Annotated in this window: 50 protein-coding genes (1 of these 50 running past the window's edge); 31 read left to right on the top strand and 19 right to left on the bottom strand. The window is 72.4% G+C overall.

What is annotated here, in order from left to right; translation table 11 throughout:
- The 3 genes from ACFVHO_RS06155 to ACFVHO_RS06145 all read left to right on the top strand — a co-directional run.
- Nucleotides 1-795, top strand: partial view of an SDR family NAD(P)-dependent oxidoreductase gene (locus ACFVHO_RS06155; protein WP_385710740.1) — the 3' portion only. 123 nt of this gene lie to the left of the window's left edge; only the last 795 of its 918 coding nucleotides appear in the window; the start codon falls outside the window, past its left edge; its stop codon occupies nucleotides 793-795.
- 205 nt (nucleotides 796-1,000) lie between these two features.
- Complete coding sequence (locus ACFVHO_RS06150; RefSeq protein ID WP_385710738.1) at nucleotides 1,001-2,569, top strand: FAD-binding oxidoreductase; 1,569 nt, start codon at nucleotides 1,001-1,003, stop codon at nucleotides 2,567-2,569.
- Nucleotides 2,570-2,806: 237 nt separating this feature from the next.
- The gene (locus ACFVHO_RS06145) at nucleotides 2,807-4,024 is read left to right on the top strand and encodes an abortive phage infection protein (RefSeq protein WP_385710736.1); all 1,218 of its coding nucleotides are present in this window, start codon (nucleotides 2,807-2,809) and stop codon (nucleotides 4,022-4,024) included.
- A gap of 13 nt (nucleotides 4,025-4,037) precedes the next feature.
- Here the strand turns inward: ACFVHO_RS06145 and ACFVHO_RS06140 are convergent, their stop codons facing one another.
- Nucleotides 4,038-4,646, bottom strand: a complete 609-nt coding sequence (locus ACFVHO_RS06140; protein ID WP_385710734.1) for a TetR/AcrR family transcriptional regulator — start codon at nucleotides 4,644-4,646, stop codon at nucleotides 4,038-4,040.
- A 101-nt stretch (nucleotides 4,647-4,747) separates the two neighbouring features.
- Here ACFVHO_RS06140 and ACFVHO_RS06135 point away from each other — a divergent pair, with 101 nt between their 5' ends.
- On the top strand, nucleotides 4,748-5,437 hold the full coding sequence (locus ACFVHO_RS06135) for a nitroreductase (RefSeq protein ID WP_385710732.1): 690 nt from the start codon (nucleotides 4,748-4,750) through the stop codon (nucleotides 5,435-5,437).
- A 21-nt stretch (nucleotides 5,438-5,458) separates the two neighbouring features.
- Here ACFVHO_RS06135 and ACFVHO_RS06130 read toward each other — a convergent pair whose 3' ends face one another.
- Together ACFVHO_RS06130 and ACFVHO_RS06125 are read right to left on the bottom strand one after the other, a co-directional pair.
- The gene (locus tag ACFVHO_RS06130; RefSeq protein ID WP_385710730.1) at nucleotides 5,459-6,268 is read right to left on the bottom strand and encodes a hypothetical protein; all 810 of its coding nucleotides are present in this window, start codon (nucleotides 6,266-6,268) and stop codon (nucleotides 5,459-5,461) included.
- A gap of 190 nt (nucleotides 6,269-6,458) precedes the next feature.
- Nucleotides 6,459-7,217 carry a DeoR/GlpR family DNA-binding transcription regulator gene (locus ACFVHO_RS06125; RefSeq protein WP_385710728.1) on the bottom strand — a complete coding sequence of 253 codons (759 nt, stop codon included), beginning with the start codon at nucleotides 7,215-7,217 and terminating at the stop codon, nucleotides 6,459-6,461.
- A gap of 271 nt (nucleotides 7,218-7,488) precedes the next feature.
- On the opposite strand from ACFVHO_RS06125, the gene ACFVHO_RS06120 reads away from it, so the two are divergent.
- The 6 genes from ACFVHO_RS06120 to ACFVHO_RS06095 all read left to right on the top strand — a co-directional run bounded on the left by ACFVHO_RS06120 (nucleotide 7,489) and on the right by ACFVHO_RS06095 (nucleotide 14,051).
- Nucleotides 7,489-8,325, top strand: a complete 837-nt coding sequence (locus tag ACFVHO_RS06120; protein WP_385710726.1) for an endo alpha-1,4 polygalactosaminidase — start codon at nucleotides 7,489-7,491, stop codon at nucleotides 8,323-8,325.
- Nucleotides 8,326-8,511: 186 nt separating this feature from the next.
- On the top strand, nucleotides 8,512-9,840 hold the full coding sequence (locus tag ACFVHO_RS06115) for an ABC transporter substrate-binding protein (RefSeq protein WP_385710724.1): 1,329 nt from the start codon (nucleotides 8,512-8,514) through the stop codon (nucleotides 9,838-9,840).
- A 9-nt stretch (nucleotides 9,841-9,849) separates the two neighbouring features.
- Complete coding sequence (locus tag ACFVHO_RS06110) at nucleotides 9,850-10,803, top strand: carbohydrate ABC transporter permease (protein WP_385710722.1); 954 nt, start codon at nucleotides 9,850-9,852, stop codon at nucleotides 10,801-10,803.
- Nucleotides 10,804-10,834: 31 nt separating this feature from the next.
- Nucleotides 10,835-11,722, top strand: a complete 888-nt coding sequence (locus ACFVHO_RS06105) for a carbohydrate ABC transporter permease (protein WP_385710721.1) — start codon at nucleotides 10,835-10,837, stop codon at nucleotides 11,720-11,722.
- 62 nt (nucleotides 11,723-11,784) lie between these two features.
- Entirely contained in the window at nucleotides 11,785-12,741 is a 957-nt protein-coding gene (locus ACFVHO_RS06100; protein ID WP_385710719.1) for a carbohydrate kinase family protein, read from the top strand.
- Nucleotides 12,738-14,051 (top strand): alpha-glucosidase/alpha-galactosidase, encoded by a 1,314-nt coding sequence (locus ACFVHO_RS06095; RefSeq protein WP_385710717.1) that lies wholly within the window; start codon nucleotides 12,738-12,740, stop codon nucleotides 14,049-14,051. The genes ACFVHO_RS06100 and ACFVHO_RS06095 overlap by 4 nt, the downstream gene beginning before the upstream one ends.
- 10 nt (nucleotides 14,052-14,061) lie before the next feature.
- Here the strand turns inward: ACFVHO_RS06095 and ACFVHO_RS06090 are convergent, their stop codons facing one another.
- The 6 genes from ACFVHO_RS06090 to ACFVHO_RS06065 all read right to left on the bottom strand — a co-directional run bounded on the left by ACFVHO_RS06090 (nucleotide 14,062) and on the right by ACFVHO_RS06065 (nucleotide 20,870).
- Complete coding sequence (locus tag ACFVHO_RS06090) at nucleotides 14,062-14,949, bottom strand: maleylpyruvate isomerase family mycothiol-dependent enzyme (RefSeq protein ID WP_385710715.1); 888 nt, start codon at nucleotides 14,947-14,949, stop codon at nucleotides 14,062-14,064.
- A 54-nt stretch (nucleotides 14,950-15,003) separates the two neighbouring features.
- A complete protein-coding gene (locus ACFVHO_RS06085; RefSeq protein WP_385710713.1) occupies nucleotides 15,004-15,327 on the bottom strand; it encodes a DUF6191 domain-containing protein in 324 nt (107 codons plus the stop codon).
- A 29-nt stretch (nucleotides 15,328-15,356) separates the two neighbouring features.
- Entirely contained in the window at nucleotides 15,357-16,280 is a 924-nt protein-coding gene (locus ACFVHO_RS06080) for a glutaminase (RefSeq protein ID WP_385710711.1), read from the bottom strand.
- Nucleotides 16,281-16,481: 201 nt separating this feature from the next.
- Nucleotides 16,482-17,507, bottom strand: coding sequence for a Leu/Phe/Val dehydrogenase (locus ACFVHO_RS06075; RefSeq protein ID WP_385710709.1), 1,026 nt, complete (start codon nucleotides 17,505-17,507; stop codon nucleotides 16,482-16,484).
- A gap of 67 nt (nucleotides 17,508-17,574) precedes the next feature.
- Nucleotides 17,575-18,669: an acyltransferase family protein gene (locus ACFVHO_RS06070; protein ID WP_385710707.1), complete on the bottom strand. Its 1,095-nt coding sequence runs from the start codon at nucleotides 18,667-18,669 to the stop codon at nucleotides 17,575-17,577.
- Nucleotides 18,624-20,870, bottom strand: coding sequence for a PIG-L family deacetylase (locus ACFVHO_RS06065; protein WP_385710705.1), 2,247 nt, complete (start codon nucleotides 20,868-20,870; stop codon nucleotides 18,624-18,626). The genes ACFVHO_RS06070 and ACFVHO_RS06065 overlap by 46 nt, the downstream gene beginning before the upstream one ends.
- A 233-nt stretch (nucleotides 20,871-21,103) precedes the next feature.
- Between ACFVHO_RS06065 and ACFVHO_RS06060 the strand changes: the two genes are divergently transcribed.
- The 7 genes from ACFVHO_RS06060 to ACFVHO_RS06030 all read left to right on the top strand — a co-directional run bounded on the left by ACFVHO_RS06060 (nucleotide 21,104) and on the right by ACFVHO_RS06030 (nucleotide 27,267).
- On the top strand, nucleotides 21,104-21,697 hold the full coding sequence (locus tag ACFVHO_RS06060) for a hypothetical protein (protein ID WP_385710703.1): 594 nt from the start codon (nucleotides 21,104-21,106) through the stop codon (nucleotides 21,695-21,697).
- 84 nt (nucleotides 21,698-21,781) lie between these two features.
- Nucleotides 21,782-22,114 (top strand): SCO4225 family membrane protein, encoded by a 333-nt coding sequence (locus ACFVHO_RS06055; protein WP_385710701.1) that lies wholly within the window; start codon nucleotides 21,782-21,784, stop codon nucleotides 22,112-22,114.
- Between the two features lie 144 nt (nucleotides 22,115-22,258).
- Nucleotides 22,259-23,338 (top strand): D-alanyl-D-alanine carboxypeptidase family protein, encoded by a 1,080-nt coding sequence (locus ACFVHO_RS06050; protein ID WP_385710699.1) that lies wholly within the window; start codon nucleotides 22,259-22,261, stop codon nucleotides 23,336-23,338.
- A complete protein-coding gene (locus tag ACFVHO_RS06045) occupies nucleotides 23,335-24,324 on the top strand; it encodes an endonuclease/exonuclease/phosphatase family protein (protein WP_385710697.1) in 990 nt (329 codons plus the stop codon). The genes ACFVHO_RS06050 and ACFVHO_RS06045 overlap by 4 nt, the downstream gene beginning before the upstream one ends.
- A 122-nt stretch (nucleotides 24,325-24,446) precedes the next feature.
- A complete protein-coding gene (cseB, locus tag ACFVHO_RS06040) occupies nucleotides 24,447-25,199 on the top strand; it encodes a two-component system response regulator CseB (protein ID WP_385710695.1) in 753 nt (250 codons plus the stop codon).
- Between the two features lies 1 nt (nucleotide 25,200).
- Entirely contained in the window at nucleotides 25,201-26,478 is a 1,278-nt protein-coding gene (locus tag ACFVHO_RS06035) for a sensor histidine kinase (RefSeq protein ID WP_385710694.1), read from the top strand.
- Nucleotides 26,479-26,571: 93 nt separating this feature from the next.
- Entirely contained in the window at nucleotides 26,572-27,267 is a 696-nt protein-coding gene (locus tag ACFVHO_RS06030; protein ID WP_385710692.1) for an alpha/beta hydrolase, read from the top strand.
- Between the two features lie 18 nt (nucleotides 27,268-27,285).
- Here the strand turns inward: ACFVHO_RS06030 and ACFVHO_RS06025 are convergent, their stop codons facing one another.
- From ACFVHO_RS06025 to ACFVHO_RS05995, 7 genes are all read right to left on the bottom strand, one after another.
- Nucleotides 27,286-28,833 carry a carotenoid oxygenase family protein gene (locus ACFVHO_RS06025; RefSeq protein ID WP_385710690.1) on the bottom strand — a complete coding sequence of 516 codons (1,548 nt, stop codon included), beginning with the start codon at nucleotides 28,831-28,833 and terminating at the stop codon, nucleotides 27,286-27,288.
- A gap of 184 nt (nucleotides 28,834-29,017) precedes the next feature.
- The gene (locus ACFVHO_RS06020) at nucleotides 29,018-30,538 is read right to left on the bottom strand and encodes an amino acid permease (protein WP_385710689.1); all 1,521 of its coding nucleotides are present in this window, start codon (nucleotides 30,536-30,538) and stop codon (nucleotides 29,018-29,020) included.
- Nucleotides 30,539-30,595: 57 nt separating this feature from the next.
- A complete protein-coding gene (locus ACFVHO_RS06015) occupies nucleotides 30,596-31,558 on the bottom strand; it encodes a hypothetical protein (RefSeq protein WP_385710687.1) in 963 nt (320 codons plus the stop codon).
- A 389-nt stretch (nucleotides 31,559-31,947) separates the two neighbouring features.
- Nucleotides 31,948-33,534, bottom strand: a complete 1,587-nt coding sequence (locus tag ACFVHO_RS06010) for a helix-turn-helix domain-containing protein (protein WP_385710685.1) — start codon at nucleotides 33,532-33,534, stop codon at nucleotides 31,948-31,950.
- 165 nt (nucleotides 33,535-33,699) lie between these two features.
- Nucleotides 33,700-34,593, bottom strand: a complete 894-nt coding sequence (locus ACFVHO_RS06005; protein WP_385710683.1) for an endonuclease/exonuclease/phosphatase family protein — start codon at nucleotides 34,591-34,593, stop codon at nucleotides 33,700-33,702.
- Between the two features lie 182 nt (nucleotides 34,594-34,775).
- Complete coding sequence (locus ACFVHO_RS06000; RefSeq protein ID WP_385710681.1) at nucleotides 34,776-35,207, bottom strand: hypothetical protein; 432 nt, start codon at nucleotides 35,205-35,207, stop codon at nucleotides 34,776-34,778.
- Between the two features lie 179 nt (nucleotides 35,208-35,386).
- The gene (locus ACFVHO_RS05995) at nucleotides 35,387-36,124 is read right to left on the bottom strand and encodes a TetR/AcrR family transcriptional regulator (protein ID WP_385710679.1); all 738 of its coding nucleotides are present in this window, start codon (nucleotides 36,122-36,124) and stop codon (nucleotides 35,387-35,389) included.
- Between the two features lie 89 nt (nucleotides 36,125-36,213).
- Between ACFVHO_RS05995 and ACFVHO_RS05990 the strand changes: the two genes are divergently transcribed.
- On the top strand, nucleotides 36,214-37,875 hold the full coding sequence (locus ACFVHO_RS05990) for an MFS transporter (RefSeq protein ID WP_385710677.1): 1,662 nt from the start codon (nucleotides 36,214-36,216) through the stop codon (nucleotides 37,873-37,875).
- Between the two features lie 121 nt (nucleotides 37,876-37,996).
- On the opposite strand, the gene ACFVHO_RS05985 is transcribed toward ACFVHO_RS05990, so the two are convergent.
- Genes ACFVHO_RS05985 through ACFVHO_RS05975 form a run of 3 tightly spaced genes read right to left on the bottom strand, consistent with a single transcriptional unit; the run spans nucleotide 37,997 to nucleotide 40,653 of the window.
- Nucleotides 37,997-38,227: an acyl carrier protein gene (locus ACFVHO_RS05985; protein WP_190118824.1), complete on the bottom strand. Its 231-nt coding sequence runs from the start codon at nucleotides 38,225-38,227 to the stop codon at nucleotides 37,997-37,999.
- A 60-nt stretch (nucleotides 38,228-38,287) separates the two neighbouring features.
- Nucleotides 38,288-39,322, bottom strand: a complete 1,035-nt coding sequence (locus ACFVHO_RS05980; RefSeq protein WP_385710853.1) for a beta-ketoacyl-ACP synthase III — start codon at nucleotides 39,320-39,322, stop codon at nucleotides 38,288-38,290.
- Nucleotides 39,323-39,333: 11 nt separating this feature from the next.
- Nucleotides 39,334-40,653, bottom strand: a complete 1,320-nt coding sequence (locus ACFVHO_RS05975) for a beta-ketoacyl synthase N-terminal-like domain-containing protein (RefSeq protein ID WP_385710675.1) — start codon at nucleotides 40,651-40,653, stop codon at nucleotides 39,334-39,336.
- Nucleotides 40,654-40,919: 266 nt separating this feature from the next.
- Here ACFVHO_RS05975 and ACFVHO_RS05970 point away from each other — a divergent pair, with 266 nt between their 5' ends.
- The 13 genes from ACFVHO_RS05970 to ACFVHO_RS05910 all read left to right on the top strand — a co-directional run bounded on the left by ACFVHO_RS05970 (nucleotide 40,920) and on the right by ACFVHO_RS05910 (nucleotide 57,032).
- Nucleotides 40,920-42,239: a beta-ketoacyl-[acyl-carrier-protein] synthase family protein gene (locus ACFVHO_RS05970; protein ID WP_385710673.1), complete on the top strand. Its 1,320-nt coding sequence runs from the start codon at nucleotides 40,920-40,922 to the stop codon at nucleotides 42,237-42,239.
- 41 nt (nucleotides 42,240-42,280) lie between these two features.
- A complete protein-coding gene (locus tag ACFVHO_RS05965; protein WP_385710671.1) occupies nucleotides 42,281-44,083 on the top strand; it encodes a CoA-transferase in 1,803 nt (600 codons plus the stop codon).
- A gap of 10 nt (nucleotides 44,084-44,093) precedes the next feature.
- Nucleotides 44,094-45,053: a ketoacyl-ACP synthase III gene (locus ACFVHO_RS05960; RefSeq protein ID WP_385710669.1), complete on the top strand. Its 960-nt coding sequence runs from the start codon at nucleotides 44,094-44,096 to the stop codon at nucleotides 45,051-45,053.
- A gap of 106 nt (nucleotides 45,054-45,159) precedes the next feature.
- Complete coding sequence (locus tag ACFVHO_RS05955) at nucleotides 45,160-46,194, top strand: 3-oxoacyl-ACP synthase III family protein (protein WP_385710667.1); 1,035 nt, start codon at nucleotides 45,160-45,162, stop codon at nucleotides 46,192-46,194.
- Nucleotides 46,195-46,300: 106 nt separating this feature from the next.
- Complete coding sequence (locus ACFVHO_RS05950; RefSeq protein WP_385710665.1) at nucleotides 46,301-47,095, top strand: SDR family NAD(P)-dependent oxidoreductase; 795 nt, start codon at nucleotides 46,301-46,303, stop codon at nucleotides 47,093-47,095.
- 122 nt (nucleotides 47,096-47,217) lie between these two features.
- Nucleotides 47,218-48,192 carry a 3-oxoacyl-[acyl-carrier-protein] synthase III C-terminal domain-containing protein gene (locus ACFVHO_RS05945; protein WP_385710663.1) on the top strand — a complete coding sequence of 325 codons (975 nt, stop codon included), beginning with the start codon at nucleotides 47,218-47,220 and terminating at the stop codon, nucleotides 48,190-48,192.
- 53 nt (nucleotides 48,193-48,245) lie between these two features.
- Complete coding sequence (locus tag ACFVHO_RS05940) at nucleotides 48,246-49,541, top strand: beta-ketoacyl-[acyl-carrier-protein] synthase family protein (RefSeq protein ID WP_385710661.1); 1,296 nt, start codon at nucleotides 48,246-48,248, stop codon at nucleotides 49,539-49,541.
- Nucleotides 49,534-51,105 carry an SDR family NAD(P)-dependent oxidoreductase gene (locus ACFVHO_RS05935; protein WP_385710659.1) on the top strand — a complete coding sequence of 524 codons (1,572 nt, stop codon included), beginning with the start codon at nucleotides 49,534-49,536 and terminating at the stop codon, nucleotides 51,103-51,105. The genes ACFVHO_RS05940 and ACFVHO_RS05935 overlap by 8 nt, the downstream gene beginning before the upstream one ends.
- A 49-nt stretch (nucleotides 51,106-51,154) precedes the next feature.
- The gene (locus ACFVHO_RS05930; RefSeq protein WP_385710657.1) at nucleotides 51,155-51,982 is read left to right on the top strand and encodes an SDR family oxidoreductase; all 828 of its coding nucleotides are present in this window, start codon (nucleotides 51,155-51,157) and stop codon (nucleotides 51,980-51,982) included.
- Nucleotides 51,979-53,706 carry an AMP-binding protein gene (locus ACFVHO_RS05925; protein WP_385710655.1) on the top strand — a complete coding sequence of 576 codons (1,728 nt, stop codon included), beginning with the start codon at nucleotides 51,979-51,981 and terminating at the stop codon, nucleotides 53,704-53,706. Before ACFVHO_RS05930 ends, ACFVHO_RS05925 begins: the two co-directional genes overlap by 4 nt.
- The gene (locus ACFVHO_RS05920) at nucleotides 53,690-54,670 is read left to right on the top strand and encodes an amidohydrolase family protein (RefSeq protein WP_385710653.1); all 981 of its coding nucleotides are present in this window, start codon (nucleotides 53,690-53,692) and stop codon (nucleotides 54,668-54,670) included. Before ACFVHO_RS05925 ends, ACFVHO_RS05920 begins: the two co-directional genes overlap by 17 nt.
- A gap of 145 nt (nucleotides 54,671-54,815) precedes the next feature.
- Nucleotides 54,816-56,162, top strand: a complete 1,347-nt coding sequence (locus ACFVHO_RS05915; protein ID WP_385710651.1) for an aspartate aminotransferase family protein — start codon at nucleotides 54,816-54,818, stop codon at nucleotides 56,160-56,162.
- A gap of 60 nt (nucleotides 56,163-56,222) precedes the next feature.
- Nucleotides 56,223-57,032 carry a class I SAM-dependent DNA methyltransferase gene (locus ACFVHO_RS05910; RefSeq protein ID WP_385710649.1) on the top strand — a complete coding sequence of 270 codons (810 nt, stop codon included), beginning with the start codon at nucleotides 56,223-56,225 and terminating at the stop codon, nucleotides 57,030-57,032.
- Nucleotides 57,033-57,059 lie beyond the last annotated feature (27 nt).

Here is a 57,059-nt window from a genome sequence, read left to right as displayed (position 1 = left end):
CGCCGCTTCGACGGCCGCTCCGTCCTCATCACCGGCGCCACCTCGGGCATCGGCGAGGCGACGGCGAAGGCCTTCGCCGCGGAAGGCGCCCGCGTCGGATTCTGCGGCCGCCGCGTCTCGTCGGGGCGCCGCGTCGAACAGGAGATACGCGCGGCGGGCGGCGAGGCCACCTACATGCGGGCCGACGTCCGCGAAGCCGACGAGGTGCGCGCCTTCGTGGACCGGATGGCCGAACGCCACGGCGGCATCGACATCGCCTTCAACAACGCGGGGATCGGCAGCGCCAAACTGCCGCACGAACTGACCGTCGAGGAGTGGGACGACGTCCAGTCCACCAACGTCCGGGGCGTGTTCCTCGCCCTGAAGTACGAGATCCCGCACATGCTCAAGGCGGGGCGCGGCGTCGTCATCTGCACGTCGTCATCGGCCGCCGAGCAGGCCCGGCCGAACGGCGCCGCGTACACGGCGAGCAAGCGCGCCGTCCAGGGCATCGTGAAGTCCGCCGCGCTCGCGTACGGGCCCCGGGGCATCCGCGTCAACGCCGTCCTGCCCGGCACCACCGACACCCCCTTCGTCCGCCCGCCGGGCATCCCCGACGCCGACTGGGCCGCGTACAAGAAGGCGTTCGGGCCCCTGAACGTCGACGGCCTCGAACGCATGGCGGAGCCCGAGGAGATCGCCCGCGCCGTGGTCTCCCTGGCGAGTGACGACTTCTCGTACATGACCGGCGCCTCCGTCGCCGTGGACGGCGGGGCCACGGCGGGACGGGAGATGATCCGGCCGAGCGGTACGTGACGGAGCGTCCCAAGGGCCCTGTGCGCGGCACCACCTCCATGGGGGGTGGTGCTGAGTGCACCCCCGAAGTGGTTGGTAGCGCGCCTGCCACCGCCGCCGCTCCTGCCTACCTTCATAAGTGCCGCCGCACGACAGGGAATCGCGGCACGGACGCAGGGCATGGGCGCGCGGCGCGCGGGCATGGCCGACTACCGAAGGGGCAGCGATGGCTACCAAGGACGAGCACGCCGGACGCACCGTTCTGGAGGCCGCGACGGTCACGGGCACGGGGGACTGGCTGCCGAACGGTCCGGTGCGCGTCACCCCCGCGGACCCGCGCTACGCCCACCTCACCACCCGGGGCGCGAGCAACCGCTTCCGGGGCCGGCCCGAGCAGGTCTACCTGGTCGGCTCGACGGCTCAAGTGGTGCGCGCCGTCCAGGAGTCGGTGCGGGCGGGAGCCCGGCTCGCCGTGCGCAGCGGCGGGCACTGCTTCGAGGACTTCGTCGACCACCCCCAGGTGAAGGCCGTCATCGACATGTCGCCGATGCGGGAGGTGTCGTTCGACGCCGCGCGCCGGGCCTTCGTCGTGGAGGCCGGGGCGACGCTGGGGGAGGTGTACCGGAAGCTGTACCTCGGCTGGGGCGTGACGCTGCCCGCCGGATACCACCCCGAGGTGGGCGTGGGCGGGCACGTCCCGGGCGGCGGGTACGGGCCGCTGTGCCGACTGCACGGCCTCGTCAGCGACTACCTGTACGCCGTGGAGGTGGTCGTCGTGGACCGGCAGGGCGAGGCCCGCGCGGTGGTGGCGAGCCGCGAGCAGGACGACCCGAACCGCGAACTGTGGTGGGCCCATGCCGGTGGCGGCGGCGGGAACTTCGGGGTCGTCACCCGCATGTGGTTCCGCTCGCCGGACGCCACCCGCGACACCGACCCCGCGTACATGCTGCCCGCCCCCACCCGGACCGCCCTGACCTTCACGGCGGACTGGAGCTGGGACGGCATGGACGAGGAGCACTTCGCCCGTCTGGTGCGGAACCACGGCGAGTGGGCCGAGCGCCACCGGGGCGCCGACGACCCGCAGGCCGCCCTGTACGCCGAGTTCGCCCTGACCCGCAGGGCGGCCGGGTCGCACCTGATGCTCGGTCAGGTCACCGCCGAGCCCGGCGCGGACCGGCGGCTCCTCGACGGCTTCCTCGACGCGGTGAGCGCGGGCACCCACCGGCCCGCCAAGCTGAACGTCCAGCGGCTCCCCTGGCTCACCGCCGCCCTGCGCGGCTCGGGCGAGGCCGTGGGGGACTGGCACATCAAGATCAAGTCGGCGTTCCTGCGCCGCCGTCTCACCGACCGTCAGGTGGCCGTGCTGCACCGCCACCTCACCCGGACCGACACCGACGTGGTCGGGGGCAGCGTCGTCCTCAACACCTACGGCGGCGCCGTCAACACGCCGTCCCCCGCCGCGACGGCCATGCCCCACCGCGACTCCGCCCTGAAGCTGTCCTGCCTCGCCTCCTGGGCCGACCCGCAGCGGGAGTCCGCGTACCTGGCCTGGATCCGCGCCTGCTACCGGGACCTGTTCGCCGACACCGGCGGCGTCCCCGTCCCCGGCGAGAACGCCGACGGCACCTTCATCAACTACCCCGACACCGACCTCGCCGACCCCCGCTGGAACACCTCGGGCACGCCCTGGCAGACCCTCTACTACAAGTCCAACCACGCCCGCCTGGGCGCGGTGAAGGCGCGGTGGGACCCGCGCGACGTCTTCCGCCACGCGCTGTCGGTCGCGGCGGCGTGAGCGCGGGGCCGTCCGCGCGGGCCCTCCTTCGGGCCGGAAGCCGGGCCGCCGATCGGATGGCTCCGACTTCTGATGGTCTCGACTTCTGATGGTCTCGACTTTGGATACGGCGCGCAGGACCGATGGCTGATGATCGGGGCCCTGCCCGAGGCCGAGGCTTGAGACGTTCCGGAGTCGGCGCGAAGACGCGCCGGAACGCGCCGGAACGCGACGAGTCGGCGACGGTGGGAGTGCTTGATGCGCAAGGAAGCGATGACGAGAGGGACGTTCCTCACGGGGGCGGCGGCGGTCGGCGCGGGAGCGCTGGTGGGCACGGCGCTCACCGGGCAGGCGGGCGCCGCGGCGGGCCCGCGGTCCGGTGTGCGCCCGGATGCCGCGCGGGCCGGTGCCCGGCAGGCGGCCGCCCCGGCCGACCCGCGCACGACGACCGGCCGCGGCCTGGTCCACCGCGGCGTGATGTACGAGTGCGAGGACGGCGAGAGTCGGCACACGGGATGGAAGCGCGCCCGGATGCGGTCCGACATGCACGCCATCAGGCACGACCTGCATGCGAATTCGGTCGTCGCCTTCGGCACCGGCGTCGAGCGCCTGACCGCCACCGCCAGGGAGGCGGTCGAGCACGGGATGCACGTGTGGCTCCAGCCGCGCATGGCCGACGTGCCCGAACGCGAGATCCTCGACCACCTCGCGGAGACCGGCAGAGAGGCCGAGCGGCTGCGCCGCCAGGGCGCGCGGGTGTACCTGAGCGTGGGGTGCGAGTTCATCCTGTTCGTGCCGGGCATCGTCCCCGGGGCGAACGCGGTCGAGCGGATCGAGAACATGCTGAAGGGCAACTGGGACCCGGCGGCGGCGCAGCGCAGGCTGACGCGGTTCGTCGGCCTGGCCGCGAAGACCGGCCGCCGTGTGTTCCACGGCCCGCTGACCTACGGTTCCGCGCACGGGGACAAGGTCGACTGGGACCTCTTCGACCTCGTCAGCGTCAACTACTACTCGTACTTCGCCGATCCGCGGGGCTACGTCAAGGAGCTGGCCCCGTACCGGAAGTGGGGCAAGCCCGTCGCCATCACGGAGTGCGGCACCTGCACCTTCGAGGACGCGCCCCAGGCGGGCGGCATGGGCTGGGACGTCGTCGACTACAGCAAGCCCAAGCCGGAGGTGCGCGAGGGCGTGCGGCGCAGCGAGCACACCCAGGCGCAGTACCTCGGGCAGGTCCTGGACGTGTTCGATCAGATGGACCTGCACGCGGCCATGGTGTACCAGTTCGTCACCTCCGACGCCCCGCACCGGCGTGCGCGCCGCTACGACCTCGACATCGCCAGCTACAGCCTCACCAAGGCCCTCTGGAAGACGGAGGACGACCCGACGGCGCGGTGGCACTGGGAGCCGAAGGAGTCGTTCCATGCCGTGTCACGGCACTTCGCCCACGCCGAGCGCAGGGAGCGCGGCCGGGCGTAGGGGCCGGGCGGCGTCAGGCCGGGTCCGGCAGGGCGTGGGCGAGCAGGGTCTTCGCCGCCGCCCGCGCGTGGCGGCCGTAGTCCGCTTCGCCGAGGACCATGGCGCGGCTGGCCGCCCCGTCCGCGAGGGTGACCAACTGTTCGGCGAGCGCGGCGGGTTCACGGCAGCCCAGCTCCGTCACCAGCGCGGTGACCAGCTCCACCATCCGCAGCTTCTGCTCGCGGGCGTAGGAGTGGACCTCGTTGCGCGGGTCGGGGAACTCCGCCGCGGCGTCGATGAAGGGGCACCCGCGGACCGGGTCCGCGTCCGTGGCGGGCGGGTCGAAGAGGCCGAGGATCCGCTCGCGCGGGGGGATGTCCTCGCGGGTCAGGGCGCTCTCCAGGGTGGCCCCCGACGACGCGAGGTCCTGGAGGTGGGCGATCACCAGGTCGCTCTTGGTCCGGAAGTGCGCGTACAGCGTGCGCTTGGAGACCGGTGCCTCCTCGGCGACCTGCTCCATGCCGGTCGCGTTGATCCCCTGGGACGCGAACAGCCGGGCGGCGGCACCCAGGATGCGTTCCCGTCCGCCGCGCCCCCGCCCCCGAGGTGTCGCCGTCGTCGATGCCGTGGTCGTCGCGTCCATCCGCAAAGTATACGTACACGTTTACTTCGAGGGGAGTGGCTTGCTAGGGTCCGGTCATGTAAACGACTGCGTTTACATTGGCTGGCGTCGAGGAGTGAGGCATGAGTCCGTTGGTCCCCACCGAGCTGAGCGGCTGCGCGGAGAAGCTGATACGCGGACGGCGCGCGACCCGCGCCTTCCGCCCGGAAGCCGTGCCCGAGGACACGATCCGCGCGATCTTCTCGCTGGCCGGTGCCGCGCCGTCCAACTCCAACGCCCAGCCGTGGCAGGTGGAGGTGGCGAGCGGCGCGGCCCGCCGACGCCTGGCTGACGCCCTGCGGGCGGCGCACGCCGCACGGCGCACCTCGATCGACGTCCCGTACTCCGAGGGCATCTACACACCGGTGCACCAGGAGCGCCGGGCGGCGTTCGGCGCCGAACTGTACGGAGCGCTGGGCATCGGCCCGGACGACCACGCGGCACGGGCGGCCTACGACGCCCGGAGCCTCGGCTTCTACGACGCCCCGCACGCCGCGTTCCTCTTCGTCACCGGAGACGGCGGCCCGCGCCTCGCCGCGGACGTCGGCGCCTACCTGCAGACCCTGCTCCTGGCGATGACCGCGTACGGCGTGGCGAGCTGTCCGCAAGGCCTGCTGAGCTTCTACGCCGACACGGTCCGCGCCGAACTCGGCGTCACCGGAGGGAAGTTGCTCGTGGGCGTCTCCTTCGGCTACGCCGACGAGGCCGCGCCGGAGAACCACGTCACGACCGCACGGGCCGCGCTCGAAACGGTCACGACCTTCCACCACTAGCGATCCTGGCCGAGCGACGGCTCACCCCGGCGTGTAGACGTACCGCTGCCCCGGCGGCCATCCCGCGCTGCGCCCCGCGTCCGTCACCAGGACGTGCTGGTACAGGGGGACGGTCCCCTGGTTCTGGGTCAGGGAGGGGCACATCACGGCGCAGCCGGCGGCGGTCTGGGTGCCGAGCCGCCACCCGTTGGTGTCGAAGAAGACGTACTCCACGTCGGCCGGTGCCTGCGAGCTGTCGACGGACACTCCGGCGGTGACCGGCGTCGGCAGCCGGAACAGCACCCCGTCCACCCCGGCGGCGCGGAGCCGCCGGGTCCCGATGCCGAGCGTGCTCCACCGGGGCGCCGGGGACGGCACGTCGAGCAGGACGACGCGCAGGGCGCCGGGACCGGATCCCCGCAGCGCCACCCGGGGCGCCCGGGCGAGCAGGGAGGCGACCGCGGCGCTGTCGGGCCGCGGCTCCGTCCCGCCTGCGTCGCCCTTCTCGTCGTCCGCCGGGGAGGGCGTACGGATACCGCCCGCGGGTGGGTCGTCGGGCGCAGGTGACGTCCGCGATGGTGACTTCCCGGGTGACGAGGGCGACGCGGACGACTTGGGCGTCGCCTTGTCCGTCCGGCCCACGCAGACCTTGACGTCGCCGACGCACAGGATGTTGTCGCCGTGTTCGTTGGTCTGGATGACCGTGCCCGGGCCGGACTTGTCGTCTCCGGAGCCCTCGAACCCCCCGGAGCCGCCGCCGGAGCCGCTCACCGTGATGAACGCGGCGATGATCATCCCCGCCACACCGATCAGCGCCGCGACGATCCCCGCCGCCATGCCCCTGGATCCCATCGCGCCCCCCGATGTGCCCCCGACCGGCGTGCACGGCGGCATCACCCGTGCGCCGGGCCGCCAGCGTAGGCGCGCGACCGCCCCCGTCGAAGGGGGTCGCGGCACAGCTACGCCAGACGGCCCGGACGCGCTTCCGGCGAACGGGAGGGGGAGCGCTACGTGCGCCCGCCACGGACCGGGGCGAGCCGCGCTAGACGACCGTGACCGCCACGCCCACGGACGCGATCGCGTCGAGCTGATCCGCGGGCGCCTCGCCGTCGGTGATCAGGCAGTGAACGTCGGCCGCCGGGCAGATCTTGGCGAACGTGGTCCTGCCGATCTTGGAGTGGTCGGCGACCACGACGGTCCGGCCGCTGTGCCGGGCGAAGGCGCGGTCGGTGGCCGCCTCCAACTGGTCGTGGGTGGTGCATCCGTGCGCCGCGCTGATGCCGTCCACGCCGAGGAAGGCGATGTCGGTGTGGTGGTCGGCGAGGGTCTTCTCGGCGATGGGGCCGACGAGTTCGTAGCTCTCGCTGCGGGCCGTGCCGCCGATCACGATCAGCGTGACGGTGGGGCGCAGCACGAGGGCGGCAGCGATGTTGACGGCGTTGGTGACGAGGGTGACGGGGCCTCGGTCGGCGAGGATCCGGGCCACTTCCGTCGTCGTGCTGCCGCCGGTGAGACCGACCACGGCGCCTTCGGGCACGAGGTCGGCGGCGGCCCGGGCGATGGCCTGCTTCTGCGGGGAGCGCTGGTCCGCGCGGTGCTGCAGCGGCAGTTCGATGCTCAGGCCGCCGGACAGCGCCCCGCCGTGGGTGCGCTCGATCAGCCGCTGGTCGCTCAGGTGGCGCAGGTCCCGCCGCACGGTCGCCGGTGAGACGCCGAGCAACCGGGACAACTGCGTCACGTCGGCGCTGCCCTGCGCGGCGACGTGGTCGAGTATCCGCACATGGCGGTCGCTTCTCAGCACGCGGCGAGCATAGCTCCGGACGATGTGTTCGCTCATGGATCGCGCACCAGGTGAGCGCGGCTCTGCGCGTTCAAGCGCCGGTTCGAGCAAATCCGATCCCTTGACATGGCCGAACCCGCTCGCTTTACTCCCTGGCAACGCCGATGACGAGCCCTCGGCGCAGAGGTACGCCTAGCCGGTAGTTGGCCCTCGGCCATGAGCCCGGACTGAGTCGCCAGGACCGTCGCGGGTCCGAGGCGGGGACGTGCCCTCCCACAGCTGGAGCTCACTGATGAGCCTCAATCGTGTTCTGCGCAGGTGTACGACCGTGACTGCGGCGCTCGCCGCCACCGCGGCGGCCTGCCTGCTCGCCCCCGCCCCCGCGTCGGCCGGCGCGACCGCGCCCACCGCCACGAGCGGGATCCCCCTGCCGCCGCCCCACGCCGGCTTCGACTACCAGATCGGCGGCGCCTACGCCCCGCCCGCCGGCGTCGAGGTCGTCAGCCGCGACCGTGGCGCCGCCCCCGCCCCGGGCCTGTACAACCTCTGCTACGTCAACGCCTTCCAGGCCCAGCCCGGCGCCGAGCAGGAGTGGGACAAGGACCTGCTCCTGCGGGACGCGAACGGCGACGTCGTGTACGACGGCGAGTGGGGCGAGGCCGTCCTCGACATCCGCACCGCCGACAAGCGCCGACGCGTGGCCGCCAAGGTCAACGGGTGGATCGACGGCTGCGCGGACAAGGGCTTCCAGGCCGTCGAGCCGGACAACTACGACACGTACACCCGCTTCCCGAAATACCTGAAGGCGAGCCAGGCCAAGGCCTTCATCTCGCTGCTCTCCGCCCACGCGCACGGCAGGGGCCTGGCCATCGCGCAGAAGAACACGCCGGATCTGGCCCCGGCGCGCAAGGAGACCGGCCTCGACTTCGCCGTCGCCGAGGAGTGCGGCGAGTGGAACGAATGCGGGGCGTACACCGACGCGTTCGGCGATCACGTCCTCGTCGTCGAGTACTCCGCGAAGGGCCTGCGCACGGCCTGCTCCGGCTGGGGCGACCGGCTGAGCATCGTCCGCCGTGACGTCGGCGTCTCACCCGCGGGCAGCGCGGACCACCTCCGCCAGACCTGCTAGCGGTCGTTCCCCTCGGCCTGTCGACGGGACCGCCGCGTTCCGGACGGCCGGACCCGCCGGCGGTCCCGTCGACCCCTTCTCCACCCGCACCCCTTCCTATGTCCCCCCCCCATATGTCGCCCGGTCCGCCGTGTCCCGTGGCGTCGTGAGGGTCGACGAGTGGCGCCCGACCTCCTGGAGGCAGAGATGACCGCAGAACCCCGAGCGCCGGGTCCGCCGTCACGACGCGGTGTGCTGCGTGCCGGTGGCGCCGGGGCGCTCGCGGCGGCCGGTGGTGTCCTGACCGGCTGCGCACCGGGCGCCGGTGACGGGGTCGGCTCCGACGGCCGCGTCACCATCCAGATGTGGCACGGCCAGACCGACACCGCCGCCAAGGTCATCAAGAGCCTGGTCGCCGAGTTCGAGCGCGCGCACCCGGACATCCGCGTCGACCTGGGCGGCGGAGTCCTCGCCGACGCCATGCTGCAGAAGGTCACCGCGGCGCTCGCCGCCGGTTCCTACCCCGACATCGCCTACGTCTTCGGCTCCGACCTCGCGAGCGTCGCCCGCAGCCCCCAGGTCGTCGACCTCACCGCGCACGTCCGACGGGGCCCGACGCCGTGGAAGAACTACTGGGCACCGGCCCGGGACGCCGTCACCGTCAACGGCCGGGTCCGTGCGCTGCCCGCGCTCCTCGACTGCCTCGCCGTGGTCTGCAACAAGAAGCTGTTCGCCGAGGCCGGGCTCGACCTGCCCGAGGCGGGCTGGACCTGGCGGGAGTTCACCGACACCGCGCGCCGCCTCACCGACGCGGGCAAGGGCCGCTTCGGCACCGGCTGGCCCGGCACCGGCGACGAGGACACCGTGTGGCGGCTGTGGCCGCTGGTGTGGGACCTCGGCGGCGACGTGATCGCCGACGACGGCCGGAGCATCGGCTTCGCCGAGGCGGGCGTGCGCGCGCTGGAGGTCGTCCAGGACCTGGCGCGCGCGAAGAGCGTCTACCTCGACCCCAAGCCGGGCAGCGAGCAGATGTACCAGGTCTTCCTGTCCGGACGGATGGGCATGGTGGTCACCGCGCCCTGGCAACTGCCGGACATCCGGCAGGCGAAGATGGACTACCACGTCGTCCCGCTGCCCAGCTTCAGCGGCCGCCCCATGACCATCTCCGGCCCCGACACCTGGACGCTCTTCGACAACGGCGAGGCCCGCACGAAGGCCGCCCGGACCTTCGTCACCTGGCTGACCCAGCCCGCCCAGGACAGCCGCTGGGACGTCGACGCGGGCAGTCTCCCGCTGAGCCGCCGCAGCGAGGACCGCCCGGCCTGGCGCGAGCACGCCACCCGTACGCCCGGCCTGTCCGTGTTCACCGAAGCCGTCTCCTCGGCCCGCGTCCGCCCCGTGCACCCGGCCTACCCCCGCGTCTCGCGCGCCCTGGGCCAGGCCGTCGTCTCCGTGCTGCTCGGCCGGTCGAGCCCCGCCGACGCCGTGCGCCGGTGCGCCGACGAGTCCAACGCCGCCCTGCTGATACCGCGTTGAGGACCTCACATGCCCCGACTTCCCACACCGCTGACCCTGCCGCCGGACCGCTCGGGACCACGGACGCTGCGCCGTCGGCGCCGCCGAGAGGCCGCCACGGCCTGGGCGTTCGTCTCACCGGCCGTGCTCGTCATCCTCGGCCTGAGCGTCCTGCCGGTCGTCTGGTCGCTGCTCCTGTCCTTCCAGGCCAACGACCTGGTCACCCCCAGCCGCTGGGTGGGCCTCGACAACTACCGCGCCCTGCGCCAGGACCCGAACTTCCACCAAGCCGTGAAGAACACCGCCGTCTACACCGCGCTGTACGTGCCCCTGAGCATCGCCGTCGGACTGGCACTCGCCCTCGTCCTGAACCGGCGGATCCGCTTCGTCGGCCTGTACCGGACGCTGTTCTTCGTGCCCTTCGTCATCTCCGCCACGGCACAGGGTGTGCTGTTCTCCTTCATCCTCGACCCGGAGTTCGGCGCCGCCAACTCCGTCCTGCACCGCGTCGGCATCTCACCGCAGGGGTTCCTCACCGACCCCTCCCAGGCCCTGCTCGTCCTGGTCGCCATCACCCTGTGGAGCGGCACAGGACTGTGCACCGTCATCTACCTGGCCGCCCTGCAGGACGTACAGCAGTCCCTCATCGAGGCCGCCCGCCTCGACGGCGCGGGACGGCTGCAACTCCTGCGCCACGTCACGCTGCCCGCGCTCACACCGGTGAGCGTGTTCCTGCTGCTGTGGCAGACCATCCAGGCCCTGCAGGTCTTCGACCTGGTCTATGTGACCACCAAGGGCGGGCCGCTCGGCTCGACCACCGTGATCGTCTACTTCATCTGGGAGCAGGCCTTCAAGGAGTTCACCGCCGGGTACGGGGCCGCGGCCGCGTACGTCCTCGCGCTCGCGCTGTTCGTCGTGGCGGCCCTGCTGCACGTGGTACGCGGACGCGAGCGCACCCCCCGTACCAAGGCGGCCGCCTCATGACCGCGAACCGTCGCACGAAAGCAGCCGCCCCATGACCGTCACCACGACCGGCCGGTCCCAAGTCGGCACCCGCCCGGCCGCGTTGCCCGCCACCCGGCGGCGCCCGCGCCTCCCGTTCAGCCCGTGGCACCTGCTGCTCGCGCCGCTGGCCGCGCTGTTCGCCGTACCCCTGCTGTGGCTGCTCCTCAGCTCCCTGATGAGCAACGCGGAGATCAACCGCTTCCCGCCCGCGCTGTGGCCGTCCCGCATCGACCTCGGCGGCTACCGCTACGTCCTCGGCAACGCCATGTTCCCGCGCTGGCTCCTGAACTCGGTGATCGTGTCCGCCGTCGCGGTCACCTCGAACCTCGTGTTCGGCACGCTCGGCGGGTACGCCTTCGCCCGGATGCGCTTCGCCGGGTCGCGCGTGCTGCTCGTCCTGATGCTGGCGACGATGGTGGTCCCCTTCCAGCTCACGATGATCCCCACCTTCCTGGTGATGAAGAAGCTCGGGCTCATCGACACCCTCGGCGCGCTCATCGTGCCCGCGCTGGTCACGCCGTTCGCGGTGTTCCTGCTGCGGCAGTTCTTCCTGTCCCTGCCCAGGGAACTGGAGGAGGCCGCCTGGATCGACGGCTGTTCACGGCTGCGGGTGCTGTACGCGATCGTGCTGCCGCTCGCCCGGCCCGCGCTCGCCACCGTGGCCGTGCTGACCTTCCTGACCACGTGGAACGACCTGACATGGCCGCTGATCGCCATCAACCACGACACCCAGTACACGCTCCAACTGGGCCTGACCACCTTCCAGGGCCAGCACCACACCCGCTGGTCCGCGGTGATGGCGGGCAACGTGATCACGGTCCTGCCGGTGCTGCTCGCGTTCCTCTGCGCGCAGAAGGCCTTCATCCGCTCGATCACCTCCAGCGGACTCAAGGGCTGAACGCCCGCCCTGCCTCCGCCAGTTGCCCGCCGCAAGCCCGCCGTACGACCCGAAGGACCGCGATGCCGCCCGCCTACGACCTGCTCGTCATCGGGGACGCCAACCCCGACGTGATCCTCGGCCCGCTCACCGGGCCCCTCGCCTTCGGCCAGCGCGAACAGCTCACCGAGACCGGCACCCTCGTCCTCGGCGGCTCCGCCGCGATCATGGCCTGCGGAGCGGCCCGACTCGGCCTGAAAGTGGCCTTCGCGGGCCGCGTCGGCGACGACGACGCGGGCCGCTACGTCCGCGACACCCTCACCGCCCACGGCGTCGACACCCGGGCCCTGACCCTGGACGCCACCCTCCCCACCCCGCTCACCGTCGTCCTCACCAGCGGCGACGACCGTGCCGTCCTCACCTCGCCCGGCACCCTCACCACCACCTCCGGCCGCGACGTGCCCCCGGACCTGCTCGCCGACACCCGGCACGTCCACGCCGCCTCGTACTTCCTGCAGCCCCGGCTCGCCGAGGACCTGCCGGACCTGCTGCGCACCGCGCGCTCACACGGTGCGGGCACGTCCCTGGACACCCAGGACGACCCGTCGGGCACCTGGGACGGGGCCGCCCTCGACGCGGTCCTCGCCGAGACCGACATCCTGCTGCCCAACGCCCAGGAAGCCATGGGCCTGGCCGGGTCCGAGGCCGGGTCGCCGGAGCGGGCGGCCGCACTCCTCGCCACCCGCGTACCGCTGGTGGTGGTGAAGAACGGCGCTGCCGGAGCCCTGTGCCACGACGGCCTCGCGCTGATGTCGGCGCCGGGTCTCGCCGTGACTCCCAAGGACACCGTCGGCGCCGGGGACAGCTTCGACGCCGGGTTCATCGCCGCCACGCTGCACCGTCAACCTCCGCACCAGGCACTGCGGTTCGCCGCGGTGTGCGGAGCCCTGTCCACGAGGGCCCACGGGGGCACCGCGGCCCAGCCCACCTGGTACGAGGCCCTCATCCACACCACTCCCACCGGAGCGCACGCCTCATGACGCACCCCAAGATCGTCTTCATCGGCGCAGGCAGCGTCGAGTTCACCCAGGGACTGCTCGCCGACCTCTTCGCCTTCCCCGAGCTGAAGAACTCCCACATAGCCCTGCACGACATCGACCCCGAACGCCTCGCCACCGCCGAGGCCGCCGCCCGCTACATCGCCCGCGAACGCGCGGCCGACGCCCCCATCACCGCCCACGCCGACCGCCGCACGGCCCTGACCGGCGCCGACTTCGTCATCAACATCGTGCAGATCGGCATGGGCGAGGCCACCCGCACCGACTTCGACATCCCCGCCCGCTACGGGCTGCGCCAGACCATCGGCGACACCCTCGGCGTCGGCGGCATCTTCCGCGCCCTGCGCACGTTCCCGTTCCTCAAGGAGCTCGGCGAGGACATCGCGGAGCTGTGCCCCGACGCCTGGCTGCTCAACTACACCAACCCCATGGCCATGAACGTCCAGTACCTCACCCGGGCCACCGGCCTCACCCGGGTCGTCGGCCTGTGCCACTCCGTGTACTGGACCATGCAGGACCTGGCCAAGCTGGTCGGCGTCCCCTACGACGAGGTCACCTACCGGGCCGCGGGCGTCAACCACCAGGCCTGGGTGCTCCGCTTCGAGCACCGGGGCCGCGACCTCTACCCCCGCCTCGACGAACTGATCGCCGGGGACGAGCAGTTGCGGCGCCGCGTGCGCGTCGACATGTACCGGCGGCTCGGCTACTACCCGACCGAGACCAGCGAGCACTCGTCCGAATACGTCCCCTGGTACCTGCGCCACGACAGCGAGGTCGACCGGCTGCGGCTGCCGGTCGGCGCCTACCTCGACATCGTCGACGAGAACGTCGCCACGTACCACCGCACCCGCGACGCCCTGGCCACCGGCGCGCCCCTCACCGTCGAGGGCACCATGGAGTACGCCCCGCAGATCATCCACAGCGTGGTCACCGGCACCCCGCGCACCGTCTACGGCAACGTCCCCAACCACGGCCTCATCGACAACCTCCCGGCCCACGGCGTGGTCGAGGTGCCCTGCCTCGTCGACGCCACCGGCATCCAGCCGACCCGCGCGGGCTCCCTGCCCCCGCAGCTGGCCGCCCTCAACCGCACCTACCTCAGCATGAACGACCTCGTCGTCCGCGCCGCCCTCGACGACGAGCCGCGCCACATCCGGCACGCGGCCATGACCGACCCGGCGACCGCGGCGACGCTGACCGTGGATCAGATCTGGCGCCTGTGCGACGACATGGTGCGGGCCCACGCGGACCGGCTGCAGCCGTCGCTGCGGGTGCCGCTCGCGGACGCCTGAGCCGGACGGGTCAGTAGATGATGGAGACGATCTGGCAGGCCGCCGCGGCCAGGCGGGGGTCTCCGTCGACGCGGGCCCGGTCCAGGGCGGCGGTGGGCTGGATGCCGCGGGTGCACAGCTGCCAGGCGGTCTCCTCGTCCAGGTGCAGGGTCGCGGCGGGGTGTCCGGTGTCCGGCTCGGCCAGGGACCAGCGCGGTGCGGTGCCCGCGGCGACGGCGGTGCCCGTGGCGACGGTGGTGGCCGTCCACGCACCGCCCGCCGGGCCGTCGACACGCACCTGGACCTGGGTGCCGACGGGGGCGACGACCTCGCGCAGGGTGTGGGGCAGCGCCCGCATGAAGGTGTCCAGGACCACGGACAGGAAACGCGGGTCGAGGTCCGTGCCCTGGCCGGTGGCGCGGCGGATCTGCTGCCGGTGGGTCCAGAACTCCGTGAGGTCGCGGGCGCTGTCCAGCCACATCGGGGCCGGGTCGACACCGGCCCACGAAACGCCGAGCGCCGGGGCGCCCGGGTCCGTCGTCTCGAAGAAGCGGGCGACCTGCCCGCCGACCAGATCCAGGGTGTCGACGAGCGCCTCCGGACTCATCCGGCGGCAGGCGTCCACCCACTCCTGGTTGACGCGGTGGATGAACGCCTCCAACGTCTCACCCGCCCGGAAGCCCGGCCCCTCGGTGTGCCCGTCACGATCCCGCCCGAGCCGCCCGTAGAAGTCCCCGAGCAGGTGCGCGGCCACGTCCCGCACGGCCCAGCCCGGCACGGCCTCCTTGCCCCAGTCGGCGGGCGCGAGCGCGCGCAGGGTGGCCATGAGGGCGTCCTGCTCGGGGGCGAAGAGGGGGCGTGCGTCGAGGGGGGTGCCGAGCCAAGAAGGGGCGGGCAGGTCACCGGGCCGGGCGTTCATGAACCAAGCCTGCCGAAAAGGCACCAGGCCGACCAGCGGATTTCGCCTCGGTCACTACCGGTCGGCCCGTGGCGGAACGCGGACGACCGCGACCTTGCCCTCCAGGTCCACCGTCGTCCTGTTCGGCGGTGCCCCGTCCTCCTCGTCGTCGCGCATCACCAGCGCCGACTGGCGCTCCTTGAGTTCGTTCTGCTTGCCGGGGGAGAAGCTGGCGTGGAGCTGCTCGAAGCCGGTGGACGATATCTGGCCCTGACGCGCGCTGGTGCGCCAGGGCAGCAGGCCGGCGCGGCCCGCGCGAAGGAACAGCTGGTCGGCGAAGGCGATGACGGTCAGCAGGATGACCAGGCCGGGCAGGGTCATCAGGACGGCGAATCCCATGGGCCCAGTATTCGGGGTGCGGGGGCGGATCAGAAGACCGAGAGGCCCGTGAGGGTGGTGAAGCGGTCCAGCGCGGCCACCCCCGCCACGGAGTTGCCGCGCTGGTCGAGGCCGGGGCTCCAGACGCAGACGGTGCAGCGGCCGGGGACGACCGCGATGATGCCGCCGCCGACGCCGCTCTTGCCGGGCAGGCCCACGCGGTGCGCGAAGTCGCCCGCGGCGTCGTAGGTGCCGCAGGTCAGCATGACCGCGTTGACCTGCTTGGCCTGGCTGCGGGTGAGGAGCGTGGAGCCGTCGGACCGTATGCCGTGGCGGGCGAGGAAACCGGCGGCCAGGGCCAGGTCGGCGCAGGACGCCTCGATGGAGCACTGCCGGAAGTACTGGTCGAGGAGCGTGGGCACCGGATTGCTGATGTTGCCGTACGACGCCATGAAGTGGGCGAGCGCGGCGTTGCGGTCGCCGTGCGCCGTCTCGGAGGCGAGCACCGCCTCGTCGAAGTCGAGGCGGCCGTTGCCGGACTCGGCGCGCAGGAAGGCCCGGAGCGTCCCGGCCGCGTCACCGGTGAGGGTCTGGAGCCGGTCGGTGACGACGAGCGCGCCCGCGTTGATGAACGGATTGCGGGGGATGCCGTTCTCGTACTCCAACTGCACCAGGGAGTTGAACGGGTTGCCGGACGGCTCCCGGCCGACGTGCTCCCACAGCAGCTCGCCGTCCAGCGAGAGGTCGAGAGCCAGCGTGAACGCCTTGGTGATCGACTGGGCGGAGAAGGGCCGCTGCCAGTCGCCGACGCCGTACACCGTGCCGTCGAGCTCGGCCACGGCCATCCCGAAGTGCCGGGGGTCGGCCGAGGCGAGCGCCGGGATGTAGTCGGCGGGGCGGCCGCGCCCCGGCAGGGCCTGGATCTCGGTGGCGATGCGGTCCAGGACCGGCTGGAGGGACGAGGGCACGGGCACTTGCTCCGGTTTCGCGGGATATACGGGGGTGTCCGGAGTACCTTATGGCAGCCGGGCCACGCGGGTGACCGGGGCCCGGGACGACGTCGCGCGACGCCCCGCCACCCGGGCGGGGGCGGCGGGGCGGCGCGCGGGAATCCGCGGGGGAACGACTACTTGTGGTCCACGAGCCACTTCGTGCAGCCCTCGCCCACCGGGACGTCAGCGAGGGCCGAGCCGCGCCCCGGCCAGCGTGAGCGCGGCCTCGGTCGGGGGCACACCCGAGCGGCGCGCGTGCTCGATGACCGTGGCCAGGCGCTCGCCGACCTGACGGACCCGCCGCTCGGTGCGAGCGGCGTCATGGTGACGCAGCCGCTCCTCCAGGAAGATCAACCCGCCCGCGTTCACGCAGAAGTCGGGCGCGTAGAGGACGCCGCGGGCCTCCAGCGCGGCGGCGAGCTCCGGGGCGGCGAGCACATTGTTCGCGCCCCCGGCGATGATCCGGCAGCGCAGCTCGGGCAGCGTACGGTCGTCGACGACACCCCCGAGGGCACAGGGGGCGAGGACGTCGCAGGCGGTGACCGCCGCGCTCGCGGGGTCGACGACGCGCGCACCGACGCTCCGGGCGACGGCATCCGCGCGTCGGGGGTCGATGTCGGACACCAGCAACTCCGCGCCCTCCGCCGCCAGGAGACGGGCGAGAGCGGCCCCCACGTTGCCCGCGCCCTGCACGCACACACGAACGCCCCGCAGGCTCCCGTCGCCACCGGTGGCGCGCAGACAGGCCCGTATCCCCTCGAGGACGCCGAGCGCCGTCATGGGGGAGGGATCGCCGTCCGCGCAGACCGGCGAGGCCTCGGTGCCGATCACCTTCAGGTCGGCCTGCGTGGTGCCGACGTCGTTGACCGGGATGAAGCGCCCGCCGAGGGTGGCGACGAAGCGGCCGTGGGCGCGCAGCAGCGCCTCGGTCTTGTCGCGTGCCGGGTCACCGATGACGACGCTCCAGCCGCCGCCGAGATCGAGCCCCGCGGCCGCGGCCTTGAGGGTCATGGCCCGGGCGAGGCGCAGGCCGTCCTCGAGGGCGGCGGTCTCGTCCTCGTACGCGTGCATGCGGACGCCGCCGAGCGCGGGACCGAGGGTGGTGTCGTGCAGGACGACGAGGGACCGCAGCCCGGTCCGGGCGTCCTGATGGAACAGTGCCTGCTCGAAGCCGCCGTCCCGGAGCCGGTCGAAGATCGTGGAGGTCATCCGGTCATCGTGGCAGCGGCCACTGACAACTGAGGTCGGGCCATACGGCGGTTGGCGGTGGTCCCCGCTACCTCGAACGGTCGCTCACGGGCACCGCCGACCGCGGCAACCGCGGCTCCACCAGCGGACGGAACAGCTTGCGCACAGGCGGAGTCGACAACAGCGCCACCGTGAGGACGACGCCGAGGGTGAGCAGGACCTGGCCCGCCGGGCCGAGGCCCTTCACGGCCGGGTACAGACCGGCGGCCTCGCCCGCGCGGATCAGCAGCCCGTGCAGGAGGTAGGGGTACATGGTGGCGGCGCCCAACGCGGTGAAGGCCGTCCGGCGCCGGGGCACGCAGGCGAGGAACGCGGCGACGAGCACCGCGCTGACCGCGAAGATGCCGAGGCGCAGCGCCAGGTACCGCGGCCAGCTCACGCCGAGCTCCGCGTAGCCGACGTCCATGGACAGCCAGTGGTCGTCGGGGCCGGGAACGAGCAGGTACGCCCCGACTGCGGCGCAGGCCAGCGCGACCACGGCCCAGCGGCGGGCCGTTCCCGTCCGCAGGAGGGCGAAGTGGTGCGGGCGCAGGCTCAGCCCCAGGACGAACCAGGGCAGGAACATGAGCACGCGCGGCAGCGCCAGGTCGTAGCCCATCGTGGTCAGCCCGGCGGCCAGGGAGACGAGTACGGCGACGGCCACGGGATGGCGGATCGCTCGCCACAGGGGCGTGCTCATCCGCCAGAGGAACAGGGCGACGAGGAACCAGCAGAGGTAGGTGGGTTCCGTGGGGGTGAGGACGAAGGGCTCACCGCGCACCGCGCTGTTCGTGGCGGAGTAGGCCGTCTCGAACAGGAGGTAGGGGATGAGCACCGACTCGATCAGACGGCGCACCTGGTCGGGGCGGGCGGTGAAGCGCTGCGAGAAGTAGCCGCACAGCAGGATGAACGCCGGCATGTGGAACGCGTACACCACGGTGTGGACGGCCTGGAGCACATGCGTGCCCCTGACGATCTGTTCCCAGGAGTGGCCGAGGGCGACGAGCACGATCAGGAGGAACTTCGCGTTGTCGAAGAACGGGTCCCGCGTGTCGTGCGCGTCGCGCAGGGCGGGCGGCTCGGTGGTGGGCACCCGCATCACGCCTTCGACCTGGCCGGTGCCGGAGATCCGACCGCCTGCCACGGAGCGAGGCGCCCTCCCTCACGCGTGGCATGGGTCCAGTACAGGCGGCTGTCGAGGCCGAGCATGGTGAGCACGACGCCGCCCGACGCCAGGGACACGCTCGACGGCGCACCGGCGAGGAGGACTCCCGTGTGGTTCCACCGCGGCCGGTTCCTGGCGGCGCCCGACGTGCCCCACGCGGTGGCGACGTCCCCCGTGGTGGTCCGGACCGCGAGCAGGACACCGCCCCAGTCGTCCGAGGCGACGCTCACCGGGCCGTAGCCCCCGACCCCGCCCAGATCGGTCCCGGCCGTCGACGCGTGCGCGGTGAACGGCTGCCGTGCCCGGCGCGGCGCCGCCGGGGCGGCGAGGTCCTCCGCGTGCAGGAGGGCCGACCACACGTTCCCGGAGCGGGGAGCGCGGTAGAAGACCCGGACGCCGTCGTCGTCCGGCCGGACGGTCAACGGCAAGGTGGTGGCCGGGAGCCGGGTGGCCAGCGGACCGCGCACGGCCGCACCCGGCTGGTCCTGGATCCAGGCCAGGACGCTGTGCGCGGTGGCGGCCAGGACGTGGACGCGGCCGCTGCGGTCCGTGGTGGCGACCGGGTCCCCGTGGACCGCTTCGCCGCCCATGCCGCGCCAGGGCGTCCACGTCCCGTCCGCCTGCTGGACGCGTGCGGTCAGTCGATGGCCGCTGTCGCGCAGGAACACCGCCATCGTGCCGTCGTCGTGCACCGCGACCGCGGGCGCACTGATGTCGTTCGTGCCGACCTCGTCGGACACCTCCGGGCTGCCCAGCGACTGCCAGGGCCGGAAGGCCTCGCCCGGGGCCCGCTGGACGAGGAAACCCACTTCCCTGCGGTAGTCGGCGGGGTGGTCGCCCAGCAGCGTGCGGGTGCCGAAGACGGCGATGCGCCCGTCGGGCAGGGCCACGGGCCGGACACCCGTGTCCATACCGGTCTCCGCCTGGAACACGGGCCCCGTCCACCGGTCCGCGCCCGGTCGGGCGCCGTCGCCGCCCGGCCGGTGCCAGTGCGCGATCCGGCCGTCCAGGACGGCGAAGGCCCACAGACTGTCGTCCTTGCCCGCGAGGAGCCAGTCGGCGCCGCTGTCACGGGTGTGGTGGATGCTGTGCGACCAGCGGTGCTTCGGGCGCGCCGCGACCTTCAGGTCACCGCAGCCCGCCGGGTCCCCGCAGGAATCCCGCGGGGCGTCGCTCCAGGAGTACGTCTCAAGGGTGCGGGCCTTGGACGCGCCGGCCGCGGGGTCGAGCGTCCGCGGCAGCCCGCCGTTGAAGTACCCCATGTAGGTCTGCACGGTGAAGTGAGGACGCGAACCGGAGGCGCCGTACCGGGCGAGGGCCTCCTGTACGAACCGAGCGCCGAAGCGGTGGTCCTGGTGGTCCGCGCACTTGAGGTTGCGGTCCAGACGGCCCGGCGTCGGGTCCTGCATCCGCACCTGCGTCGGCCGGAACCGCTCCAGATAGCCGGTCAGGGTCCGGATGAGCTGTTCCCGCGTGTACGTGAAGCCGCGGGTGACCACACCACCGTGCACCAGCTGCGAGCCGAGCACACCGACCCGGCCGTCCCACAGCCCGTGCAGGCTGTGCGGGCGCTCGCCGGTGATGCTGCCCGCCTCGTGCAGCAGCGTCCACACCAGCTGGATGTGGGGGTGCCCCCGCAACGTGTCGAGCTCCGCCTGCCCGCCGCCCGCCGTCGCGATGACGGTGCGCCGCCAGGGGTGGTCCGGCCGGCCGGTGACCATCTCCGCGTAGGCGGCGCGAATGCCGTTCTGCCGCGCCTTGGCGAACTTGCGCTTGTCACGCGCGGGACGGGGGATCCCCCGGAAGGTGCCCCGCCGGGGAGCGTTGACGCCGTTGGCCTCACCGGACGTCAGATAGACCGTGGTCAGGGGACGGCCGCTGCGCAGCGACTGCCCGACCTCCGGGTTGATGAAGAACAGGTCGTCGTCGGGATGGGCGACGATCTGCACGATCGCTTCCGTGGTCTCGGGCTGCGGCCCGGAGGCCGCCCACGTACCCGAGGACACCGCCGTGCTCATGTCCGGCGGCTGATGCGGCGTGATGGACGCGTCGCCGCCCTGCCCCGATCCGGCGGCCATGCGGATGCCGACGGGTGCCACCGCGCACAGCAGGGTGGCCGCGAGGACATCACGACGGGTTGCTCGCGCGAAGACGCGCTTCTTGGGGGGCTTGGGAGGCATGGGTGGTGCTGCCTCATCTGACGTACGGGCCACTCGACCGCCAGCTCCTGCTGTCGACTCCTTGATCAGCGGGGAAGATGCCGTGGGAACGCGGAGGGTTGTCCTCGGTGATCTTCATCACGACGTGTGAGTCGTGTGCGGTGCCGGGGGCCGCGCGCGTGACGGCGGTGACAAGTGGGAATGCTGGCCGCCGGAAACGGAACCCAGGCACGCCGGGACACGGGGGGCACACCTTGGCGACGACACACGCACGGGGGCGGGAAGCGACGCTCTCGCATCGGCGCGCGACTCGACGGACGACGCGATGGGCCGCGGGCCTCGTACTCGCCGCGCTGGCGCCCCTGACGGTCGTCGGCTGCGGCGACTCGGACGACACCGACGACAGGCCCCCGTCCCAGGGGAAGGCAGGGAAGACCTCGAAGTCCCCCACCGCGCAGGCCTCCTCGGACGAGCCCTCGGCGAAGCCGTCGGTGTCCGCCGCCGACGGGAGCGACGTCGGCGCCTGCGCGGACGGCGACTGCGAGATCACCGTGTCGGAGAAGGTGACGTTCCGCTTCAAGGGCCCGCGGGGCCAGGCGACCCTGTCCGTGACCGAGGTCGGCCCGAACAAGGTCGCGTACACGGTGAAGTCGGGCAGCGGCCGGTCCAAGGGCGGGGCGACCGGCCCCGGCCAGGGCTGCATCACGGTCCTCCGCAGCAACGGCAGCGGCAACTCCTGCGGAGGGCTCGGCGACGCCGCGCGGCCGAGCCCCCAGCCCGAAGCCGTGGTCATCCAGGCGGCGACCGGCGAGGACGGGACGGCGATCCTCCACATCGTGTCCCGCTGACACCCTGGCGGGCGCCGCCAGGTCGGTGCAGGCTGAGTGGGGCGTCGATCCCCGCACGTCCGGGCCAGCGAGGTGCACAGAGCCATGACCGACTCGATCCGCCGCCTCCACCCGCTGCTCCGCGGGCTCACCAACGTCTTCGCCGTCGGGTACTTCGCCGGCTGTCTGCTCCTCCTCGGATGGGCCTTCTCGGTGAGTTCCGGCGACAGGCCCGACGCCTCGCTGGCCGGAGTGTGGCCCGTGCTCGCCACCCTGCCGGTGAGAGTCATCGTGCTGGTGGCGGTCCATTTGCTGGACGTCGGCCAGGTCGCGATCGTCCTCGGTGTCTGCGTCGGCGCGCTGGCGAACGCGATCGTCATCGGGGCGACCGTGGAGGCCCTCCGCGGGGACAGCGGCCGCGCCGGACCCGCGGCCTGATGCCCTGCTGTCGCTGATACCTGGCTGACACACAACCGCGCGCCGGTGGATGCACGGTCCTGACCGGCTGGATGCGGTCCTCTCCAAGGCTGAAGGCGTACGCGGAAGAGCCCGCGTACGCCGGTCGTGGAGAGGTGGTCGTCGGTGAGGGTGCGTCGGGTACGGGTTGCCGGGGTGGGCGAGGCGCTGCGGCGGGGGCCGCACCGGGGCAGGGCGCTGTGCGTGACCGCCGCCGTGCTGGTCGCGGCCGGGGCGGGCGGCTGGCTTGTCCTTCCCGGCGGTGACGGCGGCGGGGACGGCGAGGACGGCCGGAGGCTCGGCTCCGCCGGGTCCCTGGGGCTGCCGTGGCCGGACGAGGGTCAGACGAGCATCGAGGTGCGGGGCGTCGGCAGCCTCGGCAGCAAGGGCGGCCGGGAGCCGGTGCCGATCGCCAGCGTCACGAAGGTGATGACCGCGTACGTGATCCTCAGGGAACACCCCCTGGAGGCTGGGGAGGACGGGCCACGGATCACCGTGGACGCGGACGCCGCGCAGGAGTCGCACTCGCTCAGCGAGTCCACCGTGCAGCTCCGCGAGGGCCGCCGCCACACCCAACGAGAGCTCCTGGAACTGCTGCTGCTCCCGTCCGGCAACAACGTCGCCCGGCTGCTTGCCCGTTGGGACGCCGGAAGCCAGAAGGCGTTCGTCGCGAAGATGAACCGCGCCGCCGAGGACCTCGGTATGACCCGCACCACGTACACCGGAGCGAGCGGCTTCGAGTCCAGCACCAAGAGCACCGCGGACGACCAACTGAAGCTCGCCCGGAAGGCCATGGAGCAGCCCGCGCTGCGGGAGGTGGTGGCCCTGCGCGACACGACGGTGCCCGGCGTGCCCGGCACCGTCACCAACACCAACCGGCTCCTGGACAAGCCCGGCGTCATCGGCCTGAAGACCGGGTCGAGCACACCCGCCGGCGGCAACCTCATGTGGGCCACCGAGGCGAAGTCCGGCGCCAAGCGGTATCTCGTCCTCGGCGTGGTCCTCGGGCAGCGCGCCCACACCACGCCCGCCGAAGGCCTGGCGGCGGCCATCGACAGGAGCGGCGCGCTGATCGACGCCGTCCAGCGGAACCTTCCGCTCGCCCTCAGTGCCGACAAGGCCCTCAGAGCGGACAAGGCCCTGAGCGCGGACAAAGCCCTGAGCGCCGACAAGGTGCTCAGCGCGGGCAAGCCGGTGCGGTCATGACGGCACTGCACGAACGACTGCCGGAGCGCACAGCTGGTCCGGATGATGGGCCGCCGCCCGTGCAGGATGGCCCTTGGCGCCGCGGGCGGATCGTCGCCGGGGCCGCCGTGCTCCTCGCACTGATCATGCTCTGCCACACCTGGGTGCCCCACCGGTTCGGCAACCCCGGCAGCCTCCTGGAGACCTTCCTGCCCTGGCTGGGCGTGGCCGTGCCCCTGCTCCTCGCGCTCGCGGCCGTGCGCCGTTCCGCGACCGCCGCCCTCGCCGTGCTGCTCCCGGCCGTCGTCTGGTGCTCCCTGTTCGGCGGCATGGTCATGGACAAGCGCTCCGGCGGCGGCGACGTCACCGTGGTCAGCCACAACGTCCACGACCGGAACCCCGACCCGGACGGCACCGCCCGCGCCCTCATCGCCTCCGGCGCGGACCTCGTCGCCCTGGAGGAGCTGTCCCCGGCCACGGCACCGGAGTACGGGCGCGTCCTCGACGGCCGCTACCCGTACCGCGCGGTGCAGGGCACGGTCGGGCTGTGGAGCAAGTACCCGCTGCGGGACGTCGAACCGATCCCGATCATGCCGTGGACCCGCGCGCTGCGAGCCACCGCCGAGACCCCGAAGGGCCCGCTCGCCGTGTACACCGCGCACCTCGCGTCGGTGCGCGTGCACCCGGGCGGGGGCTTCGCCACGGCCGCGCGCGACGAGGCCGCGGAGAAGCTCGCCGCCGCCGTGCGCGCCGAACCGCTGCCCCGCGTCGTGGTGGTCGGCGACTTCAACGGCACGACCGACGACACGGCCCTGCGCCCGCTGACCGGACAGCTGCGGTCGGCGCAGGAGGAGGCGGGCGACGGCTTCGGGTTCACCTGGCCCGCGTCGTTCCCGGTGGCCCGGATCGACCAGATCCTCGTCAAGGGCGTCACCCCGGCCTCGTCCTGGACCCTGCCGCGCACCGGCAGCGACCACCTGCCCGTCGCGGCGGCACTGACCCTGTGACCACGGCGGCAGCGGATACCGTCATGATCAACGGGTCCGACGGGACTCGCCGAGCGGACGGCGAGCCCCCGTCGTGCCCGCGCGCCGCCCGGCCCCGTACGACACGACCCTCAGGTGACGAGATGCCACAGCCCCACAACGGACCGGCGGGACGCCCCGCTCCCCACGAAGGCGGCCCCGCCGCCCCCGTGCGCGTCCTGCTGATCGAGGACGACGACACGATCCGCAAGTCCGTCGGCATGGCCCTGGAGCGCTACGGCTACGAAGTGGCCGCGGCCCCCGACGGGCTGACCGGCCTTGAGATGTTCCGGGACGGGCAGCACGATCTGCTCCTGGTCGACGTCATGCTGCCCCACCTCGACGGCATCGGCCTCTCCTACCGGGTCCGCGAGACGAGCCAGGCCCCCATCCTGATGATGTCCGCGCGCGGCGACGCCCTTGACGTCGTCGCGGGCCTGGAGGCGGGCGCCGACGACTACATCGTCAAACCCGTCGACACCACGGTCCTGGTCGCCCGCATCCGCACCCTGCTGCGCCGCGCCACCTTCACCGCACCCGCCACGGCCGACGCCCCGGCACCCGACGGCGGCGGCCTGCTCACCTTCCGGAACCTCACCGTCGACACCCGCGGCCTCGAAGTCCGCACGGACGGCCGCCTCCTCGCCCTCACCCCCACCGAACTGCGCCTGCTCCTGGAGTTCGTGGCCGCGCCCGGCATCGTCCTGGAGCGCCAGACCCTGCTGCGCAAGGTGTGGGACTACGGCTGGGAGGGCGACAGCCGGGTCGTCGACCTGACCGTGCAGCGACTGCGCAAGAAGATCGGCGCCGATCACATCGAGACCGTGCGCGGTTTCGGCTACAAGTTCCGGCGCTGACATGCGACGTCTTGTCGAGTTCCTGCGCCGCCTCGCCGACCTCCGCTCCCTGCGCTGGAAGATCGCCGCGGGAGTCGCCGCCGCGGCCTGCGCGATGGCCGTGGGGATCGGCGTCCTGGTGCACGAGAGGACCGAGGCACGGTCCATGAGCATCGGCCGCGGCACCGCGCTGCGCGAACTGGAGGTGGCCGAGTTCGAGTTCCGCGACGGCAGGTCCGCGAGCCGGGACCCCTCGACCCCTCCGGGCTACGCGGTCGGCGACACCGTACCGGACGAGCTGCGGGCCCGGCTCGCGACCGACCCCGGCCCCCTCACCTGGTACGACACCAGCAAGCCACTGCAGGGCCCGTTCATGTGGGCGGCGAGCCGCATCGACGGGACCGACCTGGCCGTGCGCATGGACATGGGGGCCGAGAAACGCAGCCTGCAGGCGCTCGACCGGCACATCCGGTACGCCGCCATCGCCACGCTCGCCGTCGTCGTGCCCCTCACCCTGCTCGCCGCCGAACTGGTGCTGCGGCGCCTGCGCCGGGTCGCGGGCACCGCCCGGCGCATCAGGAACGGCGCCCTGGACGCGCGGACCGCGAGCCGCGGCCACGACGAGATCAGTGAGATCTCCTCGGCGGTCGACCACATGGCCGACGCACTCCAGGAACGGCTGCGGGGCGAACAGCGCTTCACCGCCGACGTCGCCCACGAACTGCGCACCCCGCTCGCGGGCCTCGTCACCTCCGCCTCCCTGCTGCCGGAGAGCGAGGCCACCGACCTCGTCCAGGACCGGGTTCAGGTGCTCCGGGCGCTGGTGGACGACCTGCTGGAGATCTCCCGCCTCGACGCGGGCGCCGAGCGGGCCGACGCGCAGCCCGTGCCGCTCGGCGACGTGGTCACGGAGTCCGTGCGCCGCACCGGCCTGGACGTCCAGGTCACCGTCGTCGGGGACCCGGCCGTCGAGACCGACCCGCGCCGCGTCGACCGCATCGTCACCAACCTGGTCCTCAACGCCCATCGCCACGGCGGCCCGCCGGTGGAGGTCACCGTCGACGCCACCACCGGCGACGCCGTCACCGTCGTCGTGCGCGACCACGGCCCCGGCTTCCCCGCCGACCTCCTCGACCACGGCCCCCAGCGCTTCCGCACGGGTGCCGCCGAACGCGGTCACGGACACGGCCTGGGTCTCACCATCGCCCTCGGCCAGGCCCAGGTCATCGGCGCCCGCGTCACGCTCGCGAACGCCGCCCCGCACGGCGCCGTCGCCACCCTGAGGGTCCCGCTCCGGTGAGCGGTGGCGAGGTCGGCAGTGCCCCATTAGCGTGAACCGAGGCACTCGGGGAGACCGGCCGCATCGCGCCCCGTTGAAGGACGGAAGTTGATCATGGCGGACAAGCCCTCGATCGTTCTGGTGCACGGATTCTGGGGCGGAGCCGCCCACTGGTCCAAGGTCATCGTCGAACTGCACAAGCGCGGCTTCACCGATCTGCACGCGGTGGAGAACCCGCTGACCTCGCTGGCCGACGACGCCGAGCGCACGCGCAAGATGGTCAAGCAGCTCGAAGGACCGGTCCTGCTCGTCGGCCACTCCTACGGAGGCGCCGTCATCACCGAGGCGGGCGACCTGCCCCAGATCAGCGGTCTCGTCTACGTCGCCGCGTTCGCGCCCGACGCCGGGGAGAGCCCCGGGCAGCTCACCCAGGAGAAGCCCCCCGAGGCGTTCGACAACATCGCCCCGGACTCCGACGGCTACCTGTGGCTCAAGCAGGACAAGTTCCACGAGAGCTTCTGCCAGGACCTGCCCGTCGACGAGGCGCTGGTCATGGCCGTCACGCAGAAGGCACCGCTGGGCTCCACGTTCGGCGACACCGTGACCGCCCCGGCCTGGCGGGCCAAACCGTCCTGGTACCAGGTCTCCGCCCAGGACCGCATGATCCACCCCGACAACGAACGCCGCATGGCCGAGCGCATCGGCACCCGCGCGACCGTCGAACTCGACTGCGGCCACGCCTCCCTGGCGTCCCAGCCGGACCCGGTCGTCGACCTGATCGCGCAGGCGGCCGAGGAACTGCACGGCTGAGACTCCGCCCCGGCGCGGCTACGCCGCCACCCAGCTCCCGTGGAAGCCGAGCGGCACCCGCCCCGGCAACTGGACGCGGGCCAGCGGGCGGCCCGTGAAGTCCTGCGCGGAGAGGATCACCAGGTCGGTCGCGCCCCGGTCGGGATCGTTGACGTACGACACGATGTAGCCGTCGTCCTCGTCCCGTGCGCCGCGCCGGGGCACGAACACGGGCTCGCTCGCCGCCGCGCCCTTCGGGAAGCGGTGCACCTGCCGCGTACCGCGCAGCATGTCGTGCTTCACCAGGCAGTTGCTGAACTTGGTGTCCGGCGGCACTCCGTTGACCGTCTCGTACGCCGTCCACATGGCGGCCGCGCTGGCCGTGTACCCGTAGCGGTGCCTGCGTGCGATCAGGGACTCGTTGACGCGGGGGAACTCCTGTGGCCGGTCGTCGGTGCGGGAGGTGCGGACCCGGCCCGCGCGCAGGTCGACCGTCCACCGGTCGAGGGCCGGGGACCCGGTCGCGGAGGGCCCGCCGTTGCCGCGCCCGGCGGCGTAGAACGGGGCGGGCATGGAGGTGAAGTCGACGATCACCGAGTCGCCCTGGTCGTAGGCGTTCAGGGTGTGGGAGTAGTACACCGGGTCGACCTCGAACCAGCGCGTGGAGCCGCCGGCGCGCGGGAGCACGCCCACCCGCATCGGGCGCTCGTCGTTCCAGACGTACGGCACCAGCGCGCCCGCCTCCGCCGCCTCCGCGTCGAACGTGATCGGGACGTCCACGATCACCACGTACTTCTCGGTGAGCGCGAAGTCGTGCATCATCGGCGCGTCCGCCACCGGGACCTTGGTGGTCCGCGCCACGCGCCCGGTCCGGTCGATCACGATGTGCCGTACGTGGTCCCAGGTCGGGTAGTACGCCACGGCGTGCAGCTCGTCGGCGGCCGCGTCGTACTTGGTGTGCGCGGTGAACGCGCCTTCGAGGGTGGACCGGAAGTCGTACGGGCGCAGGGTGTTCAGTTCGCCGTCCAGCTCGTACGGCAGCGGGCCGCCCTCCTGGAGCGCGAGGACACGTCCCTTGTACGGGATCACGTGTGTGTTGCAGGCGAAGTCGTCGGGCGGCACCTCGCCCGGGTAGGTCTCGCCCAGCTTCTTCGCCACCTGCGAGGAGCGCACCCACCGGTTGCGGTACCACTCCGCGCGCCCGCCCCGCAGCCGCACCCCGTGCACCATGCCGTCGCCCAGCATCCAGTGGTGCGCCCGTGGGTCCTCGACGCCCAGCGCGTTCGGTCCTGTGCGCAGGAACCGGCCGTCCAGGTCGCGCGGCACCCGCCCGACGACCTTCAGGTCGAACGCGGTGAGTTCGTCGGTGACCGGGGCGAAGGCGCCCTCCAGGAACGGATTCGCCCCCGCTGCCGCCGCCTTTCCTGTCCCCGTGGGAGCCCGGCCCGGCGTCGCGGCCCGCGCCGTCGCGGTGTGCCCGCCGAGTCCGAGGCCCCCCGCCACTCCGGCCGCCGCCGCGAGCGTCGCGCCCTGGAGGATCCCGCGTCGCGTGGGACCGGGCGTGTGACTGGGCGTCTGACTGGTCATCGTGCAACCCCGTTCGTGTCGGGACCCCGGCGCGGGCGCCGGGGTCGTCGCTGGTGACACGGAGAATCCTGCTCCGGTACGGGGCGCGGGTCAGGAGGCCTGGGGCCCGAGCGGGGGTGGCGTCAGCACCACCCCCGGCACCGGGTCCGGCGGCCACCGTCGGCGGACGCCACGGCGGCGCGCGTCATCGCTGTGCGCTGTGTTCGGGGACGGCGGCGCCGGAGTCGTCGCGGGGGCGGTCGGGGTTCAGGAACCACTTGCGGGCCGAGACGAGCCACCAGGTGCCGCAGAAGGCGACGACCACGCCGACCGCGACGGGCGCGTAGTTGAACGTGTCCCTGGTGACGGGCGAGCTCTGCGGCAGCATGAACAGGACCGTGATGACCGCGACCCAGGCGATGGCGATGGTGCCGACGATCGTGGACCAGGAGCCGAGGTGCCAGGGGCCGCGTTCGAAGCGGTCGCCCTGCCGGAGCCTGAGGTAGGTGGGGATGACGTAGGCGATGTAGAGGCCGATGGTGGCGATGGAGGTGACGGCGGCGTACGCGGTGTTGTTCCACAGGTAGGGCAGGCCGAGGGCGAAGGCGCCGCCGGTGGCGAGCCAGACGGCGTTGGTGGGGGTGCGGGTGGTGGGGTTGAGCTTGTGCCACGTCCGGGAGAAGGGCAGCGCGCCGTCACGCGAGAAGGCGTAGATCATGCGGGAGTTGGCCGTCACGGACGCCATGCCGCAGAAGAGCTGGGCGACGATGATGACGAGCAGCATCCACTTGCTCGCCGTGGTGCCGAGCGCGTCCATGAGGATCTGCGCCGGGGGCACGCCGGTCTCCGAGTCCAGGGCACCGGAGTACGACTGGATGGCGAAGGTGAAACCGAAGAGGAGGACGAACCCTGCCACCAGGGAGACGACGATCGAGCGGACGATGCCCTTGGGGCCCGCGGTGGCCGCGTCGATGGTCTCCTCGGTCATGTGCGCCGAGGCGTCGTAGCCGGTGAACGTGTACTGCGCCATCAGCAGGCCGATGGCCACCACGTAGACGCTCGACGAGAAGCCGGTGTTGTTGACGAACTCGCCCAGGACGAAGCTGGTCGACTGGTGCTGGTCGGGGACGATCGCGAGCGCGCCGCAGATGACGACGACACCGAGGACGTGCCACCAGATCGACACCTCGTTGAGGAAGGCGACGATGCGCACGCCGAAGGTGTTGAGGGCCCCGTGCAGCACGAGGATGCAGCCGAACAGGATGATCGTGTGCTCCGGCGTGGCTTCGAAGCCGAACTGCAGGTCGAGCAGGGCGTTGAGGAACGTCGCCGCGCCGAAGTCGATGCCCGCGGTCACGGCTATCTGGCCGAGGGTGTTGAACCAGCCGGTGAACCACGCCCAGGCCGCCCGCGAGCGTTCCGGGGCCATCCGGTGGGCCCAGAAGTACAGTCCCGCGCTGGTCGGGTACGAGGAGCACACCTCCGCCATGGCGAGGCCGACGAAGAGCGTCATGACGCCCACGAACAGCCAGCCCCACATGATGACGGCCGGGCCGCCGGTGTTGAGCCCGTAGCCGTAGAGGGTCATGCAGCCGGACAGGATGGAGATGATCGTGAAGCTGACGCCGAAGTTGGCGCGGCCGGACATGGAGCGGGAAAGGGTCTGCTGGTAGCCGAGTTGCTTCAGGCGTTCCTCGTCGGACACGCGGGACACATCAAGAGGCACGGGTCGTCTGTCCTTGGTCTGTGAAGGGGGGCGGGGAGAGGTGTGGAGCGGGTGGGGCTAGCGGCGTCGGCCGCGCGGTGGGTCGTAGGCCCAGGCGCGGTGGCGCTGGAACAACTCGGTGGCGGGGCCGCAGTAGGACCACGGGACGGTCGTGGCGTACGGGCCGATCGCGTCGAAGACCTCCTGGGCCTCGTGGTGCCGGTTCGCGAACGACAGGGCGTGGGCGAGGTAGTTGGCGTCGTCGGCGAAGCAGGCGTGCGGGCGGGGCGCGCGACGGCGCCACCAGCGGTCCAGGACCAGGTCGATCGACGGACACTCCACCCAGGGGTGGATCGTCAGGCCGTACCCGCCCTGGTCCCGCTCCTGCCGCGACCGGTGCACCTCGGCGAGGACCACCAGGGGCAGGATCGCGACGGGCAGCCCCTGCGGAGCCACGGCCGCCTGCTCCTCGGCCCACCACATGGCCTCGCCCTGCTCGCCGTGGTTGCGGGCGAAGAGGTACGTCACCACCTCGTGGTGGGCCTCGCGGTTCCAGGGGTCACGCTGCTTGATCTCGTCCCACACGTGCCGCAGCGTGTAGCGGTCGGGGGCGTGGGTGCGCAGCAGGGCGAGCATGACGAGCAGCGGAGCCACGTCCTCGGGCCATACGCGTTGCAGGGTGGCGCAGGTGTTCCAGGCGTCCTCCATCAGCGTCCGGCCCCCGTCGCGACCGGCGATCATCGCGCGCAGGGCCTGCACGTTGGCGAGCAGGGCCAGGGCGTGCGGGGAGCGGGGCTCCGCCTCGGCCCAGGTGTCGGCGAAGCGCAGCCGCGCGCCCGCCTCGGCGAGGACCTGGAGCTGGAAGACCCTGCGGTCCCAGTCCGCGCCGGTGGCCGTGAGCAGGTCGCGCGGGCCTTCCCAACGGCCCATCGAGGCGTCCTCGAGCACATGGCGCAGGGCCGTGTCGTCGCGCGCCGGGTGCGTGTCGAGTGCCCGTTCGGCCGCGTTCCTTCTCGCTCCCAGGCGACGCCCGGGCGTCATGCGTGCGGTGTGTGACGGTCGTTGGCGTTCATAAGCGGGTTCTTCGCACCCCAAGCTCGGTCAGGAAGCTCTGTCGTGGTGATGCTGTGTCGTACGGGGCTCAGCCGCGGTGGTGTGCCGACGCGTGGTGATCGGACGCGCGGTGCGCGGTCGGGCTCGGCGGCGGTACGTCACGCAGGTCACGCGCGGGTACGCCCCGAGCTGCCCGGAACGACGCGGTCCTACTGTGGTCAGCGGGTCCGGCGCCCGACAGTGTTTCTCCGTTGCGCAACAGGGGGCGGCGATGGATGGGGCCGGAGCTGGGCACACTCCATGGGCTGGGGACGCGTCACGGGCCGGGCGTGCTCAGGGGGTGGCCGCGCGCGGAGTGGCTCGCCCTTCACCCGACATCACCGGCTGCCCGGGATCCCGTCAGCCTCCTCGATCTCTTCGATCCCGCCGATCTCGCCGGTCCCCTCGATCTCCTCGCCCTCCTCGATCTCCTCGAAAAGGGCGAGCGCCTGCCGGAACAGCTGTGCGGCCCGCTCGAAGTCGCCGTTGTCGGAGGCGAGGCGCCCCGCCGCCATGGCCCGCCGGACGCCGACCTCGTGGGGGTCGATCCACGCGTTCCCCGGCTCGTGCGGCGGCGCCCAGTCCTGCGCCGCGTGTACGTGCCAGCCGATCAGCCGTCGGACGGCCTCCTGGCACGCGGTCGTCGACTCCTCCTCGGCGGCGCGTTCGGCGGCGTAGTCGCGCAGCAGGTCGTGGCGGAGGTAGCGGTCGGGTCCCGTCTCCTCGAGGAGGTGCACGGCGACAAGGACCTCCAGGAGGCGCCGGGTGTGGCCGAGGGGACGGTCGACGAGGGCGGCCGCGGCGGCGGCACTGATCGTTGCTCCGGGGAACAGGCCGAGGAACCGGAACGTCCGGGCGGCCTCGCCGTCCAGGGCGCGGTACGAGGAGGACAGGGCGGCGCGCACCGCGAGGTGCGGGTCGTCGATGTCGGTCAGCACGTTCAACCGGTGCCTGCGGTCGGCGAGTTCGGCGACGGCGTCCGCGATGGACCGGTGCGGGAACGTGGCGAGGCGCTCGGCGGCGATGCGCAGGGCCAGCGGCAGGTGGGCGCAGCGCCGCGCCAGGACCGCCGTGGCCGTCGGCTCCGCCGCGACCCGCTCCTGGCCGGCGACGGCGCTCAGCAGGTCGGCGGACTCCGACTGGTCCATCGGCCGGACCGAGAGCCGGTGGGCGCCCGCCTTGACCGCGAGCCCGGTCAGACGGCGTCTGCTGGTGACGAGGGCGACGCAGCCGCGCGCGCCGACGAGCAGCGGTTCGACGTGCCGGGAGCCCGCGGCGTTGTCCAGGATCACGAGGATGGGACGCCGCACCGCGACGCTGCGGAACACCGCCGCCCGCTCGGCCTCGTCCGCCGGGATGGCGGCGGCGGGGAGGCCGAAGGCGGTCAGGAACTGTTCGAGTACGTCGGCCGCGGCGAGCGGCCGCGCCTCGGGGGAGTCGCCCTGGAGGTCGGTGAACAGCACGCCCCCGGGGAACCGGTCGGCGATCTCGTACGCCCAGCGGAGCGCCACCGTGCTCTTGCCCACGCCCGCCGGTCCGTCGAGCGCGATGGTCAGCACGCTCTCCCTCCGATTTGCATCCGCGAGGAGTGTGTCCAACTCCTGGAGGAGGTCCTGACGGCCCACGAAGGCGGACGCTCCGGGCGGCAGTTGCGCGGGCCGGAGCAGTTCGACGGCGCCGCCCCGGTCGGCCCGGGCGAGCGCGATCAACTCGCCGTCGAGGGCGAGCAGTTCATCGCAGGCGCGGGCCAACGCGTCCGTGGGGATGGCCCGCCCGTTCTCCACCCGGCTGATCCAGCCGGGGCTGTAGTGCAGGAGCCGCGCCATCTGCCGCAGCGACATACCCCGACTTACCCGCCGTTCTCGCAGCACCGCCCCTAACCGGGGCTGCCCTCCCCGCCCAGTGATGATGCCGTCCCCCCGCATGCGTCCTCCCAGACTCGCCTAGGGTCGGTCAGATCATGTGCACAGGCGAACGATACGGAGTCTCGCGCCCGCTGGGGAGTTGGCGGAGGGGAGCAATGCGAGAAGCAGCCATGCGCGGGGTGCCGGAGCGCCGGTTCGGCACGGCCGCGGACCGCCGGGGGACCCCTACTTCAGGTCCACGTCGGCGTGCATGGGGTGGTGGTCCGAGTACGCGCTCGGGTGCACGTCCTGTTCGAGCGGGGCGATGCCCCGGAGGAAGACGTAGTCGAACTTGAGCTGCCAGTCGGTGATCGCCGCGCAGGTGCCGGTCCCGGTGGGCGTGGGGCGGCACTGCGGGGCCGCGTCCGTGGCCACGGACCACATCCGGGTGAGTTCGGGGGCGTCCGGCACGGCGTTGAAGTCACCGAGGACGATCGCGCGGTCGTGCCGGGCCACGGCCGGGGCGAGCACGTCGACCTGGTCCGCCCGGAACTCCTCCTGGCGCCGCTGGGCGAGGTGGGTGTTGAAGACCCGCACGGAGCGGCCGTCCACCGTGGTGGTGACGGCCATGTATCCGCGGTCCTCGGACCCGCCGTCGGGGTACTCCACGTTCACGCGGTCCTTCATCGGCGCCGCCGACAGGATGGCCTGCCCGAATCCCCCCGGGCTCCACGGCCAGCCGCCGCACCGGCTCCGGTTCCGCAGCACCGACCCGTACTCGACGTGGTAGACCAGCCCGTGCAGGTGCTCCAGGTAGTCCCGGATCCTCTCGACGTCCCGCACGCACGCTTCCTGCATCCCGATGACCTGCGGCGCGTAGGTGGCGATCTCCGCCGCCCGGCCGACGTTGTTCTCGTCGCCGCAGGGGTTGCAGATGTTCCACGTCATGACCCGGTTCGGGACGATGTCCTTGACCGGCTCGACGCGCGGTGTGCCGGCGAAGTGGGCACCGCTGGGTGTGCTGGGGCCGACGAGCGCCAGGCAGGCCAGCGTCAGCGCGCCCGCGAGCAACCTCATGGCCCATCCCAGCACCGTCGCCTCCTCAGCGTGGACACACGTCGCCCCGACGTCTCCTCGCATGAGGTTATGGGACGGGGAGATCGGCGAAACACGCGGTAGGCCGGATTCCACCGCGTCCCACCCGCCTGCCGGGCAACGCCCCCCCCGCAGCCCGCAGCCCCGGGCGTCTGGCAGCTCCGGGGCTGTGCGTGGGGGTGTGGCCGACCGTCAGGCGGTGGGTGCGGCGGTGGGCTGGTGGGGCGCTACTGGCCGGAGGCCCAGCGCTCGTGGGGCGACGGTTCGCGGCCGAGGAGGGCCATCGATCTGGTCTGGGCCGTGGAGCGCGGCACGCCCATCGCCTTGGCCAGGCCGCCGTAGGAACCACCGAGTTCGCGGTAGCGGCGGACCGCGGCGTCCCTGACGCCCTCAAGGGCCGGGATGAGCCGCTGGTCCAGCGCGCGGACCAGGGAGTGCAGGCGGTTCAGGTCGTCCTCGCAGACGCGGTCGCGGCCGTCCCGCTCCAGGGTGCGAAGGAGCAGCAGCGCCCACTCCAGGGTGCGGGTGAACTCCCCGACCTGGTCGGCGCCGCCGCCCAGGTCGCAGGGATCGTGAGTGCTGGCCACCATGATGTCGGGGATATGTGGTTCGTCCTCGTACGGCTCTCGATGCTCGGCACGCACGACCACATCACTCATGGCACTTCCCCTTTGGGGTTCCGTATACGGCGCGTGTCGCAAACTGCTGACGCCCCGGATGCGTTGCAGCAGCTACTGGCATCCCGGGGAGGGTGTCAGATGTGCCGGGCACCGGGGCAGGGATTTACGGTTCCTTAACGCAATCTGGACGGGACGGTCGGGCCGGGTGTCCGTACGGGTCATGAGTTCATCGACCGCATCTGGTCCATACCGGACACCATGCACTCCAGGCCGTCACGGAAGCGCTGGCCCGTGCTGCTGGAGGCGCTGCGCTTGACGTAGTCGGCGAGGGATTCCGGATGGTCCTGCGTGGCCGTGCTGAGGTAGGGACCGAGGCGGCTCGCCCACTCCTCCTCGCTCTCCGCGCTCTGCCTGGCCATGGCCTGCCAGGAGGCCTCGGAGAGGGCCGCGCCCACGGTGTAGTAGTAGATCGCGGAGAGCGCGGAGTCCAGTTGGCCGGGGGAGAAGCGGGCCTGCTCCAGGATCTCGATGATGGCGCTGGTGTGGGCGAGGGCCCGGGGTCCCACCGGGGGATGGCCGCCCATCAGCTCGATCATCCAGGAGTGCTGCAGCAGTACTTCGAACAGGTCCGTCGCACAGGTCTGGATGTCGGCGCGCCAGTTCCCCGAGCCGGACGGCGAGGGCGGGTCGGGAAAGACGGCGTCGATGGCCAGCTCCAGCAGGTCGTCCTTGGTCGGCACATGCCAGTAGAGCGACATCGGTGCCGAGTTGAGCGAATCGGCGAGCTGCCGCATGCGCAGGTTGCGCACGCCTCCTTCGTCCAGGAGTCGCACCGCCGCGCGCACGATCTGCTCCCGGCTCAGCGGCTGCTTGGCCGGCCGCTGCTTCAGCTCGCGCAGCCAGATCGAGCCAGGTGGGCCGTTCGGTGTCGTGTCTCGTCCAGAAGTTTCAGTCACGTCTCTATGCTAACGCAGACTCGTACGACGTACGATAGATGGTATGCCGTACGGGAACACAGTTGACGGAATCCCGAAGGAGGCCGGCCATGGATGGCGTGGTGGACGACAGGCAAGGCGGGGGCAAGGGAGGGGGCGGTGAAGTCCCCGGGGCGAAAAACCGGTGGGCGGTGCTCGGGGTCCTCTCGCTGAGCCTGCTCGTCGTCGCACTTGACCTGACCGTGCTGAACGTGGCGCTGCCCACGCTGAGCACCGAACTCGAGCCGTCGTCGGTGCAGTTGCTCTGGATCGTCGACGTCTACTCGCTCGTCGTGGCGGGGCTGCTCATCAGCTGCGGCACTCTCGGCGACCGCCTCGGCCGCAAGCGGTTCCTGTGCCTGGGCTTCGTCGTCTTCGGCGCCGCATCGGCCACGGCGGCCTGGGCGAACGGGCCCGAGATGCTGATCGCGGCCCGCGCGATGCTCGGCATCGGCGCGGCGATCATCATGCCGTCGACGCTGTCGATCATTCGCAATGTCTTCACAGATCGCAAAGAACGCACCGTGGCGCTCGCCGTGTGGGCCACCATGTCGGCGGCCGGCGCCGCCGTCGGACCCGTGGTCGGCGGTGTCATGATCGAGCACTTCTGGTGGGGCTCGGTCTTCCTGATCAACGTGCCGATCATGATCTTCGCGCTGTTCGCCGCGGTGACCCTGGTGCCGGAGTCCAAGCACCCCAACCCGCCGCGTTGGGACACCATCGGCGCCGTCCTGTCGGTCACCGGTCTGATCTCGCTGGTGTACGCCATCCAGCACGGCGGCGCGGAGGGCCTGGAGGCCCAGACGATCATCACGGGTGTCCTGGGACTGGTGCTGCTGAGCGCGCTGGTGGTGCGGGTCCTCAGGGTGCCCGATCCACTCTTCGATCCGGCGCTGTTCCGCAACCGCGCGTTCTCCGTGGCGGTCGTGAGCGTGGTCCTCGCCATGTTCGGCATGGGCGGGCTGATGCTGCTGCTCACGCAGCACTGGCAGTTCATCGGCGGCGCCTCGCCGATGGAGTCGGGCCTGCGCCTGCTGCCGCTGCTGCTCGCCACCATGATCGGCGCTCCGATCATGTCGGTCATCGTGCCGAGGTACGGGACGCGGCTCGCGATGATGATCGGGATGGGCCTGATCGGCGGGGCCTTCTTCGTCCTGATGAACGTCCAACCGGACACCGAGTACTGGGTCTTCGCCATCGCCCTCGCGGGCATCGGCGCCGGGGCCGGCTGCGCCATGACGGCCGCCTCGGACGCCATCATGTCGACGGCCGAGGCGGACACCGCGGGTGGCGCCGCGGGCATCGAGGAGACCTCGTACGAACTGGGCAACGGGCTCAGTGTGGCGATCATGGGCAGCGTGGCGTCCGCGCTGTTCCGCAGCGAGATGGACACACCCGTGCCCGGCGTGGACGAGAAGTCCATGGACGCGGCACGGGAAGGCCTCGCCGACGCCATGGGGGTCGCCGGAGCGCTGCCGGGCTCCGCGGGGGATGAGTTGAAGCGGCAGGCCGACGACGCCTTCGCCGACGCGTTCGGCTTCACGTCGCTGTGCACCGGCATCCTGCTCGTCCTGGTGGCGATCGCCGTGTTCCTGTTCATCCCGCGCTCCGCCGGGCGGCTCACCCCGGCGGCCGAGGGCGCAGGTGGCGACCCCGAGGCGAGCGTGGACCTGGTGAAACAGGGACAGGGGGAGCCCGCCGAGCACAGGACCGAGTCCGCGGACCGGTCCTGACCGCAGGCGGTGCGCGGGGCGCACGCCGAGACAGCCGGGGCCCGTCACGGGCCCCGGCTGTCCGACGCTGGTGTTCACGCCCGTGCGCACGGCTCTCTCCATGGGCCGGCGCACGACCGCGTCAGGACGCGCGCTTGCGGCGCTCGACGAGTTCCAGGATCTTGTCGAGCCGCTCCAGCTCCACTACCTCGTCGTCCGTGATCTCCACGCCGAGCCCCTTCTCCAGGGCGAGCGCGAACTCGACCGAGGCCAGGGAGTCCAGACCCAGGTCCTCCAGCGTGGACTCCGGGGCGATCTGATCCTCGGAGATGTCGAATTCCTTGGTGAGCAGGGACTTGACCGTTTCGTACACCGTTTCCTCCCGGGTGCGCAGTGTCGGTGGGGCCGGCGCGGGGCCCGCGCCGGGAGAACCTCACCCGCGATAGGTGTGCGCCGCGAAGGCCGTCACGTCGGGCCAGGTCAGCGAAGCCGAGCCCCAGGCGAGCCCGCCGCCGAACGCCGCGAGCAGCACCCGGTCGTCCGGGCGCAGCCTGCCCTGGGTCGCGGAGTCGGCGAGCAGCAGCGGCAGGGACGCGGCCGAGGTGTTGCCGACGTGCTCGATGTTGGACAGCACCCGTTCGCGGGGGATGCCCAGTTCGTCGGCCACGGCCTCGCTGATGCGCGCGTTGGCCTGATGGGTGGCGAGCCGGTCCACGTCCTCGACGGACCAGCCGGAGCGCTCCAGGACGTCGAGCGCCGCCTGGGTCATGCGTTCCTTGGCGTGCCGGTAGACCTTGCGGCCCTGCATCTGCAGATGGTGGTCGCTCGCCTCGGGCACGGTGCCGCTGGAGCGCTGCCGGGCGCCGCCCGCGGGGATCTGGATCAGGTCGCTGTACGTGCCGTCGCTGCCGAGCCGGATCGGGCCGATCGCGCCCGGCTCGTCCGGGTCGCCGGCGCGCAGCACGACGGCCCCGGCGGCGTCGCCGAAGATGACGGCCGTGTTCCGGTCCTCCGGGTCGACGATGGCGGAGAACGTCTCGGCGCCGATGACGAGGACCTGCTCGGCGAAGCCCGCGGCGATGGCCCCGACCCCGGCCGCCAGGCCGTACAGGAACCCCGCGCACACGGCGGCGATGTCGTGCGCGGCGACGGGGCCGAGCCCGAGCGCCGCGGCGACCTCGGGAGCGGTGGCCGGGCAGAGCCGGTCCGGGGTCGCCGTCGCGAGGACGACGGCGTCCACGCTGTCGCGGCCCGCCGACTTCAGTGCCAACTGGCCCGCTTCCACGGCCAGTTCGCGGGTGGCGGTACCCGGCGGGACGGTGTGCCGCTCGGCGATGCCGGTGCGGCTGCGGATCCATTCGTCGGTGGTGTCGAGCCGGGCCTCCAGGTCGGCGTTGGTGACCGTGCCGGGCGGCACGTAACCGGCGACGCCCGCGAGGACGGCCGCGCGTGTGCGGTGCTTGTCCATCTCCTTGGTCCTCACGCCTTCCCCAGCAGAATCGCGCTGCTGACCATGCCGACGGTGTAGTTGAACGACAGCGCGTGCTCGACGCGCTGCGGCCGGGCGGTGGTGCCCGGTACCGGGTCGAAGAGGCAGGCGTCGTCCGGGTCCACGCAGCCCGCCGTCGGGAACACCGCGTCGCGCTGGATCATCAGCGACGTGGCCGCCACGCCGAGGCCGCCGAGCGGACCGCCGTTGTGTCCGAAGCAGGCCTCCTGCACGGTGACGGGCATGCGCGTCGCCCGGTCCCCGAAGAGGCTGTGCACGATGTTCGACTCCGTCTCGTGGAAGACGCGGTCGCCCTCGGCGCCGCCGTTGACGTAGTCGATCTGGTCCGGCTCGACCAGGCCCGCCATCGCGTCCCGCGCGGCCTGGACCATGCCGATCCCCGCGCGGTCGATGGCGAAGGCGCTGTGCTGCGGGCTGCGCCGGGTGCGCTGCGCCAGCATCCGGGCATAGGGCGTCGCGCCGCGCCGCTCGGCGTGCGCGCGGCTCTCCACGACGATCGTGATCGAGCCGTTGCCCATGTTGGAGCCCGGGGAGTTCTTGTCGTACGGGCGCATCTGCGCGCCCATGGCCAGGGCCGCGTCCTCCATGGCGTCGACGGTGACGCCCTCCTCGGCGCTCAGCTCGGCGTACCGGTCGAGCAGGTCGGCGTAGTGCCGCAGGAAGTCGAGGCCGAACACGTCGGCGCCGGTGACCACCGCGACGTCCACCTCGCCGCTCGCGATCATCCGCTGCGCCATGCCGAGCAGCACCGCCGACGACGTACAGCCGTTGGAGACGGTGAAGTTGGGCCCGGTCCCGGCCACGACGGACACCTGGACGTTGGCCACGTCCATGGGGATGCCGGTGAGGGCGAGCCGGGTGCCGAGCTCGTTGATCTCGTCCTTGGTGGCCTTGGCGCGGTCGGTGCCCAGGATGTCGGCGTACTGGGCCGACCAGCAGTCACCGCCGTCGCGGGCGGCGAGGATCGCCGCCTCCGACAGCGCGCCCGCACGCCAGTCGAGCCCGGCGTCGACGCAGGCCTCCGCCATGGAGGTCAGGCCGAGCAACTGCACCGGCGAATAGAGTTTCAGTGCCTTGACGGGAAGTTCGGGATAACGCTCCTTCACATCCGCGACATCGGTGCGCACTTGGCCGAAGAAGACACCATTGTTTTCCACGTGACAGGCGCCGGTGGAGACGATTTCCAGGAATTCCGCGGAAGTCGCGCACAGTCCGCCAGGTCCTGGCAGGGCGAATCCCATGCCCGTGATCAATGTGTCGCGACCGGGATCCTGCTGCTGGTCCGCCATGAGACTCCCTGTGTTGCGTGCCACTGTCGACAGGTCGCCCGCACGCAGTGGGCGCATGCTGCTGCACCGTGCTGTGCCGGTGACGGCTGCCGACGTTAGGGCGCCGACCGGCCGGGGCGTAACCGGCCGCAGGTACCCGGTTTTCGCCCGCCACAGGTATCGGTGGTACCTAAATCAATAATTGGTACTTCAAGTACCGGCGGTAAATTCTCCCGGGTACCGGTGGACCGATGCCGCACGGGAAGGCGCCGGATAGTTTTCCCCGCATGGCTGAACTGGCTGGATCCGCTGGACGAAAAGACCGCCGGGGCTCGGTACTGGTCACCGGTATCGGCGTCATGCTCCCCGGCGCGACCCACGTCAATGAATTCTGGCAGGACGTGCGCGACGGCAATTCCCGGATCGGCCGTCTGACCCGCGTCGATCCGGAGCGGGCCGGGGTCGGCGCGGCCGGGGAGCTGCGCGACTTCGACCACCGGAAGTTCCTGCCTGATCTGAACGAGAAGTTCGCCGCCCGGTACACCCGGGACGCGCTGGTGACCATGTCCGCCGTCGAGGAGGCCCGCCGCGACGCGGGGCTCGGGTCGGACGACATCGACCCGCGCCGCCTGTCCCTCATCGCCTCGTCCTCCCGCGGACCCCTGGAGTGGGTCAGCGAGGCACTGACGGCCGACGACGGCGAGGGGGCGGAAGAGGCGGGCGGCGCGGACCACTTCGGCGACAGCGGCGCCATGCTGCGCGGCATGCCCGGCGCCCCGGCCACCCTGTCCGCCATCTACGGCGACATACGCGGGTTCGTCACCACGCTGAGCAGCGCCTGCGTGGGCGGGCACCACGCCATCGCCTTCGCCGCCGACCTGATCCGCGCGGGCATCGCCGACGCAGTGGTCGTCGTGGGCTACGAATTCCCCCTGACGCCCCTGGTCTTCCAGTCCTTCCGCGCGATGGGCAACCGCGTCCTCTCGACCGAGACGGACGACCCCCGGCGCGCCATCCGCCCCTACACCCGCGACCGCGAGGGCTTCGCCTTCGGCGAGGGTGCCGTCGCCCTGCTTCTGGAGCGGGAGAGCCATGCCCGGGCCCGCGGCGCCACGGGCTACGCCCGCTTCCTGTCGCACCGGGCGCTGAACGAGGCCACCCACCCCTTCGGCATGGACATGAGCGGGAAGGTGACGGCCTCGGCCGTCACCGAGGCGCTGCACGACGCGGGCCGGACCCCGCAGGACGTCGACTGGTTCTGCGCGCACGGCACCGCGACGCCGAAGAACGACGTGGCGGAGAGCCGGATGCTCGGCGCCCTGTACGAGGGCCGGCCGAGGTCCGCCTGGCCGCCGCTGAGCTCCGTCAAGCCCGTCTACGGCCATCTGCTGGGCGCGGCCTCGCTGGTGAACGCGGCGGCGACCTCCCTGGCCCTGCACCACCAGTGCCTGTGCTCGACCGCCAACTACGCGGGCGCCGTCCCCGACCCGGAGTGCGACCACGACCACGTCGCGGAGGGCCCCCGCCCGACCCGCACCGACCTCGCGGTGTCCCTGGCCTTCGCCATCGGCAGCCAGACCTCGGTGCTGGCCCTGGGCGCCGCGTGACCGGTACGCCGCTCCCGCGGACCGAAACCCTGAAGGAGACCATGAGCACGCACAGCCGCACGGTGTCCCGCCCCGACGTCGCCCCCGACGTCGACTCCCTGGTGTCCCGGTACGTCACGCCGGGCATGCATCTGCACCTGGCGATGACCATGGCCCGCCCCAACGCCATGGTCTACGCCTTGGCGCGGCAGTTCGCGGGCCGGGGCGAGTTCACCGTCAGCACCTCGGCGACGCACACGGCGATGCACGCGCTCACCATGTCGGGCGCCGTCAAGCACCTGATCACGTGCTTCCTCGGCGACACCTACCCCACGCCGCGCCCCAACCCGCTCTACCGCGACCTGGTCCGCGGCACCCCGTTCACCTGCGAGCTGTGGTCCCTGCTCAGCTTCACGCAGCGGCTCATGGCCGGTGCCACCGGGCTGCCGTACGCCGTGACGTCCTCCCTCGTCGGCAGCGACCTGGAGCGCGGGCTCACCGCCGACGCCCCCGAGGCCCGGCCGCAGGCGGGCGAGAGCCCCGCAACCGGCGCGAAGTACCTGCGCATGGCCGAACCGGCGGCAGGAGAGCGGCCGTTCGCCCTGGTGGAGCGGCTGCGTCCGGATCTCACCCTGGTGCACGGCGCCTGTGCGGACCGGCGCGGCAACATCGTGCTCGTGCCGCCCGCGGGCGAGGGCCCCTGGGCCGCGTACGCCGCCGAACAGGGCGTGATCGCCACGGTCGAGCGCATCGTGCCGGACGCCTTCGTCGACGCGCACCCCGAGCGGGTCGTCATCCCCGGACAGCGCGTGCTCGCCCTGTGCGAGGCGCCGCTCGGCGCGCACCCGCAGTCGCTGCGCGGCGTGAGCACCGGCGACGAGAGCGGCGACGTGGTGGGCTACCGCGACGACTACACCTTCCTCACCGAGCTGGTCGAGCGCCTCGCCACCGAGGACGGGGCCAAGGAGTGGTACCGCGAGTGGGTCGAGGAACCCACCGGACACGCCCAGTACGTGCAGAAGCTCGGCGCCGCGCGCCGAGCCGAACTGACCCTCGCAGCAGAGCCGTTGACCCCGCGCGAGCCCCTGGCCCCGCCGCCGCTGCCCGCGACCGCCGAGCCGGTGACGCGTGCGGAGCGGACCGTCGTCCTCGGGGCGCGCGCCATCGTCGAACAGGTCACGAGCGGCGCCTACGACACCCTGCTCGCCGGGATCGGCGTGTCCCACCTGGCCGCCTGGCTGGCCGCCGCGCTGCTGCGCGAGCGGGGCATCCGGGTGCCGGTCTGCGCCGAACTCGGCTTCTACGCCACGGATCCCGAGCCCGGTGACGTCTTCCTCTTCAGCCAGCTGCACGCGACGCGCTCCCAGCAGCTCGGCGGCATCCCGGAGATCCTCGGCGGCATGGTGTCGGCGAACCCGCGCTGCCTCGGTGTCCTCGCCGCCGGTGAGGTCGACGCGGACGGCAACGTCAACACCAGCCTGCTGGCCGACGGCCGCTGGCTGACCGGCTCCGGCGGCGCCAACGACATCGCCACGAGCACCGACTGCCTGGTCCTCTCCACGGCCTCGCCGCGCAAGTTCGTCGAGCGCGTCGCCTATGTGACGAGCCCCGGAGCCCGGGTGCGCGAAGTGGTCAGCCACTTCGGACGGTTCCGGCGTACGGAGGGCACGGAGGGTGCCCCCGGCCCCTTCCGGCTCGCCACCTGGCTGCCGCCCGGCGGGGACGGCCCCGACCGGCCCGAGGACGCGGTGGCGAGCCTGACCCGATGGCCCGTGAGCAGCGCGGGCTGCACCCCGGAACCGGAGGTCACCGAGGCGGAGATCGCCTGGCTGCGCAGTCTCGACCCGCAGGGTTTCTACAGGTGAGGAGCACGGTGTGAGCGGTGGAATCTGGATGGGCAAGGGCCTGTCCTTCCGAGGCTTCGGGCACTACTTCCCGCGGCACTGCGAGGAGATCCCGGCGGACCTGCCCGAGGCGCCCGAGATGGAGGCGGCGGTCCTCGGCCCCGACCTCGGCGTGGAGCGGCGGCACCTGTCCGACGACACGGAGACCGTGCCGTTCATGGCCGTGGAGGCAGGCCGGCACGCGCTGCGCAACGCCGGTCTCGAAGCCGACGACCTCGACCTGGTCGTCTTCTCCTCCTGGTCGCAACGCCGGTACGCGCCCGAGGACGCGCCCCGGATCGCCATGCGGCTCGGCGCCGGGCGGGCCCTCGCCTTCGACGTGTGCGCGGCCTGCGTCGGCTTCGTGCACTCCGTGCAGACGGCCGCGGCGATGCTGACCAGCCACCAGTGGCGGCGCGCGCTCGTGGTCTGCTCCGACCAGTTCTCGCAGCGGCTCAAGCCCGGACGGCGCGGCAGTTACGTCGGCGGGGACGGGGCGGGCGCGGCCGTGATCGAGGCGGGGCCGCCGGACGACTCCCGGCTGCGTGACTCCGTCGTGCTCAGCTACGGCGAGCACGCGGGCGTCTCCAAGGCCCGCGGCAAGGACGGCTGGACGGTCAGCCTGCCCTCGATCGCGCAGGTGGCGGCGGCGACCGCGGGCGAGGCCACGGACCTGGTGCTGCGGCGCGCCGACATGACGATGGCCGACGTGGACTGGGTGGTGCCGCACCCGGGATCGACGCGGATCAGCGAGGAGCTCATCCGGCGCATCGGCGTCGATCCCGCGATGGTCCTGACGAACCTGCGCACCCGCGGCCAGACGACCAGCGCGACGATCCCGAGCGCGCTGTCGGAGTTCACCGAGTCCGGCGAACTGCGCAAGGGCGACGTGATCCTGTCGCCCGCGGCAGGCGCGGGCTGGTTCTCGGGAGCCCTGCTCTTCCAGCTCTGAGACTCCGGCCCCCGAGACCCCGGCCTCCGACACTCCGGCTCCGAGGCTCCAGCTCCGAGACGAGACAGCACGCACACGACGGGAAGACGAGGAAAGGACCTCCCCCATGTCCGAAACCCAGTCACCGCTCGACAACGGCGGTCCGCCGGTCGTGCTCAGCGGCGTCGGCCACTACTTCCCCGGCGAGCCGGTCACCAACGACCACTTCGCCCAGCTGCCGGGACTCGACGTGGACGACGCCTGGATCCGCAAGTACACGGGCGTCGAGACCCGCCACTGGGCGGGACCCGAGGAGCGGTTCGCCGAGATGGGCGTCAAGGCGGCGCGGGCGGCCCTCGACGACGCGGGCCTCGACATCTCCGACGTGGACGTGATCGTCGGCACCAGCGCGACCGCCCGGCCGCGCGCCAACCCGTCCTCGATCGGCAACAACTACATGGACATCTCCCTGCCGGTGCAACGGCAGTTGGGTGCCCGGGACGCGTTCTGCTTCGACGTGACCGCGGTGGCCTGCGCCGGGTTCCTGTACGCGAGCGTGGTGGCCCGCGGCCTCCTCGCGACGACCGGCGCGAGGACCGCCCTCGTGGTGTGCGCCGAGAGCCCGCGCGCCATCCTGAACTTCGGGTTCAAGAACTCCGCGCTGTTCGGCGCGGGCGCCGCGGCGGCGGTCTGGCGGCGCGGCGAGTCCGTGGGCGGCGGCGCCGACGGACTGCCCACCCGCAGCGGGATGATCGACGTGGTCCTGCGCGCCGACGGCCGCTACTACGACGCCTTCGACATCGACGAGAACGACAAGATGGTGATGCGCGGGGGAGTGCTCTCCGAGGTCACGCCGGACATGCTCGTCGACGCCGGACAGACCGTGCTCAAACGCAACGGCCTGACACCGGAACAGATTTCCTGGTGCATTCCCCATCAGGCCAACACCAATCTCCTGCACCCGATGGCGGACCGCCTCGGCATTCCCAGGGAACGCATGCTCCTGAACCTGCCGAGGCGCGGCAACACCTCCAGCGTGGGCATGCCGAGCGCGCTCTCCGAATATGTGCGTGACGGCACGGTGAAACCCGGCGAACTGCTCCTCGGCGTCAGTATCGGGCGCGGTCTGAGCTGGGGCGCCATGGTTTTCCGGTACCAGTGAACCGCCGTACCAGGAATCGCCGTGCCCGTGAATCGCCGTACCAGTGAGACGCGATGCCGGAAAGCGCCGTACCGCGGCTGAACCCGAGAGCGAGAGGTGAACGGTCTTGTCCGATTCCAGGAACGCGCTGGTGACCGGGGGCACCCGGGGCCTGGGCCTGGCCGTGGGCCGGATGCTGGCCGAGCGGGGGTGGCGCACCACGGTGCTGGGGCTCGACCCGGGCCGCCTCGAGAAGGTGCGGGCCATGGCCGAGGCCGAGGGCCTCGACCTGCGGGCGGTGCGCGCCGACGTCACGTCGGAGGAGTCCGTCAAGGAGGTCTTCGCCGAGCTGACGGCGGACCAGCCGCTGCATCTGTGCGTGAACAACGCGGGCCGCAACCTCTCCCGCCTCCTGCTGCGCAGACCGCGGGACGAGGGCCCCGCCGAGCTGCTCACCCATCCCCTGGACGACTGGGAGAAGACGCTGCGGCTGTGCCTGACGGGGGTGTTCCTCGTCGGGCGCGAGGCCGCCGCCAGCATGGTGCGACACCAGGTCGCGGGTGCCATCGTCAACGTCTCGTCCGGTCTCGCGGCCGGCGCCTACGGCCAGTCCGCGTACACCGCGGCGAAGGCGGGCGTGGAGGCGCTGACCCGCACCTGGTCCTACGAACTCGGCCCCTACGGGATCCGGGTGGCCGCCGTCGCGCCGGGCGTCATGGACGGCGAGGCGCTGCGGGAGAAGAGCACCGCCTTCCCGCGGCACGCCCACTACATGGACGGCCTGAAGCGCTTTGTGCCGCTGGGCCGTTGGGGCGCGGAGGAAGAGATAGCGGACGCGGTGTGCTTCGCCGCGGAAAACCCCTATGTCACCGGTTCCGTGATTCGGGTCGACGGCGGCGGGCCGCCCGGCTGGGTGCCGTGACGGAAACCGCAGGGCCGGGCGAACCGCGCCCATGAGTGGGGTACGTCGAGTACCCGCGGAATGAATCATCGAGTACTGGAGGCCCGATGCAGTCGAATGCCGACGCCACTAGTTTTCCGTCCATGACGACAGGCCACCACGGCATCTGGGAAGACGCCGGAATACGTTTCACCGGATTCGGCCACTATTTCGGCTCCGAGGAAATACACAACGAGGGCGTGGAGGACGCCACGACGAGCGTCGTGGAGGACCGCGTCATCGGCGGCGTCGGCGTCCGCACCCGCTACCGGGCAGGTGAGCACGAAACCCCCGTCTTCATGGCCGCGGCGGCCTCCCGGCAGGCCCTCGAAGAGGCCGGGGTCGACGCCGACGACATCGACGTGGTGGTCGTCAGCCACTGGACGGACCGCAACTACGTCCACGAGGTGGGCGCGCTGACCGCGGCGGAGCTCGGCATGAAGGGCTCCATGGCCTTCGAAGTGTGCGGCTCCTGCGCCGGGTTCATCCAGGCCGTGCACACCGCGGCCTCGTTCCTGACCTCACCGACCGGCTACCGCAAGGCGCTGGTGGCCACCACCGAGCGCGTCACCCGGCGGGTGCGGCCCGGCTCCAAGGGCTCGATGCTCGTCTCCGACGGCGCCGGTGCCGTCGTCCTGGAGGCGACCCCCGGCGGCACGCCCGGCCTGATCGACTCGGTGTTCCACACCGACGGCAGCCTCGCCAACATGTCCGCGGCGGGCGGGGAGAAGGGCTGGGTCAAGAGCCACCCGGACCTCAACGACGTCGCCCTCGCGCACATCGCCGACACCGTCGAGGAGATCCTCGGCCGCAACAAGCTGACCATCGGCGACATCGACTGGCTCATCCCGCACTCCGGGACCGAGCCGCTGGCCAAGGGCATCCAGCACAACCTCGGCGCGGACCCGGCACGCGTCCTGACCAACCTCTCCTTCCGCGGCAACGTCTCCAGCGCCTCCATCCCCACCACGGTCTCGGAGCTGCGGGAGCGCGGCGTCGTGAAGTCCGGGGACCTGGTCCTCTCGCCCTCCATCGGCGGCGGGGTCTGGTGCTGGGGCAGCCTCCTCTACCGGATCTGAGCGCACCGAGCGAACTGGGCGAACTCGGCGAATCGAGCAAAGGGGTCCGAGCGGTGACCACGACCAAGAGCCCCCGGGACGCACTCGTCACCGGCATGGGCTTCTGTCTGCCGGGGCGCGGGGCGCCGACGCAGACACCGGAGCAGTTCTGGACGGCCGTCGCGCACGGCGAATCGTTCCTGGCACAGGACGACGGCACGTACTTCGGCAGCGTGCCCCTCGACCCGGAGTCCGTCGTCGCCCGGCTGCCGGAGATACCGCCGCGCTTCGTCGCGAAGTACTCCGACATCCATCTGTACGGGCTGCTCGCCCTGCTCGAGGCGTGCGAGGACGCCACCCTCGACTGGCGCAGGGGCGCGCTCCGCGAGGCCGCGGTGCTCGCGGGCCGCAACGCCACGGCCGACGCCATCGTCGACACGTATCTGCCGGTGCTCCTCGCCGACACCCGCCACATCAGCCCGCGCGAGGCCCGCTCCGTGCTGTTCCGCAACGTCCTCAACGCGGTGATGTCGGACGTCGAGACCACCCAGGCGGGCCTCGTGGGCGCCACCGGGCCCAGCTACACGCTGTCGTGCGGATGCGCCTCCTCCGCCGTACTGATCGGCAACGCGGCCCGCATGATCGCGGCGGGCGAGACGGACATCGCCGTCGTCACCGGCGCCGACTACTGGCGCGAGAGCCGCCTGCGCCAGTACGCCGAACTGGAGGCCCGTTCGGTCCTCGGGACCGAACCGCAGACCGCCACCCTCATCGACGAACCCATGCGCCCCTACGACGAGCGGGCCGCCGGCCTCAACTACGGCAACGGCGCCGCCACCCTGATCCTGGAGAGCCGCGAGCACGCCCGGCGCCGGGGAGCGCGCAGCTACGGCCGGATCCTCGGCCAGACCACCACCCGCAACGCCCAGCCGAACCTGGCCCTCGACACCGACGGCGCCGGGGCGGTGCGCGCCGCGCGCTCCTGCATGGCGGGTCTGGCCTCACCGGACGAGATCGACTACGTCAACGGCGCCGCGACCGGCGACCGGGCCTTCAACCTCATGGAGGGCAACATCATGCCCGCGATCTTCGGGGAGCGGACGGCCAGGCTGCCCGTCACCGTCCAGGAGGCCGTTTTCGGCCACAGCGGGGCGCCGCTCGGCGTGATCGGGGTGGCCGCGACGCTCCAGATGATGGGCCACGGCCACATCGCCCCGACCGCCAACTGCGAGAAACCCGCCGAGGTGTGCACCTTCGACCCGGTGTCCGGGACGGAGGGCAGGTCCGCGCGCGTCGACCTGGCCCTCAGCCTCAACTACACGATCGGCTCCGTCGCCAGCGCCATCCTCGTGGGAGCATCCGATGACTGAACAGCGGACGACGACCGCACAGAGGACGACCGCCCGAGGGGCGACGACCGCACAGGGTACGACCGAGCCGGCCGCCGCGCCGCGCCTGGAGACGGAGTCCCTCGCCCCCGTCGGCCGCCACGTCCTCCTGGAGTCCACACCCGGAGCCACCCACACCCGCGCGGTCAAGGAGGCCTGGGAGCGCCTCGGCTTCCACGTCACCGCCGTCAACGGCGCGGACACCCCCGAACCCCCCGACGTGTACTGCGTCGTGGCCCTCGGCAACGAAGCGCTCGGCAGCCGCACCTCGGCGTCGCTGCGCCGCGCGCACGTGGCCCGCGTCCTCGAGGCCATGGCCCGCCGGGGCGACGGCCGTGCCGTCCTGGTCACCGACGCGGGTCCGCACGTCCACGACGACGCGGAGCCCGAGTGCGCGGCGGAGCGGGCGGCCGACCACGCCTGGTGGCAGCACCTGGCCAAGCGCTGCGCCACCCAGGGGGTGCTCGCCAACACCGTGCGCGTCGGCTACGCACCGTTCCTCGGGCACGAGCTCACCGCCGAGGCCGAGGGCGAACTGCTCCGTCACCTGGTCACCCGCCGCCCCGTCACACCGCCCGAACTCGACGCGGCGCTGCGCCTGTTGGCATCCCGCGGCTTCGGCAGCGTGGCGGGGGAGACCCTGCCCCTCGACGGCGGGCTCGACGCGGGCATCGTGCCCATGCCGTCGGCGCGCCCGCCGCGCCCCGACCAGGCCGCCGCCGACACCCAGGAAGCCGATCCGTTCCGGCTCGACGGACGCGTCGTGATGGTCACAGGGGCCAGCAGCGGCATCGGCGCCGGCATCGCGCGGGAGAGCGCGGCCCGCGGCGCCGACGTCGTCCTCGTCGCCCGCCGCCGCCCCGAGCTGGAGAAACTCGCCGCCGAGGTCCGTGAACTCGGCCGCAGGGCCTGGGTGGTGACCGCCGACCTGTCCGACCCGGCGCGCGCGGCCGGCCTGGTGCACGAGGCCTGGGAGCGCACCGGGGGAGTCGACGCCCTGGCCTATGCCGCGGGCGCCGTCTCCTTCGACGGCGCCGGTGACAACTCCGACAACCGCCAACGGCTCCTCGCCCTCAACTCCCTTTCGTACGCCGGTACGTGCGACGCGCTGCTCAAGCACTGGGCGGCGACCCGCCGGGGCGGCGCGGTGGCCGTCGTCTCCTCGCTCGCCGCGGTGAGCGCACCGGTGGCGAACCTGGCCAGCTACGGCCTGAGCAAGGCCGCGACCGCCCAGTTCACCAGCCACTTCGCCACCTCCGCGGCGCGGTACAAGGTGCGGGCCAACAGCGTGCTCCCGGGCTTCGTCCGCACCCCGATGACGGACGTCACCAACCCCGCGTTCCTGGACGCGACCAACCGGCTCGTGCCCACGGGCCGGATGAGCGAGCCCACGGAGGTCGCGGCGCTCGTCTGCTACCTCATCAGCCCCGCGGCGGCCGGTCTGACCGGAGCGAAGCTGCGCGTGGACGGCGGCGGCCACTGCCTGGCCGGACTGCCGCACCTGGACCCGTCCGAGCACCCCCTAGAGGAAGGACCCCGGCAGTGACGCCCTCCGTGCCGCGCCCCCACCCCACCGTGCCGGAAGGAGACCACAGGTGACCGACGACAGGCCCCTCAAGGGCAAGGTGGCGCTGGTCGCGGGTGCCTCCTCCGGGATCGGGGCGAGCATCGCCCGCTCGCTCGCCCAGGCGGGCGCCTCCGTCGCGCTCGTGGCCCGGCGGGGGGAACAGCTCGCCGCCGTGGAGCAGGACGTGGCGGGCCATGAAGTGCCCGCCGTCACCCTCGTCGCCGACCTGGCGGCCGACGGCGCCCCCAAGGACACGGTGGCCGCCGCCGAACGGGCCCTCGGACCCATCGACATCATGGTGAACAACGCCGCCCTGGCTCGCACCGGGCCCATCCACGACACCCACCCCCGGCACTGGCGGCAGGCCTTCCACCTCAACCTGGACGTGCCGTTCCTGCTGGCTCGCGCCGTGCTGCCCGGCATGCGCGAACGCGGCCACGGCTGGATCGTCAACATCAGCTCCGAGGGCAGCCTGCTCCAGGCCGACTGGTCGGCCCCGTACTCCATCACCAAACGCGCGCTGAACGCGCTCACCGGCCAGATCGACCTGGAGAACCGGCACCTGGGGGTGCGCGCCATCGCGGTGCTGCCCGGCTGGGTGCGCACCGACCTGGCGCAGGACCCCGAGACCCTGGGCGTGGAGGTCAGGGACCTCCTCGACCCCGCGGACATCGCCGACGTCGTGCTGTGGGCCGTCACCCGCCCGCCCGCGGTCAGCATCGGCCCGCTGATCCCCGTGCGCCCCGTCAGCAGGAACGCGCAGACCCTGGTCAACTGGGAGCAGTACCTGCGGACCCTGCGCCACTACGACGCCTCCGGCGGCCACATGGTCGACGTGCCCGGGATCCCTGAATGACCGGCACCACGACCGCTCCGGGACCGGCCGCGGCGACGAAGCCCGGCGAGCCGGCGGTCGACCGCCTCGTCGAGATCCTGCCGCCCGGGGACCCCCGGGTCCCCGACGCCGCGCACTGCGTGACGGGCGACCTCCTCGCCGCCCGCGCCCAGGCACACCCCGACCGCGTGTACGCCGTCTTCGACGACCCCGCCGACGACAGCGGCAGCACGGAATGGACGTACGGGCAGGCCTACGACGACGCGCGCGCCACCGCCGACGCCCTGCACCGTCTCGGCGTACGGCAGGGCGACACCGTGCTGTGCTGGCTGCCCAACGGCCGGGACGCGCTGCGGGTCTGGTACGGCGTCAATCTCCTCGGCGCCGTCCACGTCCCCGTGAACACCGCCTACCGGGGCGGTCTGCTCGGGCACGTGCTCGCCAACTCCGGTGCCCGCGTCCTGGTCGCGCACGCGCTGCTCGTCGACCGGCTCCAGCACACCGGCGGCGCCGACCTCCAGGAGGTCGTCGTCCTCGGCGGCGGCCCCGACGACCCGTGGCCCGACGCCCTGCCCGGCGCCCCGCGCGTGCACGGCCCGTCGGCGCTGCGCGGGCGGCCGGAGGACTTCGTGCCGCCCGAGCGGCCGGTCGCCCCCTGGGACACCATGGCGGTGATCTACACCTCGGGCACCACGGGACCGTCCAAGGGCGTCCTGGTCTCCTACGTCCACCACTACTCGACGGTGACGGCGCTGCTCGACGACGACATCACCGAGCACGACCGGTACCTGCTCAACCTGCCGCTGTGCCACGGCGGCGGCACCGAAGTGGCCTACTGCATGCTCCTCTTCGGGGGTTCGGTCGTCGTCACCGAGGGCTTCAGGACGAGCGAGTTCTGGGAGGTGATCCGCCGCCACGAGGTCACCATGTGCACCCTGCTCGGCGCCATGGTCGACTTCCTGCTCGGCCTGCCGCCCCGCCCGGGCGACACCGACCATCCGCTGCGGGCCGCCTGCGTGATCCCGCTGACGCGCCAGGCCCTCGACTTCGGCCGCCGCTTCGGCGTGGACGTCTACACCGGGTTCAACATGTCCGAGACGTCGGCGCCGCTGGTGTCCACGCTCAACCCGCAGCGCACCGGCAGCTGCGGTCGGCCGCGCCCCGGGGTGCAGTGCCGGGTGGTGGACGAGCACGGCATCGACGTACCGGACGGCAGGGCGGGCGAGCTGGTGCTGCGCGCCGACCGGCCGTGGTCGCTGTTCCACGGCTACCACGGCATGCCGGAGGCCACCGCGGCGGCGTGGCGGCACGGCTGGTTCCACACCGGGGACGCCGTGCTGCGCGAACAGGGCGGCGACTACTTCTTCGTGGACCGCATCAAGGACGCCATCAGGCGCCGGGGCGAGAACGTCTCCTCCGCCGAGGTGGAGGCCGAACTGCTCAGCCACCCCGCCGTCGCCCTGGCCGCGGCCGTCGCGGTGCCGAGCGACCAGGCCGAGGACGAGATACTCGCCGCCCTCGTGCTGCGGTCCGGCGTCCGCTTCGACCCCGAGCAGTTCCTCGCCCACTTGCGGCCGCGCATGGCCCACTTCATGGTGCCGCGCTATCTGCGGGTCCTTTCCGAACTGCCCGTGACGGAGACGGGCAAGGTCCGCAAGGAGACGCTGCGCGCGCAGGGCGTCACCCCCGACACCTGGGACCGGGTGGCCGCAGGGATCGAGGTCACCCGTGACCGCATCCGCTGAACCGGCCGCCGCGCACCGCGTCGTCGACGTGTGCGCGCTGGCCCTGGACCGGGAGTGCTGGCGCACGTACTTCCGCGGGCTCGGCGCGGTCGCACCGACGTATCTGCGTGCCTTCGGCCGCCACGCCACGGCGGTCTTCGGCGCCGACCACTCCCGCTTCCGGGCCCGCCTGGACGCGGACGACCAGGACGGCGCCGTCGACCTGCTCGTCGCGGGCCGGCCGGAGCGCGTGGACACCGAGGCACTGCTCTCGACCATGGACGACAACGGCGTCGTCCACCAGGTCCTGATGAGCTGCGGCGGCGACACGGCCGACGGGGACGACGTCAACAGCCGCGTCGCCGCCGTCGCCGCCAAGGCTCCCGACCGGCTGCAGGCCTGGGCGGGCATCGACCTCACCGACCCCGCCCGGGCCGTCGCGGAGCTGGAACGCTGCCACGACCTCGGCATGCGCGGGTTCGCGGTGACCCCGTTCTGGCAGGGCGTCGACCCGCGCGACGCGGCGTACGACCCGGTCTACGCGAGGGCCCAGGAGCTCGGCATGCCGCTGTGGCTGCACACCGGGCACCACTTCTCGCGGCACGCCGCCGAGCTGTGCCATCCCCGCAACGTCGACTGGATCGCCCTGCGCCACCCCGGCCTGCCCATCGTGGCGGGGCACGCGGCCTGGCCCTGGGTGCTCGACCTCATCTCCGTCGCCCAGCGCCACCGCCACGTCTACCTCGACATCTCATCCCACCGGCCGCCGTGGATGGCCCGCCCCGGATCGGGCTGGGAGCCACTGCTCCTGTACGGCAGCACCGCGCTGCGTGGCCGGGTCCTGTTCGGCTCGGCGACCTGGGTCAACGCCGACCCGGTAGCCGTCCTCGCCCGGCAGGTGGCCGACCTCGGCCTCGGCGACGAGGTCACGGACGCCTGGCTGTACGGCAACGCGGCCCGCCTGCTCGGGCTCGGACCGGGCTGACGCCCGTGCGCCGACCCGCACCGCCGACACCACCCACCCCACCCGCACTCCACCCCCATCCCGATCCTCATCCCGATCCCCCGCCCCCTCCCGAATCCCCGACCACCGCCAGCGAGCGCACACCCAGCAGAGAAAGGGACCTATCGTGATCGACCCCGCTGACTACGCCCTGTGGAACAGCGGCGTGCCGCGCCCGTACCTCAAGGCGCTGTCCCCCGACGACCTGCTCGCCGAGTCCGACGGCGTGCGTGTCCGTGACTCCGGCGGACGCTGGTACCTGGACGGCCGCTCCGGACTGTGGAACGTGACGCTCGGCTACGGCAACACGCGCGTCAAGGAAGCCATCAAGCAGCAGGTGGACCGGCTGCCGTTCGCCAACAGCTACGGCTACGGACGCCCCGCCCAGGTCACCGTGGACTGCGCCGAGGCCCTCGTCGGCCATCTGCCCGAGGGCATCAACCACGTCCGGTTCGCCAGCAACGGCGCCCAGGCCGTCGAGATGGCCCTGCAGCTCTCCCGCTTCCTGCGGCTGCGGGCCGGACAGCCCGAGCGCATGGCCGTGTTCGCCATGTGGGACGGCTTCCATGGGCAGGGCCCCGGCGCCGGCATGGTGACCGGCGTTCCCTACCTGCACCACCAGACCGGCCCGATGCTCCCCGAGGTGCACCACGCCCCGGGCCCGTTCTCCGTGGGCGCGACGCCGGGCGTCAGCGACATGGAGCGGCTGATCAGGGAGTTCGGCCCCGAGCGGGTGACCGCGGTGATCGTGGAGCCGGTCGTCGGCGAGGGCGGGCACATCCTGTCCCCCGAGTACCTGGGCTCCCTCGGCCGGTTCTGCCGGGAGCACGACATCCACCTGATCTTCGACGAGGTCGTCACCGGCATGGGCCGCGTCGGCGACTTCACCCGCGCCGGCCAACTGCCCGACGTCACCCCCGACATCATCACCCTGGGCAAGGGCATCACCTCGGGGTACGTCCCGATGTCGGCCGTCGCCATCCACGACCGCCTCTACGAGCAGCTGCACGAGCGCACCACGGGCGACACCGCGCTCAGCGTCGGCTCGACCAACGACGGTCACGCGGTGGCCGCGGCGGCGGCCCTCGCGGTGATCGGCGCCCTCACCGAGGACGGCGTCCTGGAGAACGTGCGCCGCCGCGAGTCGGACCTCCTCGCCGCCCTGGGCAAGCTCCAGGCCCAGCACCCCGAACTCACCGGCTTCCGCTGCCTCGGCCTCTTCTGCGGCCTGGAGCTCGGCGAGCCCGGCGGGCCGTCGTGGTCGCCCGGCAAGGTCAACAAGCTGCGCATGGCCCTGGAGGCCCGGGGCGTGCTCAGCTCCAGCCTGCGCGTGGTGCCGAACCTGATGCTGATGCCGCCGCTCGTCATCACCGAGGACGACGTGGCGGAGATAGCCGGCGCGCTCGACGGCGCGCTCACCGATGTGAAGTCGGGCCGGCTGCCCGAGTCCGGCTTCGCCAAGGCCATGGGATGACCTTCCGTGGCCACGGCATGACAACGGGATCTTTCCACGTGATGAGAGGTGAGTGACGAGATGGCCAGTCAGCACACCGGTCGCAAGACCAGCAAGCAGTGGCAGGAAGAGGCGGCGGAGGAGTGGGACCGCTACGCCGACATCTGGGACAGCTGGACGCCCGACGACAGCCGCGACGACGCGGAGGAGGCCGCGGACTTCCTCGCGGCGCTCGCCAAGGACGGCTCGGCACTTGAACTGGGCATCGGCACCGGCCGTGTGGCGCTGCCGCTGGCGCAGCGCGGCGTGCGGGTGGCCGGCATCGACGCCTCGCCGAAGATGCTGCAGAAGCTGAAGGAGAAGCCCGGCGGGGACCAGATCGAGGCCTTCGAGGGCAACTTCGCCGATGTCGACGTCGAGGAGGAGTACGACGTCGTCTTCATCGCCCTGGCCACGCTCTTCGTCCTGCCCGACCAGGACGAGCAGGCACGCTGCCTCGCCAACAGCGCCAAGCGGCTCAAGCCCGGCGGGCGGCTCGTCGTCCAGAACATCGTGCCCGACATGACGTACTACCAGCGCGGGCGGCAGAACGACTACGGCATGACCGAGCCGTTCCGCATCTCGGGGCGCCTCGCCGGGCACCCGCGCCTCGCCTGGTTCGAGATGAACCACGTCGACCCGACGACGCAGATGGTCAAGCGCACCGACGTCATCATGAGCGAGAAGGGCAACAAGATCATCGCGGCGACCATGCGCTTCGTCTGGCCGTCGGAGCAGGACCTGATGGCCCGCCTGGGCGGTCTGGAACTGGAGGACCGCTGGGGCGGCTGGCGCAAGGAGCCGTTCCACTACGACAGCAGGGACGCGGTGTCCGTCTACCGCAAGCAGTAGCAGTCCCGGGACATGAGAGTGCGGGCC

It is taken from the genome of Streptomyces sp. NPDC127108 (assembly GCF_042677545.1).
Taxonomy (GTDB): domain Bacteria; phylum Actinomycetota; class Actinomycetes; order Streptomycetales; family Streptomycetaceae; genus Streptomyces.
Note: the sequence above shows the minus strand (reverse complement) of the source record. Positions and strands in the feature narration are given on the sequence as shown.

Coding starts and splice junctions, on each gene's coding strand:
- ACFVHO_RS05990 (WP_385710677.1), top strand. CDS start 36,214: ATGGATGGCGTGGTGGACGACAGGCAAGGCGGGGGCAAGGGAGGGGGC.
- ACFVHO_RS06140 (WP_385710734.1), bottom strand. CDS start 4,646: ATGGACGCGACGACCACGGCATCGACGACGGCGACACCTCGGGGGCGG.
- ACFVHO_RS06130 (WP_385710730.1), bottom strand. CDS start 6,268: ATGGGATCCAGGGGCATGGCGGCGGGGATCGTCGCGGCGCTGATCGGT.
- ACFVHO_RS05965 (WP_385710671.1), top strand. CDS start 42,281: ATGAGCACGCACAGCCGCACGGTGTCCCGCCCCGACGTCGCCCCCGAC.
- ACFVHO_RS05975 (WP_385710675.1), bottom strand. CDS start 40,653: ATGGCGGACCAGCAGCAGGATCCCGGTCGCGACACATTGATCACGGGC.
- ACFVHO_RS06110 (WP_385710722.1), top strand. CDS start 9,850: ATGCCCCGACTTCCCACACCGCTGACCCTGCCGCCGGACCGCTCGGGA.
- ACFVHO_RS06085 (WP_385710713.1), bottom strand. CDS start 15,327: ATGGGATTCGCCGTCCTGATGACCCTGCCCGGCCTGGTCATCCTGCTG.
- ACFVHO_RS06000 (WP_385710681.1), bottom strand. CDS start 35,207: ATGAGTGATGTGGTCGTGCGTGCCGAGCATCGAGAGCCGTACGAGGAC.
- ACFVHO_RS06120 (WP_385710726.1), top strand. CDS start 7,489: ATGAGCCTCAATCGTGTTCTGCGCAGGTGTACGACCGTGACTGCGGCG.
- ACFVHO_RS06150 (WP_385710738.1), top strand. CDS start 1,001: ATGGCTACCAAGGACGAGCACGCCGGACGCACCGTTCTGGAGGCCGCG.
- ACFVHO_RS05910 (WP_385710649.1), top strand. CDS start 56,223: ATGGCCAGTCAGCACACCGGTCGCAAGACCAGCAAGCAGTGGCAGGAA.
- ACFVHO_RS06035 (WP_385710694.1), top strand. CDS start 25,201: ATGCGACGTCTTGTCGAGTTCCTGCGCCGCCTCGCCGACCTCCGCTCC.
- ACFVHO_RS06030 (WP_385710692.1), top strand. CDS start 26,572: ATGGCGGACAAGCCCTCGATCGTTCTGGTGCACGGATTCTGGGGCGGA.
- ACFVHO_RS06045 (WP_385710697.1), top strand. CDS start 23,335: ATGACGGCACTGCACGAACGACTGCCGGAGCGCACAGCTGGTCCGGAT.
- ACFVHO_RS06005 (WP_385710683.1), bottom strand. CDS start 34,593: ATGCGAGGAGACGTCGGGGCGACGTGTGTCCACGCTGAGGAGGCGACG.
- ACFVHO_RS06065 (WP_385710705.1), bottom strand. CDS start 20,870: ATGCCTCCCAAGCCCCCCAAGAAGCGCGTCTTCGCGCGAGCAACCCGT.
- ACFVHO_RS05955 (WP_385710667.1), top strand. CDS start 45,160: ATGTCCGAAACCCAGTCACCGCTCGACAACGGCGGTCCGCCGGTCGTG.
- ACFVHO_RS06145 (WP_385710736.1), top strand. CDS start 2,807: ATGCGCAAGGAAGCGATGACGAGAGGGACGTTCCTCACGGGGGCGGCG.
- ACFVHO_RS05925 (WP_385710655.1), top strand. CDS start 51,979: ATGACCGGCACCACGACCGCTCCGGGACCGGCCGCGGCGACGAAGCCC.
- ACFVHO_RS05935 (WP_385710659.1), top strand. CDS start 49,534: ATGACTGAACAGCGGACGACGACCGCACAGAGGACGACCGCCCGAGGG.
- ACFVHO_RS06115 (WP_385710724.1), top strand. CDS start 8,512: ATGACCGCAGAACCCCGAGCGCCGGGTCCGCCGTCACGACGCGGTGTG.
- cseB (WP_385710695.1), top strand. CDS start 24,447: ATGCCACAGCCCCACAACGGACCGGCGGGACGCCCCGCTCCCCACGAA.
- ACFVHO_RS06010 (WP_385710685.1), bottom strand. CDS start 33,534: ATGCGGGGGGACGGCATCATCACTGGGCGGGGAGGGCAGCCCCGGTTA.
- ACFVHO_RS05970 (WP_385710673.1), top strand. CDS start 40,920: ATGGCTGAACTGGCTGGATCCGCTGGACGAAAAGACCGCCGGGGCTCG.
- ACFVHO_RS05945 (WP_385710663.1), top strand. CDS start 47,218: ATGACGACAGGCCACCACGGCATCTGGGAAGACGCCGGAATACGTTTC.
- ACFVHO_RS06135 (WP_385710732.1), top strand. CDS start 4,748: ATGAGTCCGTTGGTCCCCACCGAGCTGAGCGGCTGCGCGGAGAAGCTG.
- ACFVHO_RS06075 (WP_385710709.1), bottom strand. CDS start 17,507: ATGACCTCCACGATCTTCGACCGGCTCCGGGACGGCGGCTTCGAGCAG.
- ACFVHO_RS06100 (WP_385710719.1), top strand. CDS start 11,785: ATGCCGCCCGCCTACGACCTGCTCGTCATCGGGGACGCCAACCCCGAC.
- ACFVHO_RS06090 (WP_385710715.1), bottom strand. CDS start 14,949: ATGAACGCCCGGCCCGGTGACCTGCCCGCCCCTTCTTGGCTCGGCACC.
- ACFVHO_RS06105 (WP_385710721.1), top strand. CDS start 10,835: ATGACCGTCACCACGACCGGCCGGTCCCAAGTCGGCACCCGCCCGGCC.
- ACFVHO_RS06095 (WP_385710717.1), top strand. CDS start 12,738: ATGACGCACCCCAAGATCGTCTTCATCGGCGCAGGCAGCGTCGAGTTC.
- ACFVHO_RS06015 (WP_385710687.1), bottom strand. CDS start 31,558: ATGACGCCCGGGCGTCGCCTGGGAGCGAGAAGGAACGCGGCCGAACGG.
- ACFVHO_RS05980 (WP_385710853.1), bottom strand. CDS start 39,322: ATGGACAAGCACCGCACACGCGCGGCCGTCCTCGCGGGCGTCGCCGGT.
- ACFVHO_RS06025 (WP_385710690.1), bottom strand. CDS start 28,833: ATGACCAGTCAGACGCCCAGTCACACGCCCGGTCCCACGCGACGCGGG.
- ACFVHO_RS06055 (WP_385710701.1), top strand. CDS start 21,782: ATGACCGACTCGATCCGCCGCCTCCACCCGCTGCTCCGCGGGCTCACC.